General features: G+C 64.7%; 55 protein-coding genes (2 of these 55 cut by a window edge). 22 read left to right on the top strand and 33 right to left on the bottom strand.

The window, feature by feature from the left end:
- Window positions 1–138 carry the end of a glycosyltransferase family 1 protein gene (locus tag NTY77_13870; protein MCX5796577.1) on the top strand. Its footprint begins 990 nt before the window's first position, so 138 of the gene's 1,128 nt are visible here — the last part of the coding sequence; its start codon lies off the left edge, out of view; its stop codon occupies window positions 136–138.
- Entirely contained in the window at window positions 135–887 is a 753-nt protein-coding gene (locus NTY77_13865; GenBank protein MCX5796576.1) for a glycosyltransferase family 2 protein, read from the top strand. The genes NTY77_13870 and NTY77_13865 overlap by 4 nt, the downstream gene beginning before the upstream one ends.
- On the opposite strand, the gene NTY77_13860 is transcribed toward NTY77_13865, so the two are convergent.
- Window positions 867–2,345: a hypothetical protein gene (locus NTY77_13860; GenBank protein ID MCX5796575.1), complete on the bottom strand. Its 1,479-nt coding sequence runs from the start codon at window positions 2,343–2,345 to the stop codon at window positions 867–869. The two genes, NTY77_13865 and NTY77_13860, sit on opposite strands and share 21 nt — an antisense overlap.
- 573 nt (window positions 2,346–2,918) lie before the next feature.
- Here NTY77_13860 and NTY77_13855 point away from each other — a divergent pair.
- The 3 genes from NTY77_13855 to NTY77_13845 all read left to right on the top strand — a co-directional run bounded on the left by NTY77_13855 (window position 2,919) and on the right by NTY77_13845 (window position 6,864).
- The gene (locus tag NTY77_13855) at window positions 2,919–4,733 is read left to right on the top strand and encodes an ABC transporter ATP-binding protein (protein MCX5796574.1); all 1,815 of its coding nucleotides are present in this window, start codon (window positions 2,919–2,921) and stop codon (window positions 4,731–4,733) included.
- Between the two features lie 30 nt (window positions 4,734–4,763).
- Complete coding sequence (locus tag NTY77_13850; protein ID MCX5796573.1) at window positions 4,764–5,585, top strand: hypothetical protein; 822 nt, start codon at window positions 4,764–4,766, stop codon at window positions 5,583–5,585.
- A 241-nt stretch (window positions 5,586–5,826) separates the two neighbouring features.
- Complete coding sequence (locus NTY77_13845) at window positions 5,827–6,864, top strand: O-antigen ligase family protein (GenBank protein MCX5796572.1); 1,038 nt, start codon at window positions 5,827–5,829, stop codon at window positions 6,862–6,864.
- A 52-nt stretch (window positions 6,865–6,916) separates the two neighbouring features.
- Here the strand turns inward: NTY77_13845 and pseB are convergent, their stop codons facing one another.
- Entirely contained in the window at window positions 6,917–7,987 is a 1,071-nt protein-coding gene (gene pseB, locus NTY77_13840; protein ID MCX5796571.1) for a UDP-N-acetylglucosamine 4,6-dehydratase (inverting), read from the bottom strand.
- Window positions 7,988–8,157: 170 nt separating this feature from the next.
- Here pseB and NTY77_13835 point away from each other — a divergent pair, with 170 nt between their 5' ends.
- Genes NTY77_13835 through NTY77_13810 form a run of 6 tightly spaced genes read left to right on the top strand, consistent with a single transcriptional unit; the run spans window position 8,158 to window position 15,141 of the window.
- Window positions 8,158–9,066, top strand: coding sequence for an SDR family oxidoreductase (locus NTY77_13835; GenBank protein MCX5796570.1), 909 nt, complete (start codon window positions 8,158–8,160; stop codon window positions 9,064–9,066).
- Between the two features lie 36 nt (window positions 9,067–9,102).
- A complete protein-coding gene (locus tag NTY77_13830; GenBank protein MCX5796569.1) occupies window positions 9,103–10,389 on the top strand; it encodes a glycosyltransferase in 1,287 nt (428 codons plus the stop codon).
- Window positions 10,376–11,407, top strand: a complete 1,032-nt coding sequence (locus NTY77_13825) for an NAD-dependent epimerase/dehydratase family protein (protein ID MCX5796568.1) — start codon at window positions 10,376–10,378, stop codon at window positions 11,405–11,407. Before NTY77_13830 ends, NTY77_13825 begins: the two co-directional genes overlap by 14 nt.
- Window positions 11,400–12,254, top strand: coding sequence for a methyltransferase domain-containing protein (locus NTY77_13820; GenBank protein MCX5796567.1), 855 nt, complete (start codon window positions 11,400–11,402; stop codon window positions 12,252–12,254). The genes NTY77_13825 and NTY77_13820 overlap by 8 nt, the downstream gene beginning before the upstream one ends.
- The gene (locus tag NTY77_13815; protein MCX5796566.1) at window positions 12,251–13,213 is read left to right on the top strand and encodes a methyltransferase domain-containing protein; all 963 of its coding nucleotides are present in this window, start codon (window positions 12,251–12,253) and stop codon (window positions 13,211–13,213) included. The genes NTY77_13820 and NTY77_13815 overlap by 4 nt, the downstream gene beginning before the upstream one ends.
- On the top strand, window positions 13,210–15,141 hold the full coding sequence (locus tag NTY77_13810; protein ID MCX5796565.1) for a radical SAM protein: 1,932 nt from the start codon (window positions 13,210–13,212) through the stop codon (window positions 15,139–15,141). Before NTY77_13815 ends, NTY77_13810 begins: the two co-directional genes overlap by 4 nt.
- A 30-nt stretch (window positions 15,142–15,171) precedes the next feature.
- Here the strand turns inward: NTY77_13810 and NTY77_13805 are convergent, their stop codons facing one another.
- Window positions 15,172–16,077: a glycosyltransferase family A protein gene (locus tag NTY77_13805; GenBank protein MCX5796564.1), complete on the bottom strand. Its 906-nt coding sequence runs from the start codon at window positions 16,075–16,077 to the stop codon at window positions 15,172–15,174.
- 142 nt (window positions 16,078–16,219) lie between these two features.
- On the opposite strand from NTY77_13805, the gene NTY77_13800 reads away from it, so the two are divergent.
- On the top strand, window positions 16,220–17,191 hold the full coding sequence (locus NTY77_13800) for an NAD-dependent epimerase/dehydratase family protein (protein ID MCX5796563.1): 972 nt from the start codon (window positions 16,220–16,222) through the stop codon (window positions 17,189–17,191).
- A 6-nt stretch (window positions 17,192–17,197) separates the two neighbouring features.
- Here NTY77_13800 and NTY77_13795 read toward each other — a convergent pair whose 3' ends face one another.
- The 11 genes from NTY77_13795 to NTY77_13745 all read right to left on the bottom strand — a co-directional run bounded on the left by NTY77_13795 (window position 17,198) and on the right by NTY77_13745 (window position 27,771).
- Entirely contained in the window at window positions 17,198–18,673 is a 1,476-nt protein-coding gene (locus NTY77_13795; GenBank protein MCX5796562.1) for a radical SAM protein, read from the bottom strand.
- Window positions 18,674–18,725: 52 nt separating this feature from the next.
- Window positions 18,726–19,517, bottom strand: coding sequence for a glycosyltransferase family 2 protein (locus NTY77_13790; protein ID MCX5796561.1), 792 nt, complete (start codon window positions 19,515–19,517; stop codon window positions 18,726–18,728).
- 2 nt (window positions 19,518–19,519) lie between these two features.
- Window positions 19,520–20,671, bottom strand: coding sequence for an ATP-binding protein (locus tag NTY77_13785; protein MCX5796560.1), 1,152 nt, complete (start codon window positions 20,669–20,671; stop codon window positions 19,520–19,522).
- A gap of 114 nt (window positions 20,672–20,785) precedes the next feature.
- Complete coding sequence (locus NTY77_13780) at window positions 20,786–22,060, bottom strand: oligosaccharide flippase family protein (GenBank protein MCX5796559.1); 1,275 nt, start codon at window positions 22,058–22,060, stop codon at window positions 20,786–20,788.
- The gene (locus tag NTY77_13775) at window positions 22,051–23,277 is read right to left on the bottom strand and encodes an O-antigen ligase family protein (GenBank protein MCX5796558.1); all 1,227 of its coding nucleotides are present in this window, start codon (window positions 23,275–23,277) and stop codon (window positions 22,051–22,053) included. Before NTY77_13775 ends, NTY77_13780 begins: the two co-directional genes overlap by 10 nt.
- Window positions 23,264–24,457 (bottom strand): O-antigen ligase family protein, encoded by a 1,194-nt coding sequence (locus NTY77_13770; GenBank protein MCX5796557.1) that lies wholly within the window; start codon window positions 24,455–24,457, stop codon window positions 23,264–23,266. Before NTY77_13770 ends, NTY77_13775 begins: the two co-directional genes overlap by 14 nt.
- Window positions 24,454–25,335, bottom strand: coding sequence for a glucose-1-phosphate thymidylyltransferase RfbA (gene rfbA, locus NTY77_13765; protein MCX5796556.1), 882 nt, complete (start codon window positions 25,333–25,335; stop codon window positions 24,454–24,456). The genes NTY77_13770 and rfbA overlap by 4 nt, the downstream gene beginning before the upstream one ends.
- Window positions 25,336–25,386: 51 nt before the next feature.
- Entirely contained in the window at window positions 25,387–26,373 is a 987-nt protein-coding gene (locus NTY77_13760) for a KpsF/GutQ family sugar-phosphate isomerase (protein MCX5796555.1), read from the bottom strand.
- A gap of 4 nt (window positions 26,374–26,377) precedes the next feature.
- Window positions 26,378–26,938 (bottom strand): winged helix-turn-helix transcriptional regulator, encoded by a 561-nt coding sequence (locus NTY77_13755; GenBank protein ID MCX5796554.1) that lies wholly within the window; start codon window positions 26,936–26,938, stop codon window positions 26,378–26,380.
- Window positions 26,939–26,976: 38 nt separating this feature from the next.
- On the bottom strand, window positions 26,977–27,126 hold the full coding sequence (locus tag NTY77_13750; GenBank protein ID MCX5796553.1) for a hypothetical protein: 150 nt from the start codon (window positions 27,124–27,126) through the stop codon (window positions 26,977–26,979).
- A gap of 72 nt (window positions 27,127–27,198) precedes the next feature.
- Window positions 27,199–27,771 carry a hypothetical protein gene (locus tag NTY77_13745; GenBank protein MCX5796552.1) on the bottom strand — a complete coding sequence of 191 codons (573 nt, stop codon included), beginning with the start codon at window positions 27,769–27,771 and terminating at the stop codon, window positions 27,199–27,201.
- Between the two features lie 101 nt (window positions 27,772–27,872).
- Here NTY77_13745 and NTY77_13740 point away from each other — a divergent pair, with 101 nt between their 5' ends.
- From NTY77_13740 to NTY77_13725, 4 genes are all read left to right on the top strand, one after another.
- Window positions 27,873–28,712, top strand: a complete 840-nt coding sequence (locus tag NTY77_13740) for a hypothetical protein (protein ID MCX5796551.1) — start codon at window positions 27,873–27,875, stop codon at window positions 28,710–28,712.
- Between the two features lie 35 nt (window positions 28,713–28,747).
- On the top strand, window positions 28,748–29,386 hold the full coding sequence (locus NTY77_13735; GenBank protein MCX5796550.1) for an SEC-C metal-binding domain-containing protein: 639 nt from the start codon (window positions 28,748–28,750) through the stop codon (window positions 29,384–29,386).
- A gap of 113 nt (window positions 29,387–29,499) precedes the next feature.
- Window positions 29,500–30,300, top strand: a complete 801-nt coding sequence (locus NTY77_13730) for a type IV toxin-antitoxin system AbiEi family antitoxin (GenBank protein MCX5796549.1) — start codon at window positions 29,500–29,502, stop codon at window positions 30,298–30,300.
- Window positions 30,297–31,085 (top strand): nucleotidyl transferase AbiEii/AbiGii toxin family protein, encoded by a 789-nt coding sequence (locus tag NTY77_13725; GenBank protein MCX5796548.1) that lies wholly within the window; start codon window positions 30,297–30,299, stop codon window positions 31,083–31,085. The genes NTY77_13730 and NTY77_13725 overlap by 4 nt, the downstream gene beginning before the upstream one ends.
- Before the next feature lie 132 nt (window positions 31,086–31,217).
- Here the strand turns inward: NTY77_13725 and NTY77_13720 are convergent, their stop codons facing one another.
- The 13 genes from NTY77_13720 to NTY77_13660 form a co-directional block, all read right to left on the bottom strand.
- The gene (locus NTY77_13720) at window positions 31,218–32,348 is read right to left on the bottom strand and encodes a hypothetical protein (GenBank protein ID MCX5796547.1); all 1,131 of its coding nucleotides are present in this window, start codon (window positions 32,346–32,348) and stop codon (window positions 31,218–31,220) included.
- Window positions 32,345–32,980: a PIG-L family deacetylase gene (locus NTY77_13715; protein MCX5796546.1), complete on the bottom strand. Its 636-nt coding sequence runs from the start codon at window positions 32,978–32,980 to the stop codon at window positions 32,345–32,347. The genes NTY77_13720 and NTY77_13715 overlap by 4 nt, the downstream gene beginning before the upstream one ends.
- Window positions 32,970–33,941 carry a GNAT family N-acetyltransferase gene (locus NTY77_13710; protein MCX5796545.1) on the bottom strand — a complete coding sequence of 324 codons (972 nt, stop codon included), beginning with the start codon at window positions 33,939–33,941 and terminating at the stop codon, window positions 32,970–32,972. The genes NTY77_13715 and NTY77_13710 overlap by 11 nt, the downstream gene beginning before the upstream one ends.
- The gene (locus tag NTY77_13705) at window positions 33,938–34,855 is read right to left on the bottom strand and encodes a GDP-mannose 4,6-dehydratase (protein ID MCX5796544.1); all 918 of its coding nucleotides are present in this window, start codon (window positions 34,853–34,855) and stop codon (window positions 33,938–33,940) included. The genes NTY77_13710 and NTY77_13705 overlap by 4 nt, the downstream gene beginning before the upstream one ends.
- Window positions 34,855–35,109 carry an acyl carrier protein gene (locus tag NTY77_13700; protein ID MCX5796543.1) on the bottom strand — a complete coding sequence of 85 codons (255 nt, stop codon included), beginning with the start codon at window positions 35,107–35,109 and terminating at the stop codon, window positions 34,855–34,857. The genes NTY77_13705 and NTY77_13700 overlap by 1 nt, the downstream gene beginning before the upstream one ends.
- Entirely contained in the window at window positions 35,084–36,898 is a 1,815-nt protein-coding gene (locus tag NTY77_13695; protein MCX5796542.1) for an HAD-IIIC family phosphatase, read from the bottom strand. Before NTY77_13695 ends, NTY77_13700 begins: the two co-directional genes overlap by 26 nt.
- A complete protein-coding gene (locus NTY77_13690; protein MCX5796541.1) occupies window positions 36,895–37,605 on the bottom strand; it encodes an SDR family NAD(P)-dependent oxidoreductase in 711 nt (236 codons plus the stop codon). The genes NTY77_13695 and NTY77_13690 overlap by 4 nt, the downstream gene beginning before the upstream one ends.
- Window positions 37,602–38,039: a MaoC family dehydratase gene (locus tag NTY77_13685; GenBank protein ID MCX5796540.1), complete on the bottom strand. Its 438-nt coding sequence runs from the start codon at window positions 38,037–38,039 to the stop codon at window positions 37,602–37,604. The genes NTY77_13690 and NTY77_13685 overlap by 4 nt, the downstream gene beginning before the upstream one ends.
- 3 nt (window positions 38,040–38,042) lie before the next feature.
- Window positions 38,043–38,756, bottom strand: coding sequence for a sugar phosphate nucleotidyltransferase (locus NTY77_13680; protein MCX5796539.1), 714 nt, complete (start codon window positions 38,754–38,756; stop codon window positions 38,043–38,045).
- Entirely contained in the window at window positions 38,756–39,748 is a 993-nt protein-coding gene (locus NTY77_13675; protein ID MCX5796538.1) for an SDR family NAD(P)-dependent oxidoreductase, read from the bottom strand. The genes NTY77_13680 and NTY77_13675 overlap by 1 nt, the downstream gene beginning before the upstream one ends.
- Before the next feature lie 41 nt (window positions 39,749–39,789).
- The gene (locus NTY77_13670; GenBank protein ID MCX5796537.1) at window positions 39,790–40,725 is read right to left on the bottom strand and encodes a glycosyltransferase; all 936 of its coding nucleotides are present in this window, start codon (window positions 40,723–40,725) and stop codon (window positions 39,790–39,792) included.
- 6 nt (window positions 40,726–40,731) lie between these two features.
- A complete protein-coding gene (locus NTY77_13665; protein ID MCX5796536.1) occupies window positions 40,732–41,859 on the bottom strand; it encodes a DegT/DnrJ/EryC1/StrS family aminotransferase in 1,128 nt (375 codons plus the stop codon).
- Between the two features lie 64 nt (window positions 41,860–41,923).
- Window positions 41,924–43,441: a radical SAM protein gene (locus NTY77_13660; protein ID MCX5796535.1), complete on the bottom strand. Its 1,518-nt coding sequence runs from the start codon at window positions 43,439–43,441 to the stop codon at window positions 41,924–41,926.
- 99 nt (window positions 43,442–43,540) lie between these two features.
- On the opposite strand from NTY77_13660, the gene NTY77_13655 reads away from it, so the two are divergent.
- Genes NTY77_13655 through NTY77_13630 form a run of 6 tightly spaced genes read left to right on the top strand, consistent with a single transcriptional unit; the run spans window position 43,541 to window position 49,753 of the window.
- The gene (locus tag NTY77_13655; GenBank protein MCX5796534.1) at window positions 43,541–44,695 is read left to right on the top strand and encodes a radical SAM/SPASM domain-containing protein; all 1,155 of its coding nucleotides are present in this window, start codon (window positions 43,541–43,543) and stop codon (window positions 44,693–44,695) included.
- Entirely contained in the window at window positions 44,695–45,486 is a 792-nt protein-coding gene (locus tag NTY77_13650; protein MCX5796533.1) for a cytidylyltransferase, read from the top strand. Before NTY77_13655 ends, NTY77_13650 begins: the two co-directional genes overlap by 1 nt.
- Window positions 45,483–46,301 carry a sugar phosphate isomerase/epimerase gene (locus NTY77_13645; protein MCX5796532.1) on the top strand — a complete coding sequence of 273 codons (819 nt, stop codon included), beginning with the start codon at window positions 45,483–45,485 and terminating at the stop codon, window positions 46,299–46,301. Before NTY77_13650 ends, NTY77_13645 begins: the two co-directional genes overlap by 4 nt.
- On the top strand, window positions 46,298–47,035 hold the full coding sequence (locus NTY77_13640) for an SDR family oxidoreductase (GenBank protein MCX5796531.1): 738 nt from the start codon (window positions 46,298–46,300) through the stop codon (window positions 47,033–47,035). The genes NTY77_13645 and NTY77_13640 overlap by 4 nt, the downstream gene beginning before the upstream one ends.
- Window positions 47,035–47,859: a class I SAM-dependent methyltransferase gene (locus NTY77_13635; GenBank protein ID MCX5796530.1), complete on the top strand. Its 825-nt coding sequence runs from the start codon at window positions 47,035–47,037 to the stop codon at window positions 47,857–47,859. Before NTY77_13640 ends, NTY77_13635 begins: the two co-directional genes overlap by 1 nt.
- Before the next feature lies 1 nt (window position 47,860).
- A complete protein-coding gene (locus NTY77_13630) occupies window positions 47,861–49,753 on the top strand; it encodes a hypothetical protein (GenBank protein ID MCX5796529.1) in 1,893 nt (630 codons plus the stop codon).
- A 15-nt stretch (window positions 49,754–49,768) separates the two neighbouring features.
- On the opposite strand, the gene NTY77_13625 is transcribed toward NTY77_13630, so the two are convergent.
- From NTY77_13625 to NTY77_13600, 6 genes are all read right to left on the bottom strand, one after another.
- A complete protein-coding gene (locus tag NTY77_13625) occupies window positions 49,769–50,665 on the bottom strand; it encodes an NAD(P)-dependent oxidoreductase (protein MCX5796528.1) in 897 nt (298 codons plus the stop codon).
- A 74-nt stretch (window positions 50,666–50,739) separates the two neighbouring features.
- Window positions 50,740–52,254, bottom strand: coding sequence for an oligosaccharide flippase family protein (locus NTY77_13620; GenBank protein MCX5796527.1), 1,515 nt, complete (start codon window positions 52,252–52,254; stop codon window positions 50,740–50,742).
- Entirely contained in the window at window positions 52,247–54,115 is a 1,869-nt protein-coding gene (locus NTY77_13615) for a hypothetical protein (protein ID MCX5796526.1), read from the bottom strand. Before NTY77_13615 ends, NTY77_13620 begins: the two co-directional genes overlap by 8 nt.
- Window positions 54,112–54,951 (bottom strand): SDR family oxidoreductase, encoded by an 840-nt coding sequence (locus tag NTY77_13610; GenBank protein ID MCX5796525.1) that lies wholly within the window; start codon window positions 54,949–54,951, stop codon window positions 54,112–54,114. The genes NTY77_13615 and NTY77_13610 overlap by 4 nt, the downstream gene beginning before the upstream one ends.
- Window positions 54,948–55,727, bottom strand: a complete 780-nt coding sequence (locus NTY77_13605) for an SDR family oxidoreductase (protein MCX5796524.1) — start codon at window positions 55,725–55,727, stop codon at window positions 54,948–54,950. Before NTY77_13605 ends, NTY77_13610 begins: the two co-directional genes overlap by 4 nt.
- Window positions 55,711–55,948, bottom strand: the final stretch of a protein-coding gene (locus tag NTY77_13600) for a sugar phosphate isomerase/epimerase (GenBank protein ID MCX5796523.1). The gene runs 617 nt beyond the window's last position; 238 of the gene's 855 nt are visible here — the last part of the coding sequence; its start codon lies beyond the right edge, outside the window — the gene reads right to left on this strand; the stop codon is at window positions 55,711–55,713. Before NTY77_13600 ends, NTY77_13605 begins: the two co-directional genes overlap by 17 nt.

Raw genomic sequence — 55,948 nt, 5'->3', positions numbered from 1 at the left:
GCAATCGAACTCGTCTTGCAGCGCAGCTCAGAAGAAAAAGACGAGATTCGGCGGCGGACGCTGGTGCGGGCAGGACAATTCTCCTGGGATGTGGCGGCCGAAAAAACCGTCCAAATCCTGAGCCAGGCGATCGCATGAAGATCTCAATAATCACGGTGGTTTATAACAATGTTCATACCATCGAAGATTGCATCAAGAGCGTTCTGGGCCAAACCTGGTCTGACCTGGAGTATATCATCATAGACGGCGGCTCAACTGATGGGACCTTGGAACTGATCAATAGATCTGCTCGCGGCGCTCGTATTGTGTCCGAACCGGATAAGGGGATTTATGACGCAATGAACAAGGGGATAGCCCTGGCTACCGGTGACGTCGTAGGGATACTGAACTCGGACGATTTCTATGTCGACGACCGCGTCATCGAGAAAGTGGCGGCAGCCTTTGACACTTTAGCGATAGACGCGCTCTTCGCTGACCTCGTGTATGTCCGGCCGGACAAGCCTGATAAAATCGTCAGATACTACAGCGGCGCCGACTTCACTCTGGACAAATTCGCCGCTGGTTGGACGCCACCCCATCCTACGTTTTTTGTAAGAAGAGAGTGCTACCTGAAGTGGGGCCTCTTCAAAACCGACTACAAGATTGCGGCCGATTTCGATCTAATGGCCCGGCTTCTGGTCAAACACGGCATCAGATATCACTACTTGCCTGAAGTGATCATCAAGATGCGCACCGGGGGCGTGAGCACCCGAAGTTTTTACAGCAATATGGTATCGAATCGGGAGATGCTGAGAGCCTGCGCTGAGAATGGGATAGCGACGAATAGGTTCAAAATCTATTCAAGATTTTTCACAAAATGTATGCAGCTATTTGCCAGACCGAAATGAGCAGGTCTTTGTTCCCATAATCTCGCCGCCGGGTCGGCCCGCGAGAGAGTCGATGAGCCCCAGGATGGCTTTCCGGGGGTCGCCCTGGCGCATGTAGTGGTCGAAGAAGGTCGGGTCCTGCCGCGGCTCCAGCCGGCCCTTGAGGAAGAGGCCGAGTTGGGAGGCCAGCTCCTCTACGCTTTCGCAATAGTGGACGCGTTCCTTCAATTCCGAGAGGGCTTGGGTCTCGAAGGGGTTCATCGCGTCGGGCATCAGAAAGATCTCGGCGTCCAGGTGCCGGACGTCGTATAGGGGCGAGGCAGGGAACTCGACGATCACGATCCGCGGAGAATACTCTTCGAGGAATCGCGTGAAACTGATGTCGTCGATGACCCGCAGGTTGGGCAGCCTCTTGAGCACGGGCAATATCGCGCAGTTGCCGGGGTTCGGGAAGGGGAAGGGCTTGACGTATATGCTTAAGCCTTCCAGGGAGTTCAGGTACTCAAGGATTCGGACCTGATTGTCCGCCAAGGCGTCCGGCCGACTCGTCGCGCAGCCGCCGGCGAGCATGGGCTGGGTGAAGGTCAGCGGGAAGACGATGTCGATGCGGCGCTTGGCGGCGGCCCTCTTCGCCGGCAGGGCTCGTCCGAGCGGGAAGATCTTCGGGCGAGGTTCTGCCCGCGGGTAGGCCCGCGCGAGATCGTCCTCTGTGAAGCCCCAACTGATGAAATGGCTGCATCTATCGAAATCACATGCGAAATTCCAGGGAGAGATCTGGTCGACGTAGCAGTTCCCGTGCTGGGTTCCGAGCACCTTGATCCCCGAGGAGCGAAGGTACTCGAAGACCAGGTACTTTTGGAAGCCCATGCTATTCCCCCATATTCCGAGAGAAATCGGATAGCGGGCGTTGACTTCCTTGAGGAACAGGACGGTTCTCAAACACTGCGCGATGCGTCCCGTGAAATCCTCCCGGATGGCGGACAACGCCGCGGTCTCCAATTCCCGGTCCGCGGTCCTCGGCAACAGCGCCTCCAGCTCAGCAGGGTTCCAGTCCAGCCTGGGTTCGGGGATGCTCCCGCGCAGTCCCTCGGGGTAGGGGCTTTCGGCGTCCCGATAGTAAATCAGATTGTAACCGCTCAGGGACTCGCGCAGGAAGCCTAGATGGTAGAGCGGCTCGAACAGGAGTATGTTCTTCCTTTCCTTGACCGGGCGCCGGCATCTCCAGGAGCAAAGGAGTATCTCCATGCGGGCCGCGAGAGCCTCTTTTACGGTCCCCCAGCGGCGTGCCTTCCGGAGCAGTCGTAGGGCTCGCTGGAGATGGGCGGGGAAACCGGCCTGGGCCGGATAGTCTATGACCTCGATCTCGATGCTCGGGAACAGCCCGGCAATCAGGCCCTGCAAATCGCAGGTCGTCCTCAAGAAGCTATCGAGCCGGGGATTGCCGAAGCGTATCGTGCCCACGCCATGTTGTTCGACCATCCTTGCGAGCGCCAATCGGATGCAGGTCTGACTCAAGAGATGATATCTCCCGAGAAAGGAGTAGAGCGGCATGAAGTATCTCATCCGTAATCCAAACCTGCCATTCAGAAAGGGCGCCGCCTTCTCGTCCAAAGAGACCAACATCCGATCGGTCATATCCGAACACTGCTCGACTTGGCTGCGGATATCCGAGTCCGTCAAGAAGTGGCTCAGGCACCGGCACTCAATCCCATGGAGTTCCTGGAGGTGGATGGACACGCTCGGGTGAGTGGTGAATAAAAGGTCTTCCTTGATGAGGCCATTCTCGAGGCAGAATTCTGCCTCCGCCACGGAGTGCAGTATCAGGGCGTTCTTCATCTGGCGGTCAGCGAGCGGTCGCACCGGTGATGGGCCGCCCCTGTGTTCATTTATTGAACATTCTACTCAAATAAGGTACCATTGTCTACCTATCGACTTTCGCCTGGTATGCTGAAGATCGTGGCCATCAACGTATCCCTGCGTCCGGAGCCCCTGAGCGGTGTACATGGGTTGCTCACAGCGGTCAGAACGACCGTGAGCGCGTAGCAGCTGATGATGGATTATCAAGTCCCCACGACAAGCCTCCCCGGGTTGCTAGTCCGTCTTTTTGAACACATCAGCAGTCGCCGGCGGTCGCAGTTCCTGCTGATGCTGGGTTTGACTTTAGCCGACGCATTCGCCGAGGTCGTCAGTCTCGGGGCGGTGCTGCCATTCATAGGCATCCTCACTCAGCCGGAAAAAGTGTTCAACTCCCCTGTGATCTCTGGCGCCGCCAAGGCGTTGGGAATCACTGCTGCGGCGGACTTGGTGCTGCCGCTGACCGTGGCATTCGCAGCGGCGGCTGTCTTCGCCGCGGGACTACGTCTGGTGGTGTTATGGGTGAGTATCCGGCTGGCAAACGCTACCGGCGCGGACCTCAGCCTCGAGGTCTACCGGCGGACGCTTTATCAACCCTATCGCGTGCATGTGGCCCGCAACAGCAGCGAGATCATCAGCGGGATCACGCAGAAGGTCGCGACCGCTACGTCCGTGCTGCTGTCTTTAGTGAGCATAGTCACCTCAGGGGTGCTGTTCGCGGCAATCCTGTTGACATTGTTCGCTATCGACCCATTGATCGCTACCGCGGCGGTCGTCATGTTCGGCGCGGGGTATGGCGTCATCGCCTGGCAGATACGCCACCGGCTGGCGCGCAACAGCCGGTGCATCGCGCAAGAACAGACGCAGGTGGTCAAAGCATTGCAGGAAGGGCTTGGCGCTATTCGTGATGTGCTTCTGGACGGCGCCCAGGCAGTTTACTGTGATGTCTACCGGAAAGCCATCCAACAGCTGCAGCGGGCCACCGGCGAGAATGTCTACATGAATCAATTCCCCCGCTACGCCATAGAAGCTTTGGGCATGGTGCTGATATCTGTCTTGTCCTATGTCTTGAGCCGCAGGCCGGGGGGGATGGGGGGAGCCCTGCCGGTGATGGCGGCGATGGCGCTTGGGGCGCAGCGCCTGCTCCCGCTATTGCAGCAGTTGTACGGCAATTGGTCTGCAGTCGCCGGGGCCCATTCTTCAATGAGCGATGTGCTTGATCTGCTCGATCAGCCGCTGCCGAAAGACGCGTATTTGCCGGCGCCTGCGCCGCTGGACTTCCATGAAGCCATCAGTTTCGATAATGTGCGCTTCCGTTATGGCGAAGACGGCCCTTGGGTGCTGGACGGAATCAATCTGACTATACGCAAAGGAGCGCGGGTCGGCTTTGTCGGCAGCACCGGCAGCGGCAAGAGCACTGCTCTGGACTTGCTGATGTCCTTGCTTGAGCCTACGCAGGGGAGGATTTTGGTAGACGGGCAACTGATAGGCGAAGAGCTCCGGCGGGCCTGGCAGAGCGCCATCGCCCACGTGCCGCAAAGCATCTTCCTGGCTGACACCAGCATCGCCGAGAACATAGCCTTCGGCGTGCCGCCGCAAGAAGTGGATAAGGCTCGCGTCAGGGATGCCGCCGCTCAAGCGCAGATCTCGGCATTCATCGAAGGCCGGCCCGGGGGATATGACGCATTGGTAGGCGAACGCGGCATCCGCCTCAGCGGCGGGCAGCGTCAGCGCATCGGCATCGCCAGGGCGCTGTACAAGCAGGCGACCGTGCTGATTTTCGACGAAGCCACCAGCGCTCTGGACAGCGTCACCGAGAAGGCGGTGATTGATGCCATAGAGAATCTCAACAAAGACCTGACTGTCCTGATCATCGCGCACCGGTTCTCCACCCTGCAGAATTGCGATACGATTTTCCAGTTGGAGCGTGGGCGGATCATCGCGCAAGGCTCTTATGAGCATTTCTTGAAGAGCGGATTCGGCGCCAAGGACTTAAAGAGTTCGGAAGCATGATGCCCCGGCCAACTTAAGGGAAACAAATAGATGGACTTATTTAAGAAACTGCTCACTCGCGTCATGCATGGGCAGCTCTCCAAACTTGATGGGCTTTATCAGAGGCATGCGGGGCAGGAGTGCTATATTTTTGGCGATGGCGTTTCTTTGAAGTGGATGGATCTGCGCCAGTTCGCCGATCGGCCCTCGATCGTGGGGAGTTTTGTGATCTATCATAAGGAGATCAGTGCGCTTAATTCCCCGTATTGCGCCCTCGTCGAGCCTTTCTGGTTTTGGCCGGTCTGCCCCTATCGGATGGAAGACGGTAAGCGGCGGATCGTCAGGCATATTCTTCCCATCGAATATCGCAAGTTCATCATTCAGAATCCTAGAAAGACTTTTTTCATTAATTTTTCAAATTATCCAGTGGCTCGCTTTTCGAACGCCATTTTCGTCAGCCGTTTCTATAAGCCTCCCTTTGAAGAGAAGAACCCATTCAGGGATCGTGAAGACTCGCATCGGGGCTCATTCACATTCCAGATCTCTTTGGCGATCTATCTGGGGTTCAAGAAGGCCTATCTTGTGGGCCAGGACTACACCCATTCCCCGTCAAAAGGGGGGCATTTTTATGAAAAAGGGGTGGGTGCCATTGATGACAGAAACAAATACTTTTGCCGGGAGTTCATAAATTATGCCAAGCGGAACATCGATCTTGTCACTGTTACGTTGGATGGCGGCAGTGAAACGATGGATTCCATGACCTACAGGGACCTGACTGGCATGGAGCCGAACTTCCGCGAGAATACCGAGATCGTTGATAGAGTCAAGCTTGAGAACATAGCTACTAGTCCAAGACCGCTTTCGGTGTTTTGAACCCATTGCCCTGTAAAACATTCTGCTCCAAGAGTCGAGCACAAGTATCCTGCCATTGATTTCAGCGTTCATTTCTGGCCTTATCCCACTGATCCCAATATACATTGGGTTCCAGAATTCGTATTTTCCGGTGCTTCCGGTTGTTTTTTATCCCATTCTGTTGGTTTTCCTCTTATCCCGGCTTCGGTTGAAACTAAATAGATTCGACTATGTGATCATTGTGTATTTCGGCTATTGCTTGTTGAATGCCATCATCCACGAGATTCTGGGTTCCGGCTTTACCCACGATCGCGTCGTCTCTGTAGCCGTGACGCTCTTTTTCCTGGTTTCATACTTTATCGGCCGCGCATCTTCGGAGAATCAGGAAACCTCCATATTCTTCATGAATGGCTTCTTCATGGGCTCATGGCTCTACATGTTCTCGGAGCTGCGGGGAGTATCGGAAGTATTCCACGATAACATAAGAGTGGCAATAACCCAGCGAAATTCATTGCTCATATTCGCCACGGCCGTCATCGCTATTTGTTTTATGGAGCCGCGGCAGAGCCGAGCGCGCGTATTGGCAGCGAACGCTCTTGGGCTGATATCGATTTGTCTTCTCATCCTCTCCACGACGCGCTCGGCATATCTCTGTTTAATGGTATTTCTTGTTTTATTACTATATTTCGAAAAGAGTAAAAAAATACGTTTGCAGGTCCTATCTTTTTATTTGATTGGCGGGCTTTTTTTATCAATGGCGAAATATTGCGGGTTATTTGTTATTAATCCGGGAAGAGTGACAGGAATAGTCAGTTCTGCAATCCGCGGAGACCAAGCTGGGATTCGCCGAGACCATTCGGCCAATGTAAGGTTGGCCATCTACAATGAAATCTATGCCATGTCCAAGAACGACTGGTTGGTCCCAATATTCGGACAGGGTGAGGTCGGCATCGGCCACACCATGAGACCGCTCATTGTCGACGGAGTGACATACGCCAACATGTCTGCACATAGCGAGTATTTTGATGTTTTTGTTCGCAGAGGGTTTGTCGGGTTGCTGCTATTCGCATTCCAGATCTTCGCGCCATTTTATGTAGCCGCGAAATCGGATCCTCTCACAATCTCCGGAAGAATGCGCACGATTATCGCGATAGGCTTGATAGCGACCCTCGCCTATGGTCTGTTCAATGAATCCATAAGATACCTTCCCTTCGGGATCGCGTTTTATGTATTACTAGGATTCATACTTGGAGATAGTCGAAAAGTATTGGAAAAGGCAGCCGATGCCCCTGGATCTTGAGAGGCGGCCGACTGGATGGAAGAAATACCGTCGATGATCTGGATGCGGATGCTTATGCGGGGGCGGGTTCGCGGTCCCCATCCGCAGGGAGGGTCAGGGCGCGGATCTCCGGCGGGGTCAGCCATCGGTCGTTGGCGTCGCTGGTGTAGCGGAAGCCCGCCGGCACGGCAGTGCCTTCCCGCCAGTTGTCCGGACCCCACCAATGGAAGTTGGGTTTTACCACGAATATGTCACCCAGGTCAAGGGAGCGGGCGGCCTCGTCTTCGGTAATCAGTATCTCGTGGATCTTCTCGCCGGGGCGCACTCCGACCACGCGCGTACGGCACTCCGGGGCGATGGCCTTGGCGAGGTCCATGATGCGCATGCTGGGGATCTTCGGCACGAAGACCTCGCCGCCATGCATGCGGGCCAGCGCCCGGAGCACGAGGTGTATCCCTTGGTCCAGCGTGATCCAGAAGCGGGTCATGCGCGCGTCCGTGACGGGCAGGACTCCTTGCCGGCGCAGCGAGAGAAACAGCGGGACGACGCTGCCGCGGCTGCCCACCACGTTGCCGTAGCGGACCACTGAAAAGAGGGTCCCCGTGGATCCGGCATAGGAGTTGCCGGATATGAAGAGCTTCTCGGAGCAGAGCTTGGTGGCGCCGTAGAGGTTGACGGGGTTAGCCGCTTTGTCGGTGGATAGGGCAACGACCCGGCGCACTTTCTGGTCGATGGCCGCGTTGATGATGTTTTCAGACCCCACGATGTTGGTGAGAACCGCTTCAAACGGATTATATTCCAGGGTGGGGACCTGCTTGAGGGCTGCGGCATGCACCACGAAATCCACGCCGTGGAAGGCGCGCTGCAGGCGCTGGAGGTCCCTGACGTCCCCTATGAAGAAGCGCAGCCGTTTGTCCGTGAAGCGGGCCGCCATCTCGGACTGCTTGAGCTCATCGCGGCTAAAGACGATGAGCTTGCGCAAGCGGCTATGCCGGAGCGCGGTCTCCACGAACCGCTTCCCGAAAGAGCCGGTGCCTCCGGTGACTAGGACGGTGCGGCCGCGCAGGCAGGCAAAATCGCCGGGGGAGAGCGAGATGGGTTTGGTCAAGCCGTGCTTCTTGCTGCGAGGATAATCGTTCAACATGCGGATATTATATGATTCTGACCTTCCTTAAAGGCAATTTCTTTCATTCTGGTGGCGGGAATTTTGAATCGCTGCGAAACGTCACACTTTTGGACCAAGAACTTGTATCTTGTTCAATACTTAAACATCATATTTAGGGGGCCGTGCCCCTATGGCGCGGCCGCAAACCCATGAGCCAAAAGAAGACTATCCTTATCACCGGGGGTACCGGACTCCTGGGCAAAGGCATGGAGGAAACCATGCCTGCGGGGTGGCGGATCCTGAGCCTGCACCAGCGCGCCTACGAGGTCAAGGACTCGCACGCAAAGTGCCTGGTACTCGACATCCGCGACAAGCGCGCCGTGGACCGGCTCTTCGTCAAGCACTGTTTCGACGCGGTCATCCACGCGGCCGGCATCGCCAGCGTGGATTATGTGGAGAAGCACTACGCGGAGAGCCTCGAATCCAACATCGTCGGCACCCTCAACGTGACTTCGGCCTGCCGTAAATCCGGGACCTATCTGGCTTACGTCTCCACCAACGCGGTCTTCGACGGCAAGAATCCTCCATACAAGGAGTCCGACCCCGTCTCCCCGGTCAACAAGTACGGCCTGCTCAAGGTCGAATGCGAGCGCTTGGTCCGCGAGACCCTGACCGACTACTGCATCGTGCGCCCCATCCTCATGTACGGCTGGAACCATATCGTGAGCCGGCCCAACACCGTGACCTGGATATTCGACAAGCTCATGCGCGGGGAAGCGGTGCATATCGTGACCGATGTCTACGAGAACCCGCTGTACAACCGGCAGTGTGGCCGGGCCCTCTGGGCCGTGATAAACAATCGGCCGGGAGGCATCTTCCATCTGGCCGGCAAGGACACAGTGAGCCGCTACGATTTCGCCCGGAAGATCGCAAAGGCTTTCAGCCTCGACGCCTCGCTCATTAGACCGGTGGACAGCTCTTTTTTCCCGGACATCGCGCCCCGGCCGCCGAACACGGCTTTTGTGACACAGCGCATGGAACGCGAGCTTGGGGTTGCCCCGCTCGCCGTCGATGATGGCCTGCGGCAGATGCGAGCATCCATGAGCGTGAAGACATGAGCCCGCTCAACTTCGCCTACGAAAGCAGGGGAAGCGATGCCTGACCGCGCCGTCAAACCGACGCTCTGGCTCTACACTGACTGCCAGGTCTTCGGGGGCGCCGATATCTTCCTGGTCGACTTCCTGCAAGAGGGGCATCTGCGGGAGGAATTTGATTGCCGGCTGATCTATCGCAGCAGCCAGCGCTTCGACTGCGGCTTGGCGCGGCGGTTGCGCGTCCCCCTCGCCAAAACGCCGGTGCGCTTCCCGGATCGGGATGCCTGGTTCGCGGCGGCGAACCGAGCGTTCCCTCTCGCGCCGGCCCGGCTTTTTTTCAAGCTCCTTTACCGTCTTCTCGATTGGCCTCTGCTCTCTTGGGAGACCCTCCGGCTTTACCAGCTGTTCGCGCGCGGCAAGCCTCGCCTCGTACACATCAACAACGGGGGATACCCCGGGGCGCTGAGCTGCCGAGCGGCTGCTATCGCCGCCGCCTGGGCCCGCGTCCCTGCCGTCGTCCTCACGGTCAACAACATCACCCGCCCCTTGCGGCTGCCTTGGGAATGGCCGGAACTCTGGGTCGACCGGCTCATCATGCGTTCCTGCCGCCGCTTTGTCACGGCCTCGCAAGCTGCCAAGCAGGCACTCGTGCACCGAGGCTTCCCGGCCGACCGAACCCTGACCATTTCCAACGGCATCCGCCGGCCGGAGGGGCTTAGACCCACCGCCGAGGTCCGCCGGGAACTTGGACTCTCGCCCGGACAGACAGTCCTGGTCATGACCGCCTTCTTCGAGCCGCGCAAGGGCCATCGCGTCTTGGTGGAGGCCGCCGACCTCTTGGCAAAGGCCGGGAGGCTCCCGCCGGAGTGGCGCCTCATCCTCATTGGGGACGGTCCGGAACGGGGCGCCATCGAATCCCTGGCGCGTAGGTGCGGCTTGAGCGCCAATTTCCTATTCCTGGGGTATCGGAACGACGCCGATCATATCCTCAATGCCGCCGACCTGCTCGTCCTGCCGTCGCTCAGCCATGAAGACATGCCCTTGATCGTCCTGGATGCCATGGCAATGGGCAAACCGGTAGTCGCGTCGGCCGTGGCAGGCATCGTCGAGGAGGTCGAGGACGGACGAACCGGCCTGCTGGTGCCGCCCGGAGATCCTCAGAGCCTGGCGTCCGCCATCGCGTCTTTGCTCTCATCCCCCGACCGCAGCCAAGCCATGGGACGAGCGGGGAAAGAGCGTTTCGAGCAGCATTTCCGGGCCGAGTTCGCCGCCCGACGTTATCAGGAATTGTACCAAGCAGTCCTGACGGAAGAGCCGGGAATCGGAGGGACTCATGCCCAAAAATGACTTACGCGCCTTGGCGGGAGCCAACATCCTCATCACCGGCGGGACCGGGATGATAGGCAGCACGATCGCGCACTATGCGGTGGAGGCCGGCGCGCAGGTGACGATCCTCGATACCATGTCCCCCCTGTTCGGGGCGAACCCTTTCAACCTGGAGGGCATCCAGGATCGTGTGCGCCTCGTATATGGGGATATCCGCGAACTGCCCCTGATGTCCGAGGCAGTCAAGGGCAAGGACATCATCTTCAATCTGGCCGCCCAGGTGAGCTATGTCGACAGCAACGTCGATCCCTTTTATGATCTGGACGTCAATTGCCGGGGGCATCTTACGGTGCTCGAAGCCTGCCGCCTGCACAACCCCAAGGCGCGACTGATCTTTCCCAGCTCACGCTTCGTCTATGGAGACATCGAGTACAATCCCGTCGACGAGAACCACCCGTACAACTGCCTGAGCATCTACGGGGTGCATAAGCTCAACGGAGAAAAGTACTATCATTTCTATCAGCGGGCACATGGCCTAGACGCCGTCATCTTCCGGATAGCCAATCCTTACGGCCCCCGCCAGCAGATGAAGCACGGCAAATACGGGATACTCAACTGGTTCATCCGTCTGGCCCTGGAAGGCCGACCCCTCACCGTCTACGGTGAAGGCCTTCAGCAAAGGGACTATATCTACGTGGAGGACTTGGCCAGGGCCATGCTCGTGGGCGCGGCAGCCAAGGACATCCATTTCGACGTCTTCAACCTCGGCTCGGGGAAAGGGCTCGCCTTCAAGGACATGGCCGAACTGGTGGTCCGCGCGGTCGGGCAGGGGGAAGTTCAGTTCGTTCCGTGGCCGAAGGACCGTTATTTCGTCGAGACAGGCGACTACGTCACCAACATCGGCAAGATACGCCGGGAGCTCTCCTGGGAACCCCTGGTCCCCATCGAGGAAGGCATCGCCCGGACCGTCAAGCACTACAGAGCCCATGCCGAGCGCTATGGTTTCTCGGCTAAGCCCGCGGCAGCACGCCATGGGTAAGGAGAGCGTCGACTTGGGCCGTGGCGACGGACCGGCCGAGGCTCTTCCCTGCAAGGACCGCTTCGCCTTCTCCCAGGCTATGCGCCGCAGCCGGCCCGTTGATAGGGAGGACGCCATCGCCCAGCTCTGCCGCGGGCGCCGAGTCCTGGATCTGGGCTGCGTGCGCCACGACGCGAGCTGCTCAGTCTCGGACCCTCTCTGGCTGCACCGGCGGATCCGCGACGTGGCCGCGCGCGTCCTGGGAGTGGACTATCTGGCCGGTGAAGTGGAGAAACTGCGGGCGCAAGGCTATGACATGATCTGCGGGGACGTCACCCGCCCCCTCCCCATCACGGAGGTCTTCGACGTCGTCGTGGCCGGGGACCTCGTCGAGCACCTGGGGAACTTGGAAGCTTTCTTCGCTAACTGCCACCGCCTTCTGGCGGACGGCGGCATCCTGCTCATCTCCACCCCCAACCCCTTCTTCGCGGGCGAATTCCATTACGTAGCCTGGAAGCGCTCCTTCTTGGTGAACCCGGAGCATACCTGCTGGATCGACCCTCTGCTCCTGGCGCGCCTGGCTGGACGCTGGGGATTCGAGATGGCGTGGGCCCGCTATTGCTCCCGCTCTTGGCGCCTGCCGGACCTGCTTTGCGACAGCGCCGGCCACGAGTATGATATCCTGCTCAGCCGGTGGAACCACGATTCCGCGCCGCGCAAGGTCCTGCGCAAGGCTATAAGCATGGCAGGGCGAGCCCTTTACCCTTTGTTCTGCTTCCTCACCGGAGCGGGGACCGCTCTGGTGCGCCATAGCGACTATCTCGCCTGTCTGCGCAAGACCGCGCCGGGAGGCCCTCCCGCGGCATGAGATACTCCTCCCGCTGTCCGGTCTGCGCGGAAACGCCGCTGCTGGAGATCCGGCAATCCGTAGCCCTCGCCCGCGCCGCGGGCCTCATGAAGGCCTCCTATGAGGAATACCTCCTCAAGATCGGTCGCCAAGAGAGGCCGAAAGAAGTCCTGGCGCTCTGCCGCGGCTGCCACGCCGGTTACCGCGCCCTTTTCTTCGACGAGGCCGAGCTCGGCCGCATCTATGATGAGTCCTACCACGCTCTGGAAAGCCGCTTCAAGGACTCCCCGGAACTCGTCTACGCTGACGAGGAGTTCCTGTCCGCATGCGCGCGACACCTGGCGGATTACACGCAGGGTCTCGAGACCCGCTGGGGCCGTCCCATCCGCCAGGTCTTCGACATCGGCGGCCGCGATGGGTTCCGCCTCGTGGAACTGGCCGCGGCCGGGCGGGCGTGCCGAGTCTACGACCCCATCGCGGCTCCGGTCCGTCACCCCGCCATCATCAAAGAGCGGCGCTACGCGCATCAGGTCCCGGACGGGGACCAGGCCGACCTGGTCATCCTCTGCAACGTCCTGGAGCACTGCCTGGATCCCAACGCCGTGGTGGCCGACTGCGCCCGGCTCGTCGCCGACGGGGGCTTCCTCTTCATCGAGATACCTGATGACATGGAGGCCTGCTTCGATTGGTATTTCTTCCGTCGCCACAGGGGCAGCAACCTGCCCGTGGACCTGACCCATCACGTCTTCTTCAGCCGTCGTTCGCTGGCTGGGCTCCTGGCGCGCCACGGCCTGACCCTCGTGGACCTGCAGCTCGAACTGCTGCCGCGGGTCGGGGTCCGCGTCCTGCGCGCCACCGCCCGCAAAGGCGTCGCGGCGCCGTTGCTCCGGGTCCCGGGCTTCCCGTCGGCCCTGCTGCTCTGGGCCCTGCGCCTGCCCCTGCGCCTGGCCTTGAAGCTCCGCCGCGGAGGTGCGCAGTGAATCAGCCCGGACTCGACATCGCCCTCGTGCAGCCCCCCGGCTGGGCCAATCAGAATCCGCCCCTGGGCCTGGCCCAACTCAAGAGCTATCTGACAGGGCAGGGCCTGCGCGCCCGGACCTTCGACCTCAATATCATCCTCTACAACCTTCGCGGCAGCTCCTACTCGGATACCTGGGCTCCGGCCAACGGCTACAACTCCTGGGAAAGCCCCTCCTTCATGGAAGGGATGTTCGCCTATTACGCGGACGAGCTGCTCGCCTCCGTGCAGTCGATACTCGCCCAGAACCCCCGGGCCGTAGGACTATCGACGCACTGCTCTTCATTGCTGGCCGCCCGTCTGCTGGCCGCCAAATTCCGGCAGGTCGCTCCCGAGATCAGATTGGTCTTCGGCGGTCCCCAGGTGGCGCCTTACACGCGGGCTTGGAGGGAACTCCTGCGCGAGGGACTGGCGGATGCGGTGGTCTTCGGCGAAGGCGAGGCCGCGCTGACCGAATGGCTCGCGGCCGATGCCGGCGAGCCCCGCCCAATCGCCGGCGTGGCTCAGCGGGGAGAGGACGGCAAACCCGTGGCCGGCCCGTCCCGGGAGCTCATCAGCCCGCTGGATTCCCTGCCCTTCCCCGACTTCTCCGACTTCGAGCTGGACCTCTACGCGGGCCACAACGTCCTGCCCACTTACTTCTCACGCGGCTGCATCAACCACTGCTGCTACTGCACCGAGAATCAGTTCTTCCCGAAATTCCGCTGCCGCACCGGCGCGCGAGTGCTGGCCGAGATCCGTCACCAACTCCAGCTCCACCCGCGCACTGAATTCTTCCGGATACACGATTCGGTCTCCAACGGCAACATCCGGGAGCTGGAATCCTTCTGCGACCTGCTCATAGCCAGCGGCCTGAAGGTGGGATTCGACCTTGAAAACGCGGTCATCCGCCGCGAGATGGATGACCGTCTCCATCGCAAGCTCAAGCGCGCCGGCTGCTCCCTCATCGGCTACGGCCTGGAGACTCCGGCCAAGACGCTCCTGCGCAGCGTGGGAAAAAATGCCTGCCTCGACGCTGATTTCGAGGCTGTGGTGGTCAGCGGAGCCAAAGCCGGTATCACGGTCGGCCTCAACATGATGTTCGGTCTGCCCGGAGAGACCGAAGCCGACTTCCAGGAGCAGCTGTCCTTCATCCGGAAGCTGCGCCGGCACCGCCGGCGCCTGCTCATAAACCCGGCACTCAACTTCTGCTATTTCCCCGAGGGCAGCGCGGTCATGGCCGACCCGGACCGCTTCGGCGTGGACGTCTCTCTGGGAGAGCTGTTCTGGTCGTCCAAAGACGGCCGCAACACCTTCCCCGACCGGCTGCGCAAGTTCGAGGCCTTCTGCGCCGAGGCGGAGGCTCTGGGCTACGCCAACCTGTTCGGGATCACCAAGACCCTCAACCGGAACCTGCTCCTAGGCCGGTATCACCGCGCCCTAGGCGACGAGGGGGCCGCGTTGGGCCTGTTGGAAGAGTCTTTCCGCAGCGAACTCAAGACGCTGGAGCTGGCGCGCGAGATCCTGGAGCTCCGGACTCGCCTCGGAGGAGAGCCGGGAGAGGTCGGCCGGGCCGCGGAGAGCTTCCTGTGCGCCCAAGAGGCCGCCGGACCCGCCTGGAAGGAGCTGGCGCCTGACCGGGGCGCCCTCGACCAGTTCGTTCTGGACCGGTCCCTCGCGGCGCACCTGCAGCGCTGGTCCGCCATGGTCCGTTCCACCCAGAAGCCCCTGTTGCCGCCGCCTGGCCCTCCCTGGCGCGACCTCGGGACCCGGGTCCGACGATTGGTCCTGCGCCTCTTCGACAGGATATCTTTCGCCCATGACCGCCGGCTCGTGGTGATCCTGTTGGCTCTGCAGGAGCTGGACAACAAGCTCTCGGCCGTCGCCGCGACCAAGAAGAGACCACTCTAGATCCCCGGCGAGCCGCGGCCCCTAGCGTGATCAGCGGCCGATGAGCCAGAGGCAGAGGCGCGCCAGATTCCTCGGGGAAAAAGGATATGTCACGATCATCCTGCGCACATATTCCCGCTGTTTCTCCCGCGAGGCTCCGGCCGCGCCCAGCGCGACGACCCAGGCCCGGTACAGTGTGGCCATGCGGCGCCGCATGAGAAAGCGGCCTCTGATTCCAGGGTCTCCTCGGAAATAGGAGGCGAAATGGTCACGAAGGACAGCCTCGGCGTTGCCGAGGTGGTATTCTACGCGGCTCGAGGCGGAGTTCTCGACCTCATGGTATTCGGTGAGGACCTGGTCGATGAAGTGAAAACTGCCGATGCGGGATAGGCGCATCCAGAAATCATAGTCTTCCGAGGTGTCGAATTCCGGGTTTTCGCGGAAGCCCCCGATCTCCAGGGCTTTGTCCTTGCGGAAAACGGAAGTCGAAGGGGCCAGGGCGTTGCCCTCAAAAAGCAGCCGCTCATACATCCGCGGCGCCGCCGGACCCATGCGCGCCGTTCTTGGGCGGCGGCCGTCCTGGACGATGTTCATGTCGTGGCATACGAGGACGGTATCGGGGTCCGCTCGAAAAGCCGCGGCCACGGCCGCCAACTTCTCCGGGTACCAGAGGTCGTCGTGGTCGAGGAGGGCGATGTGATCAGCGGCAGCGGCGCGGATCCCCGTGTTGCGGGCGCCGGCGATCTTCTTGTTCTCCTGCCTGATACAGCGGCCGGGTTGGCTATGGCGGGCGAGCCAGCGGTCGACGACCCCCTTCGTGTCGTCGCGGGAGCCATCGTCCACGACTATGATCTCATAGTCCTGCAGGGTCTGGGCCCGGACAGAGTCGAGGGTCTTCTCAATGAAAGCGGCTGCGTTGTAGGCTGGGATGACGACCGAGAAGAGAGGTGCGCGCATGCGGATCATGCTCCTTGGCGGACATCTGAAAACTCCATATAGAGTAATATATTAATCACTGTGTTGCCCCAATATGCTTTCAACGGTTTAGCAATCATACGAGCATCGTCTTGCGAGTCGGGTCGGGGCTCCTAATGATCCCATGCAACGTGCCCTGATCACCGGCGCCAATGGCTTTGTCGGGCACAATCTGTGCTGCGCCCTTTCGGCGGGCGGCCATGTCGTGCGCGGAACTGTTCGCAATCTGGCGACGCCCGGGCGGGGAGGAGCGGCGCCAGAGGAATTGATTGAAGTCTCTGATATCGGTCCCCAGACTGATTGGCATGCCGCTTTGCGGGACGTCGATGTGGTCATCCATCTCGCCGCACGAGCCCATGTGCTCCGCGAGACAGTTCTGGATCCGTTGCTGGAATTCCGCCGGGTCAACGTCATGGGCACTCAAACCCTCGCCAAGGCCGCGGTTCAGGCCGGCGTGAAACGCTTTGTGTTTCTGAGCACTATCGGCATCTGCGGACTCTCCACTCCCGACTCGGTCCCATTCGATGAGGGATCTCCGCCGCGGCCGGCCGAGCCTTACGCATTGAGCAAATGGGAGGCGGAACAGGCTCTACGGTATACCTGCCGAAACACGGGCATGGAAGCAGTCGTCCTGCGCCCGCCGCTGGTGTATGGTCCGGGGCCGGTCAAGGGTAATATGCAAAGACTTCTGGATGCGGTTCAGAGTGGACGCATACTGCCTTTGGGCGCCATCCGCAACTCGCGCAGCTTCATCGGGATGGAAAACCTTGTCGCAGCTTTGACGCTTTGCGCTACGGCGCCCGCAGTGGCCAATCAGACGTTTGTCATCAGCGACGGCATGGATGTTTCCACCCCGGACCTCATTCGGAAGATCGCGCGCGCGATGGGGAAGCAGGCGAACCTGTGGATGGTCCCAAGACCGTGCCTAAGCCTGGCCGGGGCGATCTTTCCTCACCTCGGGCGAGCATTGAAGCGACTCTCCGATTCCCTGCTCGTCGATAGCAAGAAGTTCCGCAAGACGATGGGCTGGGCGCCCCCTAAGACTTTGGACCAAGGAATAGAATCCATGGTCTCGGATTACCTCGCCAAAAGGTAACGGCCCCTAGAAATAGCTGCGCAATCGCGGCACCAATCGGATCGCGCGGGCAACGGTCGTATTGCGCACGATGCGACGGGCTAGGCTCATGAGCCTTGGATGGGCACGCAGCCATGCGCCGGCGACCCGCGGTAGGATGCGGTGCATCGGCCGGATCCCCTTGTAGACATGATAATCGAACCAGACAAAGGCCCGGCGGACCTCGCGCGGGGGGAATTCCGGCAACTGCAGACACGGGGCGCAGCGCTCTACGTCGCCACGCAGGCCCGCGGGCGGCAGGAGTCCGCGCTCAGCGCAAAGCTCATGCAGGCGAGTCCCCGGATAAGGGTAGAAGATCGACGTGCTGTGGTTGTCGGGGCGGCAAGCGCGGTTGACCGCCACTGTCTCCTGGAAGTCGGCTGGTGTCTCCCCAGGCAATCCGACCATGTTGAACAGGGATATCCGCAGGCCGGCATCGCGCGCTTGCGCGACGGTTCTTAGCACGTCTTGGTTCGAGTAGATGCGGTGCAGGATCTGGCGGCGGACACGCTCGCTGCCGGATTCCAGGCCGATGTTCACCTGAGTGAAGTTGGCTTTCCTCATGGCGGCGAAGAGTCCCACGAAATCGCAGCCGGGGGATATCCGGAGATTCGCCGAGAACGCCAAGGGGGCGGGCCGTTTCGCGTTGGAATCCGCCAATGCTGCGCAGAGCGCCAGCGCCCAGTCCTTGCGCAGTCCTATGGTCTCGACTTCCAGATAGAATTCCCGCATTGCCGGATACTGAGCAGTCAGCGCATCGAGCTCGCGCAGGATATTCTCTGGTGAGCGGAATCGAACGTAGGGGCCGGGCGCCAGGCGTTTCAAGGCGTGATTGCTGCAGTACGTGCATTCGAAAGGACAACCGCGGCCGAGGAGGATGGACCACCGCGGCGAGGTCGGGACATGAATCCATTGGGTCCAGATGCTTCGATCCGGGAATGGCAGGCTATCCAGATCGTCCAGAAATGGCCGAGGTGCAGATTCGAGGATGCCGCCATTGTGCTTGATCCAGAGGTTCGGAATGGGCGCTAGCGGGGACTTTGCTGCCAGGGTTTTCGTCAATTCGAGGAGGGGGAGTTCGCCCTCGCCGACGCAGAGAGCGTCGAAGGGCCCTTTGATAGCCTCTTCCGGCGCGAGTGTGGCGTGAACTCCGCCTATGATCTGAAACAGCGTCGGGCGCCGGGCATGGACTTCAGCAGCGACCGATGAGAGGAAGGGAAACTGGGTACTGACGGCAGAGTATCCAATTATGTCCGGGCCAAAGGCTGCAATCTTGCGCTCAAGAATGTTCCGGCTCTTTCTGGGAGCTGAGGGGGAGAGTACGGCCAGGTCGGTGGCGCAACCGTGCTGCCTGAGGAGCGCGCTGATGTAAGAGATCCCGAGTGGCACGTATTCAAAGAACTCGATCGGATGCTGTGATGAATATATCTGGTCTTGTGAGTAGACAAAGAGAAGTCGTGACATGGCGCTTAACTCTTGATGGCTCCCAAGGCTCACATCCTATGGAAAGGCCTTATCAATCGTTCTCCAAGCGTTGTAGTTGTTTCAGGCCCCACTGCTCCCAGGCCGGACGGTGCTTCTCAAAGTAGCGCGACCTTGAATCCTGGATGATGCGCCTGAGTCGCGGATCCGGCTTGGCGCGCACGGCATGGGGATGGTGATGATAGGCGACAGCCCCTGGGAGAAAATAGGCGGGATAGCCATTTTGCCCGGCCCGGATGCATAAGTCCACGTCCTCATAATAAAGGAAAAAGCCGCTGTCGAAGCCTCCCAATTCCTCGAAAACAGATCGCCGGACGGCCATGAAGGCGCCTGTGACCCAATCCACCGGGCTGGCGCTATCAGGCTGGCGGAGGTGGTATTTCCTCTTTGCCGGCGGCAATAGACGGCGCCAAAGCATTCTGAGCAGGCGTGGGAAAGGGCCGCAGGAGGGCTGGAGCCTGCCGTCTGAAAACAGGAGCTTGCCTCCGACCGGTCCCAGTCGCTCCGCCGTCTTCCCCGAGCAGAAGGCATGCAGTTCCTTCAGAGAATCCGGCAAAAGCTCGGCGTCCGGATTCAGGAAGACCAGGAGGTCGCCACGGCTTTTCGCCGCGCCTTGGTTGATCGCGGCTCCCCAGCCCACGTTGTCCTTGTTCAAAACCCAAAGCGCCTGCGGGTGTTCTTGCGTCAGCGCGGCCATGTCCTGCGAGGCGTTGTCGACCACGATGGTCTCCACGGAAAGCCCCGCCCCGGCCTTTTGGACGGAACGCAGGCATGACCTCAAATAGGCATGCGCGTTGTGGTGGACGATGATGATGGAGAGCCGCATCGCTAATGATTCATCTTCACCACGTCTAGCTGCAGGGCCTGAGCTAGAGGGATCGCCTCGATACGATCAGCCATCGGAAACCGGTGTGCCCCAGGATAGACCGCCCAGAGACGCTGGAGGTTCAGATCCTTCAAGGAGATGCGCATCGATTTCGTGAGGCTCGGCGCCTCGCTCACTTTGAATTCAAACCCCCAGCGTTTACCGTCGCGGATGAGCAGCAGGTCCAATTCCGCTCCGGCGTGGGTCCCCCAGAAATAGGCATGCCGGTCAGGGACTCGCCGGACCAGCTGCTCCAGGGCAAAGCCTTCCCAGGATGCCCCGAATTTCGGGTGAGCGTAAAGACTTTCCTTGGTTTCGAGGCTCATGAGTGAATGGAAGAGCCCCGAATCCCGGATATACACCTTGGGCGCTTTGACCAGTCGCTTGCCCAGGTTCTCGTGCCAAGGCGGCAACTGCCTGACCATGAAGGCGCCGGTCAGGATTTCGAGGTAATGCTGCGTGGTGGTATGGGCCGTCCCCAACGAGGATGCAATCTCGGAAGCGTTCCAGGTCTGTCCGTGGTAGTGGGCGAGCATCCCCCAGAAGCGCCTGAGCGTAGCAGCCGGCACGCGGATGCCCCACTGCGGGATATCGCGCTCCAGGAAAGTCTGCAGGAAGTCCTCCCGCCAAGCGAAGCTCTTGGCGAGGCTTGCGGCCAGGTAGGAGGGCGGGAAGCCCCCCCGCAGCCAGAGCCGGTCGATATGGGGCGCTTCGGCCAAGTCGAATCCCCCCATGTCGACGAAGTGGACCCGCCCGGCCAGGGACTCCGAAGAATGCCGGAGAAGATCGGGCGAAGCGCTCCCGAGGATAAGGAAGGACGCCCGCCGCGGCCGGCGGTCAGCCAAGACCCGCAAGGTCTCCAAGAGGCCAGGCTGCTTCTGGACCTCGTCCAAGATGATCAGGCCTCTGAGGTCTCCCAAGACACGGATCGGGTCCTGCAAGCGGGCTAGGTCCTGACGGTTCTCGAGGTCGAAGAACGCCCCCTTGATCTGACGGTTCAATTCGCGAGCCAGCGTGGTCTTGCCGCACTGGCGGGGCCCCAGAATGGCCGTGACCGGATGATCCTTCACGCTGCGGTGAAGATCCTGTAGAAGAGCGCTTCGTCTGATGTGCATGACTCTACCTTGTATATTGAGCGATTAGTAATCAAATATCAATATAGCATAAAATCGCCTTTCAAACTGTCCCATGCGGAGTCCCGCGAAAAACCGGCTTGGAGAACCGCGGGGTTATGCGGGGGTGCCCACCGCGGCGGGCCGGGTCCGGGCTTTGGCCGCGAAGGCATAGCCCGCGGCGAACAGGACCACCTGCGCCAAGGTCGAGGCCAAGGCCGAGCCGTTGATGCCCCAGGCCGGGATCAGCACCAAAGTCAGCAGGATGTTCGCGCCGCAGGCGATCAAGGCGGCGCGCGCGCCGTCCGCGGAGCGGCCGGAAGCCACCAGGATATTGAGCAGCATGCAGTTCGGGAACGCCGCCGTCAGCCCGAAGGCCAGAAGGCACAATGCCGGGCGGGCGCCGGCGTAAGATGCGCCGTAGAGGATGCGGATCATCGGCCCGCTTGACAGCGTGATGGCCGCCCCCGCCAGCAGGCCGATGCCGAGGAACGTCTTGAGCAGGCGGGCCTTGGCGGATGCGAAGCCGGCGGGGTCGTTCTTGTGCAGGTCGGAGAGCACCGGGTAGCTGGCCGCGGTGACCAGCATGGGCAGCACCTCCAAAGCCGCGATGACCTTCTCCGAGGCGCTGAACCAGCCGATCTGCGCCGCCGCCACGCCGAAGAAGCCGAGCATCAGCGTGTTCCATTTGGTCAGCGCCGCCAGGCCAGCCCCCATCAAGATCAGCGGCAGAGCCTCGGCATACAATATGGCAAGTCCCTCGGTGTGGAAAACCAGCGGGAGGATCCGCCATTTGCTTTGGCACCAGACGGCGCCGCAGACCGCGGCCGCAAGGTAGCCGCCCAGCATGGCGGCGCCGATCCAGGTGATGGAGAGGTCTCGGGACATGAACCAGATGCCGAGGCCGAGCAAGAGCGTGTGCGCGGCCAGCTTCAGGACGGCTTCATATTGGATCTGCTCGAAGCCGCTGAATATTGCGCCGAAGAATTCCAGGAGATTGCGCATGGCGAACGACGCCGCCAAGAGCGCGACCAAGGAGATGGATATCCCCGGATAGGGGCACAGTCTGCAGACGAGGACCGGCAGGATGACCCAGAGGGGAAGGATGATGAGCTTGCAGGTGAAAAAGGTCTGCAGATACGCCCCGGGATCCGACTTGTGGGCCGCGATCTGCCGGGTGGTCAGGAGATTGAGGCCGAGATCGGCCAGGAGGGAGAAGAAGATGGCGGCGGCATAGAGCAAGGAGAACACGCCGAATGCGGCCGGCCCGTAGTGGCGCGCGACCAGGAGCAGGAACACCGCCAGAAGGCCGCGGCTTCCGTCGCCCACAATCTTCCAGAAGGAATTGCGCCGCAGGCGGCGGGTCACGCTCGCTTCGCCCTTCAGGACCATGAGCCTTCCCTTTGACGGTGGCGCGCCTCAGCCCAGACCCAGACGAAGAAGACGAGCATCCAGACGATCTCGACCTGCAGGGCCTCTTCGGTCATGTTCATGACCAGAAAAGCCGTGGCCGTGCCCAGGGCCCAAAGGTTCCAGGGGCTCGCCTCCTGGCGCGTTCGCTGCCAGGCGCGCAGCCAGAGCGCCCCCAGCAGCCAGACGAGCGCGCAGAGCCCGAGAACGCCTCTCTCCGCGAAGGTGTGCAGATAGAGGTTGTGGGCCGTGCCCCAGCTGTTCGTCCCATCCGAGAACTTGGCGCTGAGATAATGCGGCAGCATGGCGCGGAAGTTCCCGATCCCGACTCCGGTCCAGAAGTGGTCCTTGCCCATGGACCAGGCCACGCGCCAGAGCAGCAGGCGCTCCAATTGGCCGCCGGCCTGGATAGTCCCCTGGTGCTGAGCCAGCAGCACGTCCGTCATCAGGGCGCGGCCGTAGCGAGCACGTTCCATGAACGGCATGGCCAGCGCCACGACAAGGAGGGCCAGGCCCAGGGGCAGGCGCAGGCGGCGGATGAAGAATGAGATCACCGCCAGGCCCGCCAGGAGCCCGAGCAGAGCGGCGCGGGTCTCGCTTAAGACCAGGGCCGCCGCGGTCACGACCAGCACCAGGCGGGCCAGCCAGCGCTGCCAGGACGTCTTCAGGATGCCTTCAGGCAGGGCCAGAAAGGAGACCGCGCCGAGCGTGGCCACGGCCATCTGCTCGCCGAAGGTCACCGGGTGGACCAAAGCGTGGGCCCGGTACCAGTACTGGTGCGTCGCGAGATAGCCTATCCCCTGGCGGATCCCGACGCCGCCGGCCACGGCGAAGCCCGCCGCCATGCAGGCCAGGCCCTGCGGCGCCAATTCCGTGGCCAGCGCGATGGAGAACAAAGTGTAGATGAAGACTTTATGGACGTCCTTGTTGATGGACCGGAAGCTGTGCGCCGGGTCCACCCCCAGGGCGCAGGCGAGGATGGCGGCTCCCAGGAAGACCCAGAGGGGTATCTCGATGGCGCTGCGGTGCGCTCCCAGGGCCACGGTCCCGCCGAGAGCGGCGAAGGCGACGAGGCTCGCCAAGAGGACGCCCCAGGCCACGTTGGCGCCCGCGATGGTCCAGGTGACCAGAAAGCAGAAACAGCAGAGGCAGAACCGCATCGCCCAGCGGGCCAGGACCAGCGGCTCAGGTCTGGGCATGGTGTCGGGCTTCCGCGCGCGCCCAGATGAGGAGGAAGAGGGTCGTGACCTGCTCGATCTGGAACGCGGTCTCGGTGAAGTTCATGACGAAGAACGCGGCCGTGGCGGCCAAGGCCCACAGGTTCCAGGCATCGGGCAAAGCGCGGGCCCGCTTCCAAGCCCCGGCCAGAAAAGCGGTCCACAAGGCGGCCAAGGCCGCCAGCCCCAGGAGCCCCCGTTCCGCCGACTGATGCAGGAAGAGATTGTGCGCGGAGCCCCAGACGCTCTGACCTTCGAACATCCCCTGGTGGTATTCGGCGAACACGGTGGCGTAATTGGCGGGGCCCACCCCCAGCCAAGGATGGTCTTTGAAGATGCGCCAAGCCACGTCCCACAAGATGAAGCGATGGAGCTGAGGGTTCCCGCCGACCGCGGTCCCGTGATGCGCCACAGAAGCCATGAGAGACCTGCCGGTGGGAAGAAGCTCCATCAGGATGGCTCCCAGCACCGCGGCCGCGACGCCCCACTTGAGCCAGCGCCGGAAGGACGGCTCGGCCGCGCATAAGGCGGCGAAGCCGGCCGCCACGCCCAGCAAAGCGCCGCGGGTCTGGTTCAGGATCAAAGCCGCCGCTCCCAGGGCCAGGAAAGCGAGAGCCGGCCGGCGCTGCGTCTGCGTGCTCCCGGTCGCGCCCACCGCCGAGAGCGCTCCCAACAGCCCCAGCGCCAGGATCTCCCCATACGTCACGGGATGCACGAAGGCGTGAGCTCGGATCCCGGCGCTGAGCGTGCCGTAGGCCTGGAGCGCCCGGTGGGCGTCCAGGCAGAACTGCGCGATCCCGAAGCCGGCTATGAAAGTGAAGCCCAAAGCCAGCGCGCCCGGCAAGCGGCGCGCGGGGGCCGCGCGCAAGGCGACCAGGAGGCCGAGAAAGACGCCGAACTTGTGAAGATCCTTGTGAAGATCGTGCAGGCTGTTCTTCGACAAGACTCCCGTCAAGGACGTCACCACGGCCACGGCGCAGTAGATGCAGAGACACCAGAAAGCCGGGACGCAGGCGCGGCGCCATTCCAGAGGAGTTCTGCTCGCGATGCCCGCCAATAGGAGCAGTCCGATGAGGAACAGGGCCATGTTGGTCCCCGCGATGGAGATCGGCAGGATGAAGGCCAGGACCGTCAGAGCCGCGGTCAGCCCTTGTCCGATCACTGAATTTCGCTGTCTGGCGCCAGCAGATGCCGCAGATAGCTGGAGTAGGGGCTCTTGCCCATCCTTTCCGCCTCGGCCTTGACCTCATCCAGCCCGATCCAGCCGGCCATCAAGGCGATCTCTTCAAGGCAGGCCACCATGAGCCCTTGGCGGTCCTGGACCGTCTGGACGAAGCTCGCCGCGTCCATGAGGCTCTGGTGCGTCCCGGTATCGAGCCAGGCGATGCCCCGGCCCATCTTCAGGACCTGCAGTTCCCCGCGCTTTAGGAAGGCGGTGTTGAGATCGGTGATCTCCAACTCGTTGCGGGGGCTGGGCTTGAGCTTGGCCGCCTCGGCGCAAACCTCGGGCCCGTAGAAATACAGGCCGGGGACCGCGTAGTGGCTCTTGGGCCGTTTGGGCTTTTCGGCCAGCGAGATGGCTTTGCCGTGGGCGTCGAACTCCACGACGCCATAGCGTTCCGGGTCTTTCACCTGATACGCGAAGATGAGGCCGCCGTGGCTGGTCTGCGCCGCCTTCTGCAGCATCTCGGTCATGCCATGGCCGTAAAGGATGTTGTCGCCCAGGATCAGGCCGGCCGGCTCTCCGGCCAGGAAGTCCTTGCCGATGAGGAAGGCCTGGGCCAGGCCCTCGGGGCGAGGCTGCTCGGCGTAGGCGAAGCGCATCCCGAGGCGCGTCCCGTCTCCCAGGAGCTCGCGGAAGAAGGGCAGATCGTGAGGCGTGCTGATGATCAGCGCCTCGCGGATGCCGGCCAGCATCAGGACGCTGAGCGGATAGTAGATCATGGGCTTGTCGTAGACCGGCATCATCTGCTTGCTCACGACCTTGGTGCATGGGTAGAGCCGAGTGCCCGCTCCGCCGGCCAGTATGATCCCCTTCATGCTCTGTCTCCCGCTGGGAAAGGTATCGCCATAGAGGCGCAGGGCCAGGCCCTAGAGCCCGCGCGCGCGCAGGTCGTGGATCTGGATCATGCCCACGCTGCGGCCGCGGCCGTCCACCACGGGCAGGACGTTGAAGGGCCGCTTGCGCAGTTCCATGATCTCGACCGCGCGCGAGGCCATGGCCTCGGGGCGGATGCTGGTAGGCTTCGGGTTCATGATCTGCGCGATCGAGAGCCCCTGGATGTTGCGTCCGAGCTCCAGCACCCGCCGGATGTCGCGGTCCGTGATCAGACCCTTGAGCCGGCCCTTGCGGTCCACGACCGAGACCGCCCCGGCGTGCTGGCGGGTGAGCTCGACGAGCATGCGGCTGACGCTGGCGTCTTCCCCGATGGTGGGGTTGCTCCTGCCCGAGCGCATGACGTCGGCCACGGTCAAGGTCAGGCGCTTGCCCAACTGGCCGGCCGGGTGGTTGCGCGCGAACTGCTCGGCTTGGAAGTTGCGCTGCTTCATGAGCGCCACGGCCAGAGCGTCGCCCACGGCCAAGGCGGCCGTGGTGCTGCAGGTCGGGGTGAGGTTGAGGGGGCAGGCCTCCTGGGCTATGGGCGTGATCAGGACCACGGTCGCGGCGCGCGCCAAGGTCGAGCGCGGCTCGGCCGTGATGGCGATGAGCTTGGTGCCGATGGCGCGCAGGCGGGGCAGCAGGTCGTTGAGCTCGTCGGACTCGCCGGACTTGCCGATGGCCAAAACCAGGTCCTGGCGCTGGATGAGGCCGATGCCCCCGTGCTTGGCCTCGGCCGGGTCGAGGTTGATGGCCGGGGTTCCGGTGGAGGCCAGCGTCGCGGCCACTTTCTGGGCGATGAGTCCGGATTTGCCCACGCCCGTGAGGATGACCTTGCCGCGGCAGCGGGCCATGAGCTCCACGGCCTTCTGGTAGGAGCCGTCCACCGAGGCGTGCAAAGCCTTGAGGGCCTGCGCCTCCAAGGCGATGACGCGGCGGATCTCCGTGGCCACGGCGAGGGTGCGAGGTCTGCGTTTCATGGGGTCAAGGGATGCGGAAATCTATGTCGTCGAAGTCCACCAGGCTCATGTAGCGGCGGCCGTTGACGGGTCTCGGAGCCGGCTCCAAGGTCGCGGTAAGGACCAAGTCCGCCCGCGCAGGGACCTCGTCGAAGGCGGGCACGAAAGTGAAGGTCGCGTCGGCCAGGGACAGGTCCGCCGCCGTCTCTCGGACGAGCTCCAATATCTCGTCGCGGGCCACGAGGACGAAATCCCTGCGGCCGGCGCGGTGTTCCCGGGTGAGGACCGTGTTGATGTTATCCTGGATCTGGCGGAAGATGCGCAAGGTGTAGCGGGTGTAGTGGTAGGCCTTGCGCATCTTCTCCACCGCGCCCTTGAGGGTCAGCAGGTACTGGGTGCGCTTCCAGTCGAGCTGGGTGACCTTGATGATGCCCTTGCGCGCCAGCCTGCGGATGAGGAGGTTCGTCGTTCCCAAGGAGAGCCCCAGGTTCTGGGAGAGGTCGCGCTGGGTGCTGTTGGGCTTGCGGGATAATTCCTGGATGAGGAGGAATTCTTTTTCCGCCAGGGTGTCGTCGTGGGTGGGCATTTGGGAACTATGTTCGAATATTGAACATTGTACCATAATCAGAAGCCGATGGCCTCGGGCGCGACGGCGTCCCAATCCTCGGTGAGCGGGTACCGCTGGGCCTGCCCGCTCAGGGACACGACCTGGCCTTTGACCAGGGTCAGCTTGCGGTCCATGAGGAACCAGTCCGAGAATATCCCCGTCACCAACTGAAGGCTTGCGGCTCCTCGGCCCGGATGGCCCCGAAGTGTCGGGCCCAGCCGCGGAATTTGTTCCAGTATTTATGAGCTTTGGATTTGGACATGACCGAACCTCGTTTCGAGTCGCGCGACTTGGTCCGCGACGGAGTCCCCATAGCCCCAGCCGATGTCCCTGGCCAGCTCCTTGACGCGCAGGGCACGATTCCGGAACCGGGCATAGAGCGCGGGGCCGGACTGGAGCAGCAGGCGCGCCAGTTCATCGAGGGCGGAGTCCAGACTGTTGTAGTAGGCTTCGTTGATGTCGCCGAACTCCTTCGTGAACTCAGTCCCATTCTCCACATAGGTGAGGAGAAGATCGATTGTGCCTTCAGGGTTGCCCGTGGCTTTGCGATAGTCGCGGATGGCTTTGCGGGCGTCGGCGAGCTTGAGCTTGCCAAAGCCGTGCTGGGGAAAAAACTGTTCCACTATCGTGCGGCGGTATTGCTCCAGCGCCGGGCCGGCGGCCGTTTCACCCCGGAAGCGAGCTTGCAGGAAATCGCGGTTTGCTGCCGAGACCTCATAGAGGTCCTTCACTAGAGCCAGCAGCTCTCTCGTGGTCCGATTGATCAACTGCCGGCGGATGGCCGACCAGCCTTTCGAGCCTTTAGTAGTCATGGGTCTCGAGTCCTGACGCAGACAGAATATCAAATGGCGCCGCTTGCGGGATGGCGTCCTTTGGGCTCGTGAGAAGGCGCTTTGGTATAATGCCGGAAGAAATGACTGACTCCGCGTCCGGACCAGAGTCTCTTTTGGTCAAGGGCATTCCTATCCGCGAGATCCTCCGTCAATTTAAGACGGGCGGTGGGTATGGGGTCATTCAGCGCCGCTTCCCGCACCTGGCCTGGGTGGATATTGACGAGGCGGTCCATGCTGAACTCTATGGCTTGGTGAAGACTCGCTTGGCTCAGGGTAGGACGCAGGCGGAGATCGCCAAGGAACTGCGCTGCAGCTCGTCGAATATTTGGAACATCAGTCGGAAGATGGAGAGGAACAAGTTCCTTCGGAGAGAATGGGGAGGACTTTCATCACGAGCGGTGAAAGCTCTCGTCAGGCTCCGGTATAAGAGCCTCAGGGACGTCCTGGTCAGTCCGCCGACCGAAGAGCGGGTTCTTGGATCGAAAGGGGTCGGTTGGTATTTGTACCAGGAGATAAAGAACGCGGTTCCGCTTGTGCCCAGTCCTTCCGTTTCGGGTCCCGGCGCCGCTGCTGCTGCCGCTGCGCCTGGCCGTTCGGTAGGCGGGCCCACGCCTTCGCCGAGGGAGGCGCCGGCCTTCATTACCAAGCCCGAGCATTTCGATGGGGCGTTGGCCGATCCCGCGGCCCCAAGGCGCACGAAGGAGATGGCCCGCTTTTTCCACGCGATCATCGCCTCGGCCGCTGACATGCCGATCGATGACGAGTTGCCTTCCATGGTGCCTTGCATGGCCGGGCCTTCAAGGAGATGGTGCCTCGGGATCATCAACGTCCTCAGGAAGCCTTCGGAGGTCCATTGGTGCTGTCCCGACTGCGGTAAGTCGGGTGTTGTGGTCCTGCGGAATCCCGAGATGCTGCACTGAGGGGGGCGGCGAATGACGCGGAAGGGTATCCCGGCATGAGCGCCGGGAGAAACGATCCTTGTCCCTGCGGTAGCGGCAGGAAATATAAGAAATGCTGCCTGCCTAAAGAAGAGGCACAGGCACCTGTCACGGCGGTTGCCTGGTCCAAGGCTGAGAAGAAGCACCTCATCAAGTCCTCCGACGAGTACCCCGTCGATGCCTGCCTTATCAATCCCAACTGGAGGGACTCGGGCCTCGCAACGATCGCGGTCACCCGGCGCCAGCCAAACGGCAACCTCATCCTGGGGCTCTACTTGGTGGATGTTTTCTGTTCGGGACTAAAGAACACCTTCTGCAACGCGGATTTGCCGGTCGCAAGATTCGAGGGGGACTTCCTGGCCAAAAGTTTTCCGGAGCAGGCGCCTAAACCAATCGGGATCAATCACGCCAAGGAGATCATCTTCGGGGCGATCGAATATGCCGGGAGGCTGGGATTCGACCCCCATCCCGATTTTAATTTGTCCCGCCACGTCCTGGGGACGGAGGAACTGACCCACCAACAGGACATCATTTTCGGCGGGCCGGATGGGAAGCCCCGATACATCTCTGGACCGGACGACGATGCTCGCGGGGTCATCCAGAAGCTCATGAGCCGCTTGGGCCGCGATGGGTTCGATTTTGTGGCCCGCCCCTGAGGCTTGCGCGAATCGAGAACTCGCGGCTAAGTATTCCGCAGCAGGACAGCGAGACTTCGGGCAATAAAACAGGTTGCAGAATCTAACGAACTTCGTTATAATTTGCAACAGACATGGAACGGACTTCTCCGATTCTGGCCGGCGGGTTTATTGAAGAACTTCTTGGGCAGGGCCGCTACACCTTCGCTCGCGAAGAAGCCGACAGAAGATTGGGCACATCGCCGGCGGCTGTTTACATGTCCCTGCATCGCCTGGTCAAGGCAGGGTGCCTCGTCATGCCCAGATCCGGATTCTATGTGATCGTGGACCCGCAGCATCGCTCTGCCGGCATCTTGCCGCCGGAGTGGTTCATCCACGAACTCATGAAAGACATGGCTCGGCCATACTATGTGGGGCTTCTCTCCGCAGCGCAGTTGCACGGAGCTGCCCATCACCGGCCCCAGGAATTTCAAGTCATGATTCCTGAGCGCGCCCTCCGCCCCGTTCGGGCGGGCAACGTCTTGATCCGCTTCCACGGCAAGGGTCCCTTCGATCGTTCGCAGACACAAGAGGTCAAGACCCCGACCGGCATCCTGATGGCATCCACTCCAGAGACCACGGCCTGGGACCTCGTCCGCTACTGCAAGGCCTCTGGAGGACTGGATAACGTGGTCACGATCATCTCGGAATTAGCCGAGAAACTGGACCCCGGCAAGCTCGGAGATACGGTGAAGCGGTATGGAGACGACATTGTGGCCCAGCGGCTAGGATACCTCCTGGATATGCTCCGGCGGCATGATCTGTCCAAAGGGTTCCTCAACATGGTCAAAGATGCTCCGCCGCGTCCCCTTGATCCGACAGCTCCAATTGCTGGGGCAACTGAAAGCCGGAAGTGGCATGTCCTGATCAACGCCCGGCCGGAGCCGGAAGCATGATTCCCCAGGCCGCAATCACTCATTGGCGCAATGTCGCCCCCTGGCCGCAGGATGCGCAAGTCGAGCAGGACTTGATCCTGTGCCGAGCGCTCATCGAGATATTCCAAGACCCAGTTCTGGCCCCGGCGCTCCTCCTGCGCGGAGGGACAGCGCTGCACAAGCTGTTCGTCACGTCGCCTCAACGATACTCCGAAGACATCGACCTCGTGCAGGTTTCCGCCGGTCCCATCGGCCCGGTGCTCAACGCCATCCGTTCCCGGCTCGATCCCATCCTGGGGGTGCCCCGCCGGGAAAGCGGCCCGGATAATGTGACGTTGCGCTATCGCATGGAATCCGAGATAGCGCCCGTGGTCCCGCTTCGGCTTAAGATCGAGATCAATACCCGGGAGCACTTCACTGTGTTCGGAGCTATCGGCCATCCATTCGCCATCCAATCGCCATGGTTTGAAGGACGGGCGGAGGTGCGAACCTGCACTCTTGATGAGCTCTTGGCCACCAAGCTGCGCGCGCTTTATCAGCGTCGCAAGGGGCGGGATCTGTTCGACTTGTGGCGGGGTCTGGGCATGAAGGGAAGCGATCCGAGGCGGATTGTGGAGACCTTCCGCAAGTACATGGCAGCCGAAGGCAGCAAGGTGAGCCGCAGTGAGTTCGAGAAAAACCTGACGGCCAAAGTCGCCTTGCGCCAATTCAATGACGACTTGAGCCCGTTACTGGCTGCGGCTGTGCGCTATGATGCTGGAGCGGCGGCGCGGCTTGTCATGGAAAGGCTCATCGCCAACCTGTAGCGTGGACACCCAGATGGGCACCTATCCATTTTTGGGAGGTCGAGCAATGCCCCGGTTTTTCTTTGTGAAATCAGCGTAGTTGCCCCGAGCTCAGTCGGTCAGAGCACCCCGCTTACAATACGATGACTTTTGTTATCTATTTCGCTCCCAAGCCCCTCGGACCGCCTCTTGGAAGCGCCGGAATTCCTTGGCATGGGTATGCTCTTTGGCCAGGGCGATGCGCTCCTCCCGCAGGGCCGCGGTCTCGGTCCTGGGAAGGTCCCGGGCGACGCGCACCCAGTCGGCCGGGGAATCGGCGATGTGGACGAGCCGCTTCAGGGGCGCCAGGGATGGCAAAGGGGTGGCCAGCACGGGGCGGCCCATGGCCATGATCTCGTAGATCTTGGCCGGGATGACGCCCAGATGGAACTGGGTGAGCTTGTGGGGGAGCAGGAAAACGTCGAACTCCTCCAGCCGCTTGACCAGTCCTTCCAGGGGCGCGGGGGGCAAGCGCCGGATGGATGGGGGCCAGTCGGGCGGCTGTCCTTTGCAGAAGCCGCTGACCGTCACCTCGAAGCCCGCTTCTGCCAGGGCGATCAAGAAGGCCGGATCCAGGTCCGGGACCCAGGTCCCGTAGTAGCAGAAGCGGCGGAAATCCGGACGCGGCGGCTTCGCCTCGAGGAAATCCTCGCTGACGCCCTGGTGGATCTGGACCACCCGGGGGTGCTCGGCCTGCTTCTGGCGCAAGAGGAAGTCCGAGTCGCAGACCACCAGGCCCGCCAGGCGCAGCAACTCGGCCTCCTGGCGCGGGAAATCGGCGGGAACCCGGGGGTGGGCGCGGAAGTTGGAGGCGCAGTCATAGACCACCACGGACGCATCCAGCCGCCGCAGCAGTTCCAAGGTGGTCTCCGTGGCGAAATAGGCGATGACCACCGGCCGCGGCCGCAGGCCGAGCCGGCACAACTGGGCCAGCAGGCGCGGTATGAAGACCGCGGCGTTGGCCCGGCGGAAGGCCCCCGAGGTGGGCGGCAGGACGAGGGGGGAGACGATGCTCACCCCGGCCGGGCGGGGGTTGCTGGCGCCGCCGGCCGGCCCGGCCAGGCGGCTCCAAAGGCGGCCCAGGTCCCGCGGGCCTGGGTTGCGGAAGCCCGTGTTCTCGACGAAGAAGACTTCATGGCCGGCCGCGGCGAACTGCGCCGCGAACATCTGATGGCGCTGCCAGGCCGCTCCCCATTCGATGGAGCTCAGGATGACGATCTGGGGCGCCGCGTCCTCCGGGTTCAAGGGATCAGATAGCGCACCACATGGAAGGCCTCGGCGTAGCGGACTCCCAGCTTGATGCCCGTGGTGCGGTCCTCCTTGGTGATGAACTCCAGCCAGCGGCCGCCGGTGCGGCGATGCTCCGAGGCGTGCGCGCGCAAAGCGCGCGACTTGGCCGCCATCGTCGCCGAGATGTCCACGTAGTGGCGGGGCTCGAAGGTCTCCTCGGTGTCGTAGTAGTTGATGCGGTACATGAGCAGCCGCGGGCAGTGGCGCCCGGCCGTGATGGCGGCGCGCGCTAAAGCGCGGTGGTCCTGGTGGGCGTCGCCCGTCCAGGGCAGATAAAGGGTGTCGATGCGCTTCTCCTCGATGATCCGGCGCACCGCGCAGATGAGGGCGTCGTCATAGCGCAGCCCGAAGGTCGGGAAATCCCCGGTGATGAGGCGCGCGCCGATGGCCCGGGCCGCCCGGGTCCCCTCCCGCAGGGCGGTCCGCGCGGAGCGGATGGGACGCTGGTCGAGGTCGGCGTAGTCGGAACGGGTGGCCACGTAGAGGTAGGTCCGGTCGCCGGCGCGCACATGCCGGGCGAGCGTCCCCCCACAGCCGATCTCGGCGTCGTCGAAATGGGCGGAAACGGCCAGGACGTTAAAAGACATCGGAGTCTCCTTTGGCTATGTGCCAATCGCGGCCGAGTCCGGGGAACGCCGCAGCGCCGCCGGACGAGGTCCGACGGCCGGCGAAATGCGTGATGGGGCCGCAGGGCCCCAGCCCCAGCTCCTGGTAGCGGGTGAACCACGGCGTGCCGCGCAAGGCCCAAGCCGAGACCGTGAGCACGGCGTGCTTCCGGAAATGACCGAGTGCGGCTCCCCAGAGCCCGCAGAGGGCCGGCTCGGCGCCGGCCGCGACCCAGAAATCGAGGATGTCGCCCACGGGGCCCGGCGCTCCGGCGAAGACCTTGGCGGCGAGCCAGCCGCGCAGCCGGCCGGTCTCGTCCCGCGCCGTCCAGAACCCGTAGCCGGCTCGGGGCTTGGCCAGATAGCGCCAGGCCAGCCGGGCCTGGCCGCGCCGGACGGCCCAGGCCTCGCGCGGCCGCACCTCCTCCCAGAACGCGTCGAATTCCGGGGCCGGCTCCAAGCCCGTAGCCACTTGCCAGCCCGAGGCCGGCGGGCCGGGCTGGGCCAGGCCGGACAGGGGCGCTTCCAGGGCCGCGACGTCCTCCACCGCATGCCAATCGAGCATGCGCTTGAGCAGAGGGAAGCTGCGGTCGTTGGGGAAGGCGAAGAGCAGCTCGCGGCCCGCGGCGGCGCAGTGGGCCCGGTTGGCCTCGGCCATCTCCAGGAACACGTCGAGGTTGCGGTGGGCGGGATGGACCATGAGGTCGACCCATAAAGCGGCCGCGAGCGTCCGCTCCCCGCGCTCCAGCCGGACGGGCAAAGCGGCGAGGTGGCCCACCACGCGGCCGTCGTCGACCGCCACATCGATGAGCGCGCCGCCCTCCGGGCCGCCGCGGTAGCGCCAGTCCCAGAGGTCCGCGGGGAGCTCCCGCTCATGGCAGAGCGCGAAGAGCTCCCGCATGCCGGGACCATCCTCGGGAAGGCCGGGGCGGATGCTCGTCATGTCCGCGCCGCCAGGCGGCACCGATGCCAGTCCAAAGTGTCCCGCAGGCTTTGCGCGGGCGGGATGAGCGGCTTCCAGCCCGTGGCGCGCCGAAGTCTGCGGGAGTCGCCGTAGAATTCCCGCACGTCGGACGGGCGCAGGCGCGCGCGATCCACCGACACGCCGACCGGACAGGCGGACATCGCGGTCAGCCGCGACAGAAGCTCGCGCATGGTCCGGGATCGTCCGGAGCAGACATTGAACACCCCGCCAGGCACCTGAGGTGAGGACAGCGCTTCCAGGGCGGCGGCGGCATCGCGCACGTCGATATAGTCCCGGCGCGTGCCGAGGTCGCCGACCATGACCCGGGCCGGTCCGCCGGCCGCCTCGGCCGAGGCGATCTGCCTGGCGAAGCTGCCCAGAGCCAGGTGCTCGGGCATCCCCGGCCCCATCACGTTGAACATCCTGGCCACGGCGACCACGAGGCCGTGATGGCGGAAGGAGAGCGCGGCCAAAGTCTGGGAGAGCTTCGTGGCGCCGTAGACCGAGACCGGCCGGGGGGGCGCGGACTCGGTCACCGGCAGACGGCGCGCCGCGCCGTACTCGGCGGAGGACCCGGCGACCACGACCCGGGGCCGTTGCGCCCGGGGCAGCCGCAGCAGCGCGTCGAGCAGGTTGACGGTGGTGGTCACGTGGGCGTCCCAGAGGTCCTGCCAGGGCCCGGGCCGGGTCATCCCCGCCATGTGGAAGACGAGCCGCGGCCGGCAGTCCCGGACCAGTCCCCGGGCCGCGTCGCGGTCGAGCAGGTCGCAGGTCCGGGAGCGGGGCGCCGGCAGGATGTCGGTCAGGAACAGGCGCAGGCCTGCGCGGCGGCGCAGGCGTTCGACCAGGGCCCGGCCCAGGAAGCCGGCGCTGCCCGTGACCAGGACCCGCATCAGCGCCCCTGGGCCGCCAGCTTTCCGGCGATGAGCTGCTTGAATCCGCCGACGTTCTTGAGGGCCCGTATCTCCGCGGTCTGGAAGCGCACGCCGAAGGCCTCCTCGGCGCCTACCACCAGGTTGATCTGGGCCAGGGAATCCCAGTCCGGTATGTCCCGGGCGGCGGTGTCGTCGCGCAGGATGAGGTCCTCGCGGTCGAAGACCCGGCGGAAGACGGCCTGGACCTCAAGGTGCAGGGCTTGCGGATCCATGCTGGATCGTCACCTCCCGCGGCTTGGCCTCGCTGACCTGCAGCCGCCACCGGCCGTCCTGCGTCTTGCGGAAACCGAGGCCGGGCAGAAGGTCCCGGACCGGGTCGTTCTTGGGCGTGGGCGCGTAGTCGGCGAGGATGGCCTCGGCTCCGCGCTCCCGGGCCTCTGCAAGGAGGAGATTGAACACGAGATCCTCCACGCCGCGGCCGAAGACCCGGCAGCTCATCAACCAGGTATCCAGGTCCAGGGCGGCGCCGCGGCGCCGCGCGATGGCCGCGGAGATGAGGCCGTAATCGCCGAACCGGTCGCTCAAGCGGACCGCCAAGGTCCAGCAGGAGGGGTCCTGCATGAAGGCGCGCACCTGCGCCTCGGTGTAGCGTCTGGTGGTGAGGTTGAACTGGTTGGTCTTGTTGATGAGCTGGGCGATGCGCTCCAGGTCGGCGGGCGCGAAGGGCCCGGTCCGGGCGACCATTTGCAGGTCGCGCAGGAACGCGGGCATGTCCGGGGCCTGCTCTCGGACCTGGGCGCGCCGGGCTTCAGCCTGGAAATGCCCGGTGCGCAGGGAATCCTCGGCCGAGACCGCGGCCGGCTCGAAGAGGCGCAGGGCGTCCAGGCGGCGGACCCAGTCGGAGGGGTCCTCGGGCAGGTCCACCACGGCGACCTCCGGCAGGCAGCGCTTGACCAGCTCCCGCTCCGCGGGATTGTCGTCCGCGAAAGCCAGGGCGTCGAGCCCGACGTTGAGGGCGCGGGCCACGGCGCGCAGGCCCGCGACCTTGTCGCCCCAACTGGCTTCGAAGGCGGCGAAGTCCTCCAGGCGCAGGGCCATCTCCGGCCTGGACTGGAAGGGCTCCCGGGCCCGGCCGGGGTCGTTCTTGGAGCAGACGGCCAGCAGCACCCCGCGCTCGCGCAGGGCCTTGAGGTAGCGCTGGAACTCGATGAAGGCCTCGCCTCGGGGCGTCTCGCCCAGCTCGAGGCCGGCGGCGCCGTCGTCGCCCACGATGCCGCCCCAGAGGGTGTTGTCGAGGTCCACGGCCAGGGCCTTGCGCGACCTGCCCGCGACGGCCTTGAGCAGGGCCGCCGCCTCGGCGGCGTAGCGGGGCAGGGCGTCTAGCGCGACGGCTTGCCGGGAATGCAGCCAGAAGCGCGGGTCGTGCCAGCGCTCCTTGCCTACGCAAGCGGAAAGGTGTTCCTGGTCCAGCAGCAGGACACCCTGACCGGCGCGCTGAGCCAGGAGCGCGTTGAGGCGGCGCAGCCGGCCGATGCCCGCGTCGCCCCGCGCACCCTCCAGGTTCCCCCAGGGCCGCTCCACCGGCAGGTCGAAGTTGTTCATGATGACCGAGCAGGCGGCGCGCTGGCGCAGGGCGTCCCAAAGCGAGGCCCAGCGCGCCGCCTCGTCTTCCGCCGCGCCGGGCCGGACATCCCGGTAGTTGACGTAGAGCAGGGCGGCCTGCGGCTGGAACCGGTAGAGCCCTGAGCCCGGGTCGAGGATCTCCTGCTGATAAGCCCCGAACGGCGCGTCGTAGATGTCCAGGCGCAGTCCTTCCCAGAAGGCATGCAGGCGCAGCAGCGGCAGGAGCTGCGTCGTGGTGCTCGACCCCAGGACGGCCAGGCGCAAGGAGCCGAGGCCGGCGGAGACTTCCGGGTGGCTCGCGATGCCCGGGAGGAGCTTGGCGGCGTTGAGCTGCGAGAGGTAGTCCGTCAGCCCGGCGCGGGCCTGGCGCAGGGCGGCGGCCGCCTCCGGCAGCCGGCCCTGGGCGGCCAGGGCCTTGGCCTCGGTCCAGGAGCTCACGCCGCCTCCGGGGTCCGGTCGGCCAGGAGCTGGGCCACCTGCTCGGCGACCTCGGCGGGGGAGCTCAACCGCCCCGCGGGCGTCCCTTCCCGGGCGGCAGCGACGATCGGGCGGGGGAAGTCCTTGATGAACTCCGTGTCCGTCATGGGGGGGAAGACGCAGTCCACCCGGATGCCTTTGCCCGAGAGCTCGCCGGAGAGAGCCTGCGCGAAGCCCCAAAGGGCGTACTTGGCGCTGACATAATGGGGCATGAAGGCCGGCGGCGCGCCCTGGGCGACGCTTGAGACCACGAAGACGATGCGGCCGCCGCCGTTGCGGAGCATCAGGGGTATGGCGCGCCGGCAGCAGAGGTGGGCGGCCCCGGCCTGGCTGCGCCATTGCGCCTCGAAATCACCGGGAGCTATCTCGGCCGCGCGCGCGTAGCGGAAAGGGACGCCCGCGTTCGAGATCAGGACGTCCAGCCGCCCGGCGCGCTGGCTCAGCGCCGAGAACAGGCCGTCCACGGACTCCGGCGAGGTCACGTCGGCGGGAAGCAGAAGGGCCTGGGCGCCGCGGGCCTCGACCTCTCGCGCCACCTTTTCCGCGGCGTCCCGGCGGGAGCGGAAATTGATCGCGATCATGCGTCCCGGCGCGGCCAGCCTGACCGCCAGCGCCGCTCCGATGCCGCGGCTGGCTCCCGTGATGAGGATGACTTGGCTGGGTTTCATGGCAGCATGCCGGCTTGCATGCGTCCGGCCAGGACCAAGCTGCCGTCCTGGTCCCTCGCCGATATCTCTAGGACCACGGTGCGCACCGCGTCCACCTTCTGAGTCACCACGGCCTCCATAGCGAGACGGGTCCCGGCCGGGACCGGCCTCTTGAAATCGCAGCGGAAGGACTGCAGCAGGCAGTCGCGCCCGGGCAGCAAAGTGCCGGCGATGGTGGAGAAGAAGGCGCCGACCAGAAGCCCGTGCGCGAGCCGCGCCGGGAACCCTCGGCCCTGCGCGAAGGAGTCGTCGGTGTGCAGGGGATTGACGTCGCCGCTCAAGCGCGCGAAGGCGTCGATGAGCTCGGAGGTCAGCTGGACCTCCAGCCGCGCGCGCTGGCCGAGGGAGATGTCCTCGTAGCGCAGGACCGCGACACGCCGGTCGGGAGGAAGCATGGCTCAGGCGCGCAGATAAGCGCGGCGCCGGGCCGGGGAGGCGAAGAGGTCCTGGGCCGTCTGATAGTCCTGGGGCCGGCCGATGTCGAGCCACTGAGCCTGGCTGCGGAAGCCCATCACCGTCTCGCCCGCCGCGCGCAGGCGCGCGATGAACTCCGGGATGCCCAGGGCTTCGCCTCTTTTTATGCGTCCTATGGCGCGGCGCGAGAAGATGTTGACGCCCATGCTGACCAGATAGCGGTGCGCGGGCTTCTCGACGTAGGCCTGCAAGCGGTCTTGGTCGTCGAGCTGGATGGTGCCGAAATCGACCACGGTCTGGCGCTCGCAGACCGCGATGGTGGCCGCGCAGCGGCTGCGCCGGTGGGACTCGTAGAGCCGGCGGAAGTCCAAAGTGGTGAGTATGTCGCCGTTGATGGTCATGAAGTCCTGGCGCAGGCCGCGGATGAGGCGCAGGGCACCGGCCGTGGACAGCGGCTTGTCCTCGCGCACGTAGCGGATGCGCAGGCCCCAGCGCCGGCCGTCGCCGCAGAAGGCCTCGATGAGCTCGGCCAGGTGGCCGGTCGAGATGACGACCTCGCGGAAGCCCTGCCGGCGCAGCTGGCGCAGGACGATCTCGATGATGGGATAGTCGCCCACCGGGACCAGGGGCTTGGGCAAGGAGGTGGTGAAAGGCCGCAGCCGCGTGCCCTTGCCGCCGGCGAGGATGACCGCTTGCATCAGAGGTTGTAGATGCCGGCCTTGTAGTCGGCTCGGTTCCTGGCCAGGTAATCGATGGTCCGGGCCAGCCCCTCTTCCAGCGACCAGCGCGGCTTCCAGCCCAGCAGGCGCCGGGCCTTGCGGTTGTCGCAGACCAGGCGCATGACCTCGCTGCGCTCCGGGCGCACCCGCGCCGCCGATCTGGCGATGCGGGCCTTGCGCCCCATCAGCCGCATGATGGTCTGGGCCGTCTGGGCCACGCTCACGCCTCGGCCTGAGCCGATGTTGATGACCTCGCCCACGGACCTCGGCGAAGCGGCCGCGGCCAGGAATCCCGAGACCGTGTCCGCCACGTAGTTGAAATCCCGGACCGGGGTGACCGAGCCCAGCTCCAGGGCCTGCCGTCCTTCCAGGAGCTGGGTGATGATGGTGGGGATGACGGCGCGGGCCGACTGCCGGGGGCCGAAGGTGTTGAAAGGCCGGATGACGGCCACGGGCAGGCCGAAGGAGCGGAAATAGCTCTCGGCCAGGTGGTCGGCGCCGATCTTGGTCGCGGAGTAGGGGGATTGCCCCTGCAGGGGATGGCCTTCGTCGATGGGGACGTAGCGCGCGGTGCCGTAGACCTCAGAGGTGGAGGTGTGCACCAGCTTGCGCACCTTGTGCCGGCGGCAGGCTTCGAGGACATTCAAGGTCCCGGTCACATTGACCGCCACGTAGCTGCCCGCGGCGGTGTAGGAATAGGGGATGGCGATGAGCGCGGCCAGGTGGAAGACGAGCTCGCGGCCTTCGGTCAGGCGGGACACGCATTGGGGGTCGCTGATGTCGCCGGGGACGATCTCGATGCGGCGCAGGACCTCGACGTCGAGCTTCTCGAGGAGGCCCCAGTGGCCGCGGGAGTTGTAGTGCACCAGAGCCCTGACTTTGGCGCCCTGGCGGACGAGCTCCTCGGTCAGGTGGCTGCCGATGAAGCCTCCGGCGCCGGTCACGAGGATGCGTCTGTTCTTCCAGTTCATGGGTTCGATCCGGCCGGCATGTTCAACATCTGAACATTATGTCAATTTAGGTCTCCACCCGTCAAAGCCGCGGCGCGGCGGTGCAGAGCCCTATTCCAGCGGCGCAGGAGATCCGCGGCTCCGGGGCCGAGGCAAGCCAGGCCGTAGAGGGCGGCCGCTTGCGCGCGGGCCTTCCAGCCCGCGGGCCGGCCGCGCAAGGCGTCGGCGGCCTCCGGGCTCAGCCAGAGCCCGGCCCGCTTGATCGCCAGGACCTTGGGGCCGAACTCTTGGCTCAGGCGCGGCTGGCGCTCCAGGCACTCGCAAAGAGCCTGCCAGGTCTCCGCGCGCTCGCGGTCGAAATCCCACCCGGCGCTGGCGGGATGGACGCGGATGCGCACGAGGGGCTCCGGGGCGAAATCGAATTCCGAGATTTCGGCCAGGCGCAGGAAGAGCTCGTATTCCTCGGCGATGCGGAATCCCGGGCGGAAGAAGCCGCCGGCCTTGGCGATGGCGCTCTTGCGCAGGACCGCGGCGGCGCAGGGGATGAAGTTGTATAGGAAGAGCTCGGGCAGCACGCGGCCGCGGCGCAGGGGGTTGCGCCGCGAATAGAGCGAGAGCGGACGGCCCGCGGCGTCCATCAGAAGAGCGTCCGAGCCGGCGAAGCCCACCTCCGGCCGGCTGAAGAGGGGCAGCTGCCGCTCCAGCTTCCGGGGCTCCCAGACGTCGTCTTGGTCCAGGATGGCTATGAACTCACCCGAGGAGAGCTCCAAGGCCTTGTTGCGCGCGGCGCCCAGGCCCGCGTTGTCCTGGGGATGGTAGACGATGGGGCGGCCCTGCGCGATATGCCGCCGGATCATGGCGTCCGTGCCGTCGCGGGAGCCGTCGTTGACCACGACGAGCTCGTAATCCGCGTAGGTCTGGGCGAAGACCGAGGCCAAGGTCTCCTCCAGGAACGGCTCGGAGTTATAACAGCAGAGGTTGATCGAGACCTTGGGCATCGCCGTCTAGGCGGCCGCCCGGCTCTTGCAGAACTCGGTCACGGCCGCGACGACGGTCTCGACGTCCTGGTCGCTCAGCGCGCAGTGCAGGGGGATGGTCACGATCTCCTGCCAGAGCTTCTCGGCGCGCGGCAGGGGCCCGCGCGCGTATTTCTTGAAGAACGGCTGGATATGGTTGGCGATGTAGTGCAGGCCCGTGCCCACGCCGCGCGCCTTGAGGAATTCCATGAAGGCGTCCCGCCGCCCTACCGGCACGCGCACGATGTAGATGTGCGGGGCGACCGCGGCGTAATCTACCGCCAGCGGCTTGACCTCGCCCAGGCCCGCGAAGGCCGCGTCGTAGCGGCGGGCGATCTGGCGCCGGCGCGCGATGAAGCCGGGGAGCTTCTTGAGCTGCTCCAGGCCGACGGCGGCGCAGAAGTTGGGCATGTGGTAGCGGTAGCCCGGCGAGACCACCTCGTAGAAGTAGGTGCGGGTGTTCTTGTAGCGGTGCCAGGTGTCCTTGTCGATGCCGAGGATGCGCAGACGGCGGATATCCTCGGCCACCTTGTCGTCCGAGAGGACGACGGCCCCCCCCTCGCCGGTGGTGATGTTCTTGATGGGGTCGAAGGAGAAGCAGGCGGCGGCGCTGTGGGTGCCGACCTTGCGGCCCTGGTAGTCGGAGCCGAAGGCATGCGCGGCATCCTCGATGACGACGAAACCGTGCTTGCCGGCCAGGGCGTTGAGCCGCTCCAGGTTGCAGGGATTGCCGCAGTAATGCACCGGCATGACCGCCTTGGTCTTCTTGGTGAGGCGCTTCTCCACGTCGTCCAAGTCGAGCAGGAGGTCCTCCTCGTGGGACTCCGCGAAGACCGGGGTGGCGCCCAGGGCCAGGACCGCCTGCACGCAGGCCGCGAACGTGATCGAGGGCAGGATGACCTCGTCGCCGGGGCCGACGCCCCAGCCCGCCAGCGCGATGTGCAGGGCCGAGGTCCCGGTGTTGACCGCGATGACGTGCTTGGCGCCGAGGTAGCCCTTGAGGGCTTCCTCGAAGTCGAATACGGTGGAGCCCAGGCCGAGCCAGCCCGTGGCGAAGACCTTCTCCATGGCCCGGATCTCCTCCGGGCCGGTGACTGGTTTTGAGATGGGGATCATGGTGTCGGCCGGCTGCGCAGGGCCGGAACATACTATAGCAAACCGCGGCAGCCGACCGTGCGCGCTAGGGTTTCGGCGCCGGAGAGTCGAGCCCCAGGTATCGGGTCGCGCATTCATCACGCAGCTGTTCCCAGATGCGGTCCCCTTCGGGAGTCAGCTTTTCGGCCTGAGCGATGTCCGGCCACCGGCTCTTGGGCATCTTCACGTAGAGCACGAAACAGCGGCGCAGGCCTTCTATCTCATGCGGCCGGAACTGGGGCATGTCGAGGATGGTCGCCTTGGTCAGGGAGCGGGCTATGGCGCCGGGGGCGATGTAGCCGAGCTTCTCGGCCAGCTCGCGCAATGGCGTGCCGTGGAACGGGCTGAAGGAGTAGGCATTGTGGCTGTCCGCCTGCACCTGGCGGTTGAGCTCGATGGTGTCGAAGGCCAACTCCCGCGTCTCGGTAGGAAAACCGATGATGTTGTTGACGCTGAACGGGAGGCCGCAGCGGTTGAGGATGCGGAGGTTCTCGATGATCGCGGCGTTGCGCGCGCTGCGGCGCAGGACCTTCCTTCGGAACTCTTCGTTGCCGTGCTCGATCCCCGTGCCCACGCGGAAGAGGCCCACTCCCATCAGCTTGCGGATGCGGTCCTCGCGGATGGTCTCCGGGAAAGCCTGGCACCAGAAGGGAAGGCGGATGTCCTGGTACATCTCGATGAACTCGCCGAACTGCTTGTCGGTGTAGGCCAAGAAGGTGTCGGCCCAGAAATAGAAGGCTTCCGCCTTGTAGTCCCGGACATAATGCTGGAGCTCCGCGCGCAAGGCGGCGGTGGATTTGGCGCGGAAATAGCGTTTGCCTGTATGCTCCCTGTACATGCGGTCTTGGGACGGCGAATTGCAGTAGCCGCAGGTGTAGGGACAGCCTCGGTGAGTCTCGACCGGGAGCATGCGCCAGACCTTGCCCTGCATGGGCCGGTAGAGGCGAGACTCGTCGAAATCGCTGAAGTCCACCAGGGGATTGCGGTCGATGTCCACGGGGGGGGCCAGCGGGTTCTTGATAGTGCCCCCGTCCGCCTTCTTGAGCCAAAGGTTCTCCAGGTCGTCGTAGGAGCGGCCTGCCGCCAGGCGCGCGCAGAGCTCCGGCAGGAGTCCTTCCCCTTCCCCGATGCAGACCATGTCCACCGTGTCGTGGGCCAGGCACAGCTCCGGAGCGAAGGTCGGGAAGACGCCGCCCATGATGGTCGGCACCCGCAGGTCCTTGACCGCCTCCAGCAGCCGGATCCCGACAGGGAAGATATCCTCCGACACCGAGACGGCGATGAGGCCGGGCTTGAAATCCTCCACCGCGCTCCGGAAGTCCGCGCACACGTCGCCGGTGCGCAGCTCGGAACGCAGCAGAGAATCGTCGAAAGGGCGGGCGTTGAGATTCTTCGCCTTGGCCTGGTCGCTGTCGAAGTCGTCCGCCCCGGTCATGACCCAGTTGGTGGAGTCGAAAAGCGCCACCTGGTGCCCGCGCTCGCGCAGGAGGGCGATGAGCAGTCCCACGGCGGGAGGCAGCATGTTCATGCCGTGCAGGTTGGGATACAGGAAAAGGACTTTCATCGGATGGGGCTCCCGGCATCATTATAGCAAAGCTTTCTCATGGTCGTTCAATTTATGAACGGTCAGCCCTGACGGTTCAAAATTGTATAATATCCAGCGATGGTTGAATCCGCGAGGGCCTACGCGAAGCACAACAGCTTCGTCGATATCCGCCAGAAAGCTCCCGCGAAGGATCCCCGGCCGCGCCTGACCCGGCTGCTCGCAGGCTCCGGGTCCTGGGGCCTCGGCCCGGCCAAGGCCCGACTGGTGCGCGCCGCCATCGGCGAACTGCTGCGCGCCGCGCGGCCTCCCGACGGCTCAGCGCCCTTCACCTTGCACGCCAATGTCCGCGAAGAGCTCGCCCGGCTGACCGACGCCGAGCTGCCCCGGTACCTCTACTACCGCTATCGGTATGAAGTCTACCCGGACCGCAAGCTCCTGGACGACTATCCTCCCTGCGTCCAGATCGAGCCCACGTCCGTCTGCAACTTCCGCTGCGTCTTCTGCTACCAGACCGACCAGGAGTTCACCCGCAAGGCCAACGGGCACATGGGCATGATGACGCTGGACACCTTCAAGCGCGTCGTCGACCAGATCCAGGGCGAGGTCGAGGCCGTGTCGCTGGCTTCGCGCGGCGAGCCTCTGCTCTGCCGGGACCTCGACCAGATGCTGGCCTATGCCTCCGGCAAGTTCTTGGCGCTCAAGCTCAACACCAACGCCTCTCTGCTGACCGAGTCCATGTGCCACGCCATCCTGCAGGCCGGCGTCGCCACGCTCGTCTTCTCCGCCGACGCCGCCGCGGAGCCCCAGTACTCCAGGCTCCGTGCGGGCGGCAGCCTTGAGCAGGTGCTCAAGCATCTGAAGATGTTCGCGGAGATCAAGCGCAGACAGTATCCGCAGTCGCGCATGATCACCCGCGTCTCCGGCGTCAAGGTCGCGGGCTCCGGCAAGCTCGGCGATATGGAGCGCTTTTGGGGCGGCTACGTCGATCAGGTGGCCTTCGTCAACTACAACCCCTGGGAGAATGTCTACGGCGCGTCCCCGTCGCGGATCGCGGCGCCTTGCTCCGACCTGTGGCGCCGGCTGTTCGTCTGGTGGGACGGCCGCGCCAACCCCTGCGACGTCGACGTCCGCTCGACTCTGGCCGTGGGCAGCGTCAAGAGGGCCGGCGTATCCCGGATCTGGCGCGGCGAGGCCTACGAGCGTCTGCGCGCCGGCCACTTGGCCGGGAAGCGCTCGGAGCTCGAGCCTTGCGCGCGCTGCGCGGTGGTCTGATGGAAAACACGATCTGCGCCCTCATGCTCGGCCGCGACGGCAGTCAGGGATTCCCCGGCAAGAACACCGCTTCGGTGCTGGGCCGGCCGCTGATGGCCTATCCGATCCTCGCCGCCCAGGGGACGCCGCGAGTCTCGCGCGTGTATGTCTCGACGGACTCGCCCGGCATCAAGGCCGCGGCCGTCCGATTCGGCGCCCGCGTCATCGACCGCCCGGCCGAGCTCTGCACGCCCCAGGCGCTGGGCGAGGACGCCTTCGTCCACGGCTACCGCGTCATCCGCGACGAGGCCGCCCAAGAAGGCAAGACGCTCGAACTTGTGGTCCTCCTTTTCTGCAACGCCGCGACGGTCACCTCCGAGCTCATCGATGAGGGCATCGCCGCCTTGCGCGCGCGCCCCGACCTGGACTCGGCGGTCAGCGTCTCGCGCTACAACATGTGGAGCCCGCTGCGCGCGCGCCGCGAGAACAAGGACGGGACCCTCGAGCCCTTCGTGCCTTTCGAGGCCTTCGGCGACCCCAAGACCCTCAACTGCGACCGGGATTCGCAGGGCGACGTGTGGTTCGCCGACATGGGCCTGTCCATCGTGCGCCCGCGCTGCCTGGAGCGCCTCTCCGAGGGGCTGCTGCCCCAGAAGTGGATGGGGCGCAGGATCCACCCCCTCAAGCAATGGGGCGGCTGCGACGTGGACTACGACTGGCAGCTGCCGGGCGTCGAGTTCTGGCTGCGGCGCCACGGTTTTTCCGAAGCTCCCGCCGAAAGCGCGGGCCAGCCCGAGAAGGCCTCGCTGTGAAGCTGGCGGTCTCCAACATCGCTTGGGGCGCGGAGGACCTGGCCGGCCATCTGAGGCTGATCCGGGAGCTCGGCTGCGCCGGCGTGGAGCTGGCCGCAAGCCTGGTCTGGGCGGAACCCGCCGAAGCCACCGCGGCCCAGCGCCGCGAGCTGCGTTCGCTCATCGAGAGCGGCGGCCTGCGGACCGTCGGCTTGCACGCCCTGACTTTCACGCGGCCGGACTTGGTCCTCTTCGGCGAGGCCAAGCCCCGCGCCGCCTTGGGCGATTACCTCAAGAGGATGTATGAGCTTTGCCGGGACCTGGGCGGCAAGACGCTCGTCCTAGGCTCCCCCAAGAGCCGCCGCCGGGGGGGATTGCCGATCGCCCGGGCCGACGCCATCGCCGCCGATTTCTTCCGCTCCAGCGCCGAGCACGCGCAAGCCTTCGGCGTGTATCTGCTCATCGAGCCGCTTTCGCCGGCCGAGACGGACTACATCTGCGGCAGCGACGAGGGGGCCGCTTTGGTGCGGCGCGTCGGGCATCCTCATTTCCGCCTTGAGCTCGACGGGCGCGCGCTGGCCGAGACGAAGGAAGACTACAGCGCTTTTTCGAGGCACAAGGACATCTTGATGCACGTACAGACCTCGGATCCCGGCCTGGCCGAGCCCGGTTCGGCCGGCCTCGATCACGGTCCCATCGGGGCTGCCCTGCGCGCCAGCGGCTATGAAGGCTATGTCACGCTCGAGATGCGCCGGGATCCCAAGGATTGCGAAGGCGCGATCCGCCGCGGCGTCGCCGCGCTTCAGGAGCATTATGTCGGGAGGGTCCGGACATGAAGGGACTTTCGGGTCTGCGCGTCCTCGTCGCCGGCTCCAGCGGCGGCATCGGCCGGGAGGTCGTCCGGCAGCTGGCGCAGCGCGGCGCCGTGATCGGAGCCCACTACTACCGCTCAGCTCCCGGACTTGACGGCTCGGCCGGGCCCGCGAGACTCAAGTCCTTCAAGGCGGATCTCTCCCGGCCCGAGCCGGCGGCCAAGCTGGTCGCGGCCTTCGCCCGCTGGGCCGGCGGCATCGACGCCCTCGTGCAGCTGACCGGCGACATCCATGCGGCCGACATCTTCGAAGTCACTCCGGCGCAGTGGCGCGCGGAGCTCGAGATGAACCTCACGGCGCCCTTCTTCCTGGCGCGGGAAGCGATGGCCCGGATGAGGCGGGCCGGGCGCGTCGTGCTGGCGGGCACGGCTTCGGTCCCACACGGCGGCGGCCGCGACACGATGGCCTACGGCGCGGCCAAGGCCGGCATCGAATGCGTCGTCAAGGGCCTGGCTCGTGTCGGCGCGCCGCGCGGCATCCTCGTCAACGCGGTATGCCCCGGGTTCATCGCGACCGGGTTCCACACCGTCCGCTTGGGCAAGGATGCCGCCGCGATGTCGCGGAGGGCGGCGCTGGTGCCTCTCAAGCGCGCGGGCACGCCCGCCGAGGTTGCGGGGCCGGTCTTGTTCCTGCTTTCCGAGCAGGCGTCTTATATCACCGGGCAGTGCATCGCGATCAGCGGGGGGGACTGGCTATAATGTTCGACTTCTATTTCGGCACCCAGGAGGAGATCCTCAAGGATGAGCCGCGCTTCCTGCTCGGGGTCAAGCGCATGCTGCCGCGCTGGGTCAACTCCATCCCCGATTCCGAGTTCCTGGCCATCTACGACATCCTCGAGCGCTTCGTCTCCAAGGACCGGCCCGTCCTCATCGAGACCGGGGCGGGCGCTTCATCGCTGGTCATGCTCTACTTCGCCTTCAAGCACGGCGGCCGTCTCTACAGCTGGGACTTCGTGGGCCCCAAGGGCGCCTTCCTGCGCGGCGTCGCGGTGGACTGCTTCGGCCCGTTGTTCCACACCAGCCTGCAGGACCACTGGCGCTTCATCGCCGGCTCCAGCCACTCGCCCGATGTCGGCATCCCCATCCTGGGCGAGCTCGGCGAGAAGGTCGACTTCGGGTTCTTCGACTCCGAGCATACCTGGGACGTCCTGCGCGGCGAGCTCGAGCGGGCCGAGCCGTTCCTGAAGGACGGGGCGGTCGTGGCGCTCGACGACGCCAACTATGACTTCGCCCACGCCAACACGGCCTACGCGAACATGATCCGGCGCAAGCTCGGCCTGCCGCCGGTCCCGGAGCCGTCCGACAACCGCGTGCGTCCGTTCTACCAGGAGGCCGAGGGATTCTTGAAGCGGCACTGGTCCGGCGTGGAGCCGATCCAGGACGCCTACAAGCCGAATTGCCGCAACGACATGTTCTTCTCCTATTACCGGACCGACCGCGAGGTGATGAACGCGGCGGGAATGGAGAAGCTGGACGCCCTCGAGCACCGTTTCGACGCCTGGAAGGTGCAGGGCCGCAGGTGACGTGAGCCTGCGTCCGGATCCCGGCGGCGGACGGAGCGGCGGGGAGGCGGCCGCCTGCTGGCTGGCCTGGAGCGCCCAGGCGCCTTCGGCCGTGCGAGCCCGAGCCGGCGTTCCGGCGGGTTGGGTCTACCTTGGCCGCAGTTGGCGGCAGCTGCGCCGGTGGGAGTCGGCGCTCGGACCCGGCTGGAACCGCATCGACATAGCCCCCGCGCTCCACCGCTGCGCGGGAGCCGCTCGGGCGCCCTTTCTGAGCTATCTTGAAGCGCTGGCGCGCCGGCACGGGGCTTGGCCGGAATGGTGGCTGACGCGGATCTCGGACGAGAACACGCTGTCGGGCTCGCTGTTCTCCGACCTCTGCTGGCTCTTGACTTCCTGCGAGCTGCTTCGCGGCGAGCGTCCGCAGCTCATCGTCGCGGAGAGCGAGGCCCTGCTCCAGTGCCTGGGCACGCTTGATGGTTCTTGCCGGCGGCTAAGGACCTTGGGCGAAGTCCCGGTGCGGATGTGGCGGCGCGCCCGGCAAGCCGCGCGTTGGTTGCTATTTTTTGCGAGATTTTTCCGGCGCGTCGTCGCTGCACGGGTGACGCGCAACGGTCCGATCCTTCCTGCTCGGGACGGAAGACCGTTGGCCTTGCTTCATTCCTGCATCAACTCCGAGTATTTCAGCTCGCCGGAGGGGCGCGACGCCTATTTTGGGATCCTTCCCGACGAGCTCGAGCGACGCGGCATCCAGGTGGTCACTTTGCCCTGGCTTTACAGCCCCGGCCGCAGCCCGCGCCAAGCCTTCGCGTGGTTCCGGTCGAAGCCGGGCCGGTATCTGCTCGCGGAGGATCACTACCGCCTGTCCGATTGCGTGACAGCGGTGCGAGCCGTCCTGCGCTCGGCGGCATGGCCGGAGTCTCCTCAGAGGGTCTCCGGCATCGCGGGTTTCCCCGAGGGCCTCGACATCACGGCGATGGTCGAGGAACAGAGACGCCTCCAGCTCTCCAACGTCGGGGCCGCGGAGTTCGCGCTGTATCCGCTCCTGTTCGAGCGCCTGGCCCAGGCCGGTTGGAAGCCGGATGTCTTCATCGATACATTCGAGAACACTCTGACCGAGAAGCCCGCGGTGCTGGCTCTGCGGCGGCTGTCTCCGGCGACTCGCACCGTGGGCTTTCAGCATTGGGCCGCGCCGCCGCCCCTGATGCTGCAGCATGTCGCGGTGCCCAAGCCTGACATTTCGCCCTTGTCCGATGTCATCGTATGCAACTCCCCTTTCATGCGGCGGCTCTTTATCCGGGAGGGTTTTCCTCCACAGCGCCTGCGCGTCGGCCCGTCCCTGCGCTATCCGCACCTCCTCCAGGAAGTCCCGAGGCGCCGGCCCGAGACCGGCTGTATTTTCGTCGGGTTCTCGCTCGAAATCGAGGGGGCCGTTGAATTGCTGGACTCGCTTATGGAAGCGTTCCCATCGGCTGAAGGGCTGACATTTTGGCTGAAACCTCATCCGCAGATGACGTCGCGCCTATGGAAGGGCATCGTCGGGCCGAGACCGCTGCCGTCTCATATGGCGGTCGTCTCGGGCCCCATAACGCCCTGGGTGGAACGCGCCGCTTGCGCCGTGGTCGGTGCGTCAACAGTCTCGATGGACTTCGCCATGGCCGGCGTGCCGCTGGTCATCGTCGGCCGAGCCGTCGTCCTGGACTTCAGCCCGCTGTCCCATTTCCCGGGCTGGCCGCAGCCCCTCAGGGGCGCTCGCGAGCTGCGGCGAGAGGTGCTGCGCACGGCGCGCCTTGATGAAGTCGAGAGGCGGCGTCTATCCGATGCGGGCAGGCGGCTCAGGGAAGAATGCCTTTCGCCCGTCAACGATGAAACGATCTCCGCGTTCGTCGAGGCGGCCGCGAAGAGCGCGCCAATCTAAGCGGAGGCGGCGCGTTCAGGGCTGCTGCGTCTTGGCGGTCTGCGCGTGGATGTCCTCGATGCAGCCCAACAGTCCCTGCCCCAGGTCGATGTAATGGCGGCCGATCAGCTTGCGTCCGACGCGCGGCGTGAAGTTGTAGGGGGTGCGCGCGTAATGCGTGTCCGGGACGTTGGCGGCGCGGCCCTGGCGGAATCGGATGCGGACGCCGCCTCCCAATATCTCGCTGATCATCTCCAGGAGCTCGCGGACCTTGATCGCCTGGTGGCCCGTGATGATGAGGTGCTGGTTGGCGAATTCCGGGGCGAGTATCTCGACGGAATAGCGCGCGGCGTCGTCGACGTGGATGTATTCCCGGGTCTCCTCGCCGTTGCCGTGGTAGATGATGCGCTTCTTGGTCAGGGCCTGGCGCAGGTAATTGCCGACGCCGTTCTCTTTTCCGGCGCGGCTGCCGTAGAGCGAGCCGTAGCGCAGGATCGTGTAGGCGAGGCCGTGATAACGGTGGTAGTTCTCGATGTAGGTCTCGCAGGCGCGCTTGGAGATGCTGTAGAACGAGCCGGCCTGGCTGTAGACGTAGAGCGTGCTCGCGAAGACGTAGCGCTTCACCTTGGCCTTCACGCAGGCCTCCAGGATGATGCAGTTCCCGAGGATGTTGGAGCGCACCGAGCCCACGGGATCGTCGTGCGCGGCCTGCAGGTCCGCGATCCCGGCGAAGTTGTACACCACGTCGGAGCCCGCCACCGCCGCCCGCACCCGGTCCTCGTCCTGGATGTCGCCGACCAGCATCTTCTGGCCCTTGCGCAGGAAGGGGGACACCTTCACATCGAAGACCGTGACCGCGTGCCCGGCGTCGCTCAGGGCGTCGCTGACGTGGCTGCCCAGGAAGCCGGCGCCGCCGAAGACCAGGACCTTCATGAAGCCCTCCGATGACCGGCCCCGGTTGCCGAGGGTGCCGGATGAGGTAAGTATAACAAAAGGAAGCGCGGCGTTCAATTATTGAACATCATGTCCGCCTTGTCTGGAGCGGACGCGGTCGCTGAGAAGAGGCCTCGCTTCCACCAGTAGCGATATAGCAGGGCGGCGGCTGTCCCCCAGACCGCGACTGACAGGACCGCCCGGAAGGCGGCGGGCAGCCAGAGGCGGCCCAGCGCCGGACAGGAAAATGGGCCCCAGTTCATCAGGAAATGGAGCGCGAAGACCAGGAATAGCAATCCGATGGCCCATTGGTAGAACCGTTGGGATTCCCGGGCCGGGGCTCCTGCGAAGAGCCGGGGGTGCAGCAGGGCATAAGCCGCGGCCGCGGCGCTGAGTTGGGATATCGCGCTGGACCAGGCGATGCCGGAGAGGCCATGACCGGCGCACACGAACGCATAGCCTAGCGCGATGTTGATGCCCAGGCCGCCGGCTTGGATGATCGCGGCCATATCCTGCTGGTTGAGCACGGTGGATATCAGGACCGTGTAGGCCAGGAGCGGGGCCGTGGTGCAGACGAGGTTGAGCACCAGGATCTCCAGAGCGGGGACGCCGGGCAGGAACTTGGGCACCAAAGCCGAGATCAGGGGGTGCAGCGCGGTCTGGGCCAAAGCCGCGGCCGCTCCCGTCAGCAGGAGTATGAGCAAGGTGAGGCGCTGCAGCTTGCCGGAGAGCGGACGGACCTGGCCCACGCGGCCGAGCTCCGAGAGCAGGCTGGTCTGGAAGACGTTGAGGAAGTCCGAGACGATGGCGCAGCCTTGGGTGATGAAGGTCATGGCGAAAGTGAAGTAGCCCAGGTCCTTGAGGGTCAGCCAACGCGCGACCATGGCGCGATCCGAGGTCCGGAACCCCCAATAGAGGAAGCCGTACAGGGCGATGGGCAAGCCGATGCGCAGCAGCCTCCGGGATTCTCGCGCGTCCCAGCGCGGGACGAAGTCTCTGGCATCCTTCTGCAGCAGGTAGTAGCCGAGCCCCAGCCCCGACGAGACAGCCGGGGCCGCCAGGACGCCGTAGAGGCCGAAGGAATAAAGTCCCGCCAAGGTCAGCGCCGGCTGGGAAAGCTTGAGCAGGAGGTTGGCGCGCGTGATGAGCGAGAAGCGCTGATGCGCCCACTGCATCGTGTCCATGTAGCCGTACAGGGAGGTGAGGAGGAAGCTCGCCGCGGCGACGGCCATGCCGGCTTTCAGGCGGGGGTCGTCATAGAGGAACATCCCGGCCAGGGCCATGCAGGCCAGGGGCACGAACAAAGAGCCGCCTTCAGCGGTCAGGGCGATGTTCCCCACATCCCGGGCTTCGGCCTGGCGGCCCTGGCCCAGCAGATGCAGCATCTCGCGGTAGCCGGCCTGCAGGAATCCCGGCCGCGCGAAGCCGGCATAGAGCTGCCAGAGTTGGATCAGGCCGACCACGCCGAGAGATTCCGGGCCGAGGCGCCGGGCGACCAGGATGTTCACCGCCGTGGCCAGCAGGCCGCCGCCGATGTTGATGATGGAGAGCTTTGAAGAAGAGCGGAAACTCTGCCGGATGCTAGACATGGATGGCCTGGACGATCAGGTCGGCGGCGCGCTCGGAGCTGCGCCCGTCCCCGAGGCAAGTGCCGTAGGCCCGGAGAAAGGAATCGTCGGCGGATGCCGAGGGCCGGAAATCGCCCGCGCGCAGGTACGCTTCCAATCGGGTCAGAAAATCTTTAGGGGTCCCATCCAGGGCGGCCCGGCGTTGGAGGAGGTCGCGGGCTGGCCCGGTCAGGCGGACCGATCTGTCGTCCGAGTAGACGAAGACCGGCCGGTCCGTGAGCAAAGCCTCGAGCAAGCCGGTGGAAGGAATGTCGGTGATGATGAGATCCACCGCGCGCGCCAGCTCCGGCAGGGGCGCCGCAGACTCGATGCGGGCTGATGGGAGCTCCTGAGCCAGCAGGTCCGGGATCGGGCTGGCGAAAGAACCTGCGAACGGCCGGTAGATCAGGCGGACGGCCGGGAAACGCTTGAAGAGCCTCACGATGTCCCGCTGGAGCTCCCAATGGCTGACATCCGGGAGTTCGCCGCAGCAAAGGTAGCGGGTATAGGCCGGATGCAAGGTCGGGAAATACAAGGCCAGAGGCGCTTCCGGGGCCCGCCCCGCGTTGAGCCGGCGGCGCAGGGCCGCGGGAACGCCGGGGCCGTGGGCTAAAGCGTCGAGCCGGGCGGAGCCTGTGGCGACGGGGCGGGCGCGCCGGTCCGCATAGCGCTGCAGGCGGCGGCTATAGTGGGCGGCGGACCCTTCTCCGTAGAAGAACATCGTGCGAGAAAGGCACAGGTCTTGGTGCTCCCAGGCGGAGTACTCGCAGTTGCCCCCGAAGCCGCCGTGCTGATAGACGAAGGAGGGCACCCTCTCGGCCAAGGCAGCGGCCATGACCGCGGCGTCCTGGTGCGTGTATATGGCCGGGACGATGACCGCAGCTATCGAACCCGTGCGGAACTCGCGCCGAGCCGCGGTGAAAGCGGACCAGGTCTGCGGGATCACTTGGGTCCACCAGAGGTCGAGCCGATCCTGCGCCGCCTCAGTCAGGTCGAGGCCCTCGGGCCGCAGGGGCGCGGCCCACCAGTCTTGCTCAGCGATCCCTTGGAGGCTGGGGATGGTCGCGGGCGGCGCCCCCGTACCGTCCAGCGATGCCAGGAACCGGGACCAGTGCATCGGGCGAAGTCCTCGCCGCGCCAAAGGCCGGACCAGGTACTCGACGTCGCAGTCCGGGCGCAGGAGCGCGCGGGGGCATGCCTCGGGGCCGGCGTTTTTGGTCCGTACGCCCGTCCACCAGAACCGCACCCCGGCCGCAAGCTTGCGCGCCGCAACCTCCGGGCGCCAGCGGCCTTTCCGGGGAGGCGGCGCGAAGCGCTCGTCGCCAACGCGCGGCCGGCGCTCGAGCGGGATGCCGCGCGCGTGGGCCCAGGCCGGCAGACAGCGCGCGGTCAGGGATTCGCGGAACACGAGATCCCAAGAGGGGACTGGCCGCGGGCCGTTTTCGAAATAGATCACCCGCGCCGGCTTGAGGCTCGCTGCGACGGCTTGGAGGATATGGGCCCGCAGATATAAGGCGTCGAACATCACCTTCAGCCAGAAAAAATGCAGGTGCGCCGGCCGGAAGCCCGCCTCTCGGAAAGCCGGCACCCGTTCTTGGAGCCACCCGTCGACTTGCCGCGCCCAGTCCGCCTCGGCGTCGAGGACTGCGTCGGCGCCGTCGCAGAGAGCCCGTTCGTCGTAGAGGTCCTCGGCCTTGGTGTAGGGGATCCCCGCGGCCTCCAGCCGGGCCGCGGCCGTCGGAGCCAGGGCCAGGAGCACGTCTGGACGGGGCGTTCCTGAAAGGACGGCTTCGACTTGGCCGGCCGATTCGAGGAATGCGACGACCGGACCCTTCCCGGTCACCAGACCGACCGTCCTCCGTCCATCACCACGTTCGTCCCGGTCATGTACGAGGAAGCGTCGGATACGAGGAACTGGACGGCTCCCTTGTACTCGTCCCGGCGCGCCATGCGCCCGAGTGGGATCAAGGATGAGAGGCGAGCGACGAAAGCCGGATCCTGGTTCGTGCGGACTCCGCCCGGGGACAGGGCGTTGACCCGTATCCCCCGGTCCGCCCAGTATGTGGCCAGATAGCGCGTCAGCCCAACCAGTCCGGCCTTGACGACGGAGTAGGACACCGGCTTGACCGGCTGCTCGGCGGGGGAGCGTCCCGGTACGCGGTAAAGGCGTTGGTCGGGCGCAATGACCGAGAGGTCCGAGGCGATGTTGAGGATGACGCCGCGCCCGCGCTTGGCCATCTCCGCGCCCAGGATGCGGCTGCACAAGAAGGCCCCGGTCAGGCCGACCGCGATATCCCGGCCCCACTGCTCCAGCGGGAAGTTCTCCAGACGCGACCAGTGGCCTGCTTTGGCCTTTCCTCCCGCTCCGGATCCCACCTTCGGGTCGATGGCGGCGTTGTTGATGAGGATGTCGATGCGGCCGTAGCGGCGGAGCAATCCGCGCCGCAAGGCCTCGACCTGGGCCGGGTCGGTGATGTCGCAGGCGCAGCCCAAGGCGCGGGTCCGCAGCCTCCGGGACAAGGACAGAGCGGCGGCGCGGGCCTTCGCGCCGTCGAGGTCCGCGATGATGGGGATGCCGCGCGCTTCGGCCACGGCTTCGGCGTGCATGGTCCCGAGCAAGCCCGCGCCTCCGGTGATGACGGCGACGCGTCCTTTGAGGTCGAAGGGGTTGCGCTTCATGGGTGACTCCTGGTCTGTCCGCCATCCACCACCAGAGCGGCTCCCGTGATGAAGGCAGCGCGCTCCGAGGCCAGGAAGGCGACGGCGTCGGCGATCTCTTCGGGGGTCCCGAAGCGGCCCATGGGGACCTCCCGGCGGATGTCCTGCCAAGTCCGCTCCGGCTCCTTGTCCAGGCGGGACTGCCAGCTCCCTCCCGGGAACAGGACGTTGCCCGGCAGGACGGTGTTGACCCGCACCCGGCGGGGGGCCGCTTCCCGGGAGAGCGATTTGGCCCAGGCCTGGAGGGCCGACTTGGCGGCCGCGTAGGCGGCCGGAGCCCCGATAGCCTCCAGGCCGGCGATGGAGCCTACCAGGACGATGCAGCCTGCCCCGGAGGCCGCGAGCAGCGGCATGGCCTGCCGCGCGGCCTGGACCGCGGTGCGCAGGTTCTGCCGCAAGGCCAGGTCCCAGTCCTCATCCGAGACCAAGGCCCCGGGCGGGACCTTCCCGGTCCCGGCGTTGGCGACCAGGATGTCGAGCCGGCCCCAACGCTCTTGGCAGCCCCGCACCGCGGCGGCCGCCCCATCGACTGCGGCCGCGTCGCCGGGGAAGGCGGCGATCCGGCCGGCTCCGAAGACCTTCTCGAGCTCAAGGCGCGCGGCGGCGAGCGCGGGCGCGTCGCGGCCGGAGAGGGCGACGCGACAGCCCTCCTCGGCCAGCCGCCGGGCGACGGCCAGCCCGATCCCGCGCGAGGCCCCCGCGACCCACGCCACCCGGTCTTTAATCTGTAGGTCCATGTCCCTCCGGCTTCAAGGTCGCCATCCAGCGCCGCGCGAAAGCGGCGTTGCGCTTGGTCCAGCCCACCTCATCCGGTCCGCGGGCCGCCTGCAGCACGAAGTGCCCGCCGTAGCCGCAGGCCTTCAGCTGGGCGAAGGCCCCGGCGAAGTCCGAGTCTCCCGTCCCCAAGGGGACGGTGCCGCCGCCGCGTCTGCGGTCCTTGATGTGCACGCAGGAGACC

The organism is Elusimicrobiota bacterium, assembly GCA_026388095.1.
GTDB lineage: Bacteria > Elusimicrobiota > Elusimicrobia > UBA1565 > UBA9628 > UBA9628.
This window is presented reverse-complemented; position numbering and strand designations above follow the sequence as displayed.

Excerpts from the sequence above, each read along its gene's own strand:
- NTY77_13800 (MCX5796563.1), top strand. The coding sequence starts at position 16,220 with ATGCAACGTGCCCTGATCACCGGCGCCAATGGCTTTGTCGGGCACAAT.
- NTY77_13685 (MCX5796540.1), bottom strand. The coding sequence starts at position 38,039 with ATGCTTCCTCCCGACCGGCGTGTCGCGGTCCTGCGCTACGAGGACATC.
- NTY77_13730 (MCX5796549.1), top strand. The coding sequence starts at position 29,500 with ATGGAACGGACTTCTCCGATTCTGGCCGGCGGGTTTATTGAAGAACTT.
- NTY77_13745 (MCX5796552.1), bottom strand. The coding sequence starts at position 27,771 with ATGACTACTAAAGGCTCGAAAGGCTGGTCGGCCATCCGCCGGCAGTTG.
- NTY77_13705 (MCX5796544.1), bottom strand. The coding sequence starts at position 34,855 with ATGCGGGTCCTGGTCACGGGCAGCGCCGGCTTCCTGGGCCGGGCCCTG.
- NTY77_13830 (MCX5796569.1), top strand. The coding sequence starts at position 9,103 with ATGCCTGACCGCGCCGTCAAACCGACGCTCTGGCTCTACACTGACTGC.
- NTY77_13785 (MCX5796560.1), bottom strand. The coding sequence starts at position 20,671 with ATGCACATCAGACGAAGCGCTCTTCTACAGGATCTTCACCGCAGCGTG.
- pseB (MCX5796571.1), bottom strand. The coding sequence starts at position 7,987 with ATGTTGAACGATTATCCTCGCAGCAAGAAGCACGGCTTGACCAAACCC.
- NTY77_13780 (MCX5796559.1), bottom strand. The coding sequence starts at position 22,060 with ATGGTCCTGAAGGGCGAAGCGAGCGTGACCCGCCGCCTGCGGCGCAAT.
- NTY77_13760 (MCX5796555.1), bottom strand. The coding sequence starts at position 26,373 with ATGAAACGCAGACCTCGCACCCTCGCCGTGGCCACGGAGATCCGCCGC.
- NTY77_13835 (MCX5796570.1), top strand. The coding sequence starts at position 8,158 with ATGAGCCAAAAGAAGACTATCCTTATCACCGGGGGTACCGGACTCCTG.
- NTY77_13710 (MCX5796545.1), bottom strand. The coding sequence starts at position 33,941 with ATGACGAGCATCCGCCCCGGCCTTCCCGAGGATGGTCCCGGCATGCGG.
- NTY77_13820 (MCX5796567.1), top strand. The coding sequence starts at position 11,400 with ATGGGTAAGGAGAGCGTCGACTTGGGCCGTGGCGACGGACCGGCCGAG.
- NTY77_13675 (MCX5796538.1), bottom strand. The coding sequence starts at position 39,748 with ATGAACTGGAAGAACAGACGCATCCTCGTGACCGGCGCCGGAGGCTTC.
- NTY77_13755 (MCX5796554.1), bottom strand. The coding sequence starts at position 26,938 with ATGCCCACCCACGACGACACCCTGGCGGAAAAAGAATTCCTCCTCATC.
- NTY77_13610 (MCX5796525.1), bottom strand. The coding sequence starts at position 54,951 with ATGAAGCGCAACCCCTTCGACCTCAAAGGACGCGTCGCCGTCATCACC.
- NTY77_13715 (MCX5796546.1), bottom strand. The coding sequence starts at position 32,980 with ATGTCTTTTAACGTCCTGGCCGTTTCCGCCCATTTCGACGACGCCGAG.
- NTY77_13850 (MCX5796573.1), top strand. The coding sequence starts at position 4,764 with ATGGACTTATTTAAGAAACTGCTCACTCGCGTCATGCATGGGCAGCTC.
- NTY77_13740 (MCX5796551.1), top strand. The coding sequence starts at position 27,873 with ATGACTGACTCCGCGTCCGGACCAGAGTCTCTTTTGGTCAAGGGCATT.
- NTY77_13825 (MCX5796568.1), top strand. The coding sequence starts at position 10,376 with ATGCCCAAAAATGACTTACGCGCCTTGGCGGGAGCCAACATCCTCATC.
- rfbA (MCX5796556.1), bottom strand. The coding sequence starts at position 25,335 with ATGAAGGGGATCATACTGGCCGGCGGAGCGGGCACTCGGCTCTACCCA.
- NTY77_13605 (MCX5796524.1), bottom strand. The coding sequence starts at position 55,727 with ATGGACCTACAGATTAAAGACCGGGTGGCGTGGGTCGCGGGGGCCTCG.
- NTY77_13805 (MCX5796564.1), bottom strand. The coding sequence starts at position 16,077 with ATGCGCGCACCTCTCTTCTCGGTCGTCATCCCAGCCTACAACGCAGCC.
- NTY77_13775 (MCX5796558.1), bottom strand. The coding sequence starts at position 23,277 with ATGCCCAGACCTGAGCCGCTGGTCCTGGCCCGCTGGGCGATGCGGTTC.
- NTY77_13790 (MCX5796561.1), bottom strand. The coding sequence starts at position 19,517 with ATGCGGCTCTCCATCATCATCGTCCACCACAACGCGCATGCCTATTTG.
- NTY77_13865 (MCX5796576.1), top strand. The coding sequence starts at position 135 with ATGAAGATCTCAATAATCACGGTGGTTTATAACAATGTTCATACCATC.
- NTY77_13680 (MCX5796539.1), bottom strand. The coding sequence starts at position 38,756 with ATGCAAGCGGTCATCCTCGCCGGCGGCAAGGGCACGCGGCTGCGGCCT.
- NTY77_13635 (MCX5796530.1), top strand. The coding sequence starts at position 47,035 with ATGTTCGACTTCTATTTCGGCACCCAGGAGGAGATCCTCAAGGATGAG.
- NTY77_13670 (MCX5796537.1), bottom strand. The coding sequence starts at position 40,725 with ATGCCCAAGGTCTCGATCAACCTCTGCTGTTATAACTCCGAGCCGTTC.
- NTY77_13735 (MCX5796550.1), top strand. The coding sequence starts at position 28,748 with ATGAGCGCCGGGAGAAACGATCCTTGTCCCTGCGGTAGCGGCAGGAAA.
- NTY77_13660 (MCX5796535.1), bottom strand. The coding sequence starts at position 43,441 with ATGAAAGTCCTTTTCCTGTATCCCAACCTGCACGGCATGAACATGCTG.
- NTY77_13725 (MCX5796548.1), top strand. The coding sequence starts at position 30,297 with ATGATTCCCCAGGCCGCAATCACTCATTGGCGCAATGTCGCCCCCTGG.
- NTY77_13795 (MCX5796562.1), bottom strand. The coding sequence starts at position 18,673 with ATGTCACGACTTCTCTTTGTCTACTCACAAGACCAGATATATTCATCA.
- NTY77_13860 (MCX5796575.1), bottom strand. The coding sequence starts at position 2,345 with ATGGTCGAACAACATGGCGTGGGCACGATACGCTTCGGCAATCCCCGG.
- NTY77_13650 (MCX5796533.1), top strand. The coding sequence starts at position 44,695 with ATGGAAAACACGATCTGCGCCCTCATGCTCGGCCGCGACGGCAGTCAG.
- NTY77_13665 (MCX5796536.1), bottom strand. The coding sequence starts at position 41,859 with ATGATCCCCATCTCAAAACCAGTCACCGGCCCGGAGGAGATCCGGGCC.
- NTY77_13640 (MCX5796531.1), top strand. The coding sequence starts at position 46,298 with ATGAAGGGACTTTCGGGTCTGCGCGTCCTCGTCGCCGGCTCCAGCGGC.
- NTY77_13700 (MCX5796543.1), bottom strand. The coding sequence starts at position 35,109 with ATGGATCCGCAAGCCCTGCACCTTGAGGTCCAGGCCGTCTTCCGCCGG.
- NTY77_13620 (MCX5796527.1), bottom strand. The coding sequence starts at position 52,254 with ATGTCTAGCATCCGGCAGAGTTTCCGCTCTTCTTCAAAGCTCTCCATC.
- NTY77_13690 (MCX5796541.1), bottom strand. The coding sequence starts at position 37,605 with ATGAAACCCAGCCAAGTCATCCTCATCACGGGAGCCAGCCGCGGCATC.
- NTY77_13855 (MCX5796574.1), top strand. The coding sequence starts at position 2,919 with ATGGATTATCAAGTCCCCACGACAAGCCTCCCCGGGTTGCTAGTCCGT.
- NTY77_13815 (MCX5796566.1), top strand. The coding sequence starts at position 12,251 with ATGAGATACTCCTCCCGCTGTCCGGTCTGCGCGGAAACGCCGCTGCTG.
- NTY77_13625 (MCX5796528.1), bottom strand. The coding sequence starts at position 50,665 with ATGAAGGTCCTGGTCTTCGGCGGCGCCGGCTTCCTGGGCAGCCACGTC.
- NTY77_13655 (MCX5796534.1), top strand. The coding sequence starts at position 43,541 with ATGGTTGAATCCGCGAGGGCCTACGCGAAGCACAACAGCTTCGTCGAT.